At 51.1% G+C, this 57,671-nt stretch carries 49 protein-coding genes (1 of these 49 running past the window's edge); 16 read left to right on the forward strand and 33 right to left on the reverse strand.

Features of this window, described 5'->3' with window-relative positions; translation table 11 throughout:
• Positions 1-2,248: L-glutamate gamma-semialdehyde dehydrogenase (pruA, locus tag JRI89_01270; GenBank protein MBW2069862.1), on the forward strand; the 2,248-nt coding region annotated here is incomplete at its 5' end.
• Positions 2,249-2,338: 90 nt separating this feature from the next.
• Here the strand turns inward: pruA and JRI89_01275 are convergent.
• A complete protein-coding gene (locus tag JRI89_01275) occupies positions 2,339-3,001 on the reverse strand; it encodes a J domain-containing protein (GenBank protein MBW2069863.1) in 663 nt (220 codons plus the stop codon).
• Between the two features lie 759 nt (positions 3,002-3,760).
• On the opposite strand from JRI89_01275, the gene JRI89_01280 reads away from it, so the two are divergent.
• Together JRI89_01280 and JRI89_01285 are read left to right on the forward strand one after the other, a co-directional pair.
• Positions 3,761-9,544, forward strand: coding sequence for a VCBS repeat-containing protein (locus JRI89_01280; GenBank protein ID MBW2069864.1), 5,784 nt, complete (start codon positions 3,761-3,763; stop codon positions 9,542-9,544).
• A gap of 8 nt (positions 9,545-9,552) precedes the next feature.
• Positions 9,553-9,975: a hypothetical protein gene (locus JRI89_01285; protein ID MBW2069865.1), complete on the forward strand. Its 423-nt coding sequence runs from the start codon at positions 9,553-9,555 to the stop codon at positions 9,973-9,975.
• Between the two features lie 298 nt (positions 9,976-10,273).
• On the opposite strand, the gene JRI89_01290 is transcribed toward JRI89_01285, so the two are convergent.
• The 4 genes from JRI89_01290 to JRI89_01305 all read right to left on the reverse strand — a co-directional run bounded on the left by JRI89_01290 (position 10,274) and on the right by JRI89_01305 (position 12,464).
• On the reverse strand, positions 10,274-10,576 hold the full coding sequence (locus tag JRI89_01290) for a transposase (GenBank protein ID MBW2069866.1): 303 nt from the start codon (positions 10,574-10,576) through the stop codon (positions 10,274-10,276).
• Positions 10,577-11,212: 636 nt separating this feature from the next.
• Positions 11,213-11,476: a type II toxin-antitoxin system RelE/ParE family toxin gene (locus JRI89_01295; GenBank protein ID MBW2069867.1), complete on the reverse strand. Its 264-nt coding sequence runs from the start codon at positions 11,474-11,476 to the stop codon at positions 11,213-11,215.
• The gene (locus JRI89_01300) at positions 11,469-11,696 is read right to left on the reverse strand and encodes a hypothetical protein (protein ID MBW2069868.1); all 228 of its coding nucleotides are present in this window, start codon (positions 11,694-11,696) and stop codon (positions 11,469-11,471) included. Before JRI89_01300 ends, JRI89_01295 begins: the two co-directional genes overlap by 8 nt.
• A gap of 276 nt (positions 11,697-11,972) precedes the next feature.
• On the reverse strand, positions 11,973-12,464 hold the full coding sequence (locus JRI89_01305) for a prolyl-tRNA synthetase associated domain-containing protein (protein ID MBW2069869.1): 492 nt from the start codon (positions 12,462-12,464) through the stop codon (positions 11,973-11,975).
• A gap of 188 nt (positions 12,465-12,652) precedes the next feature.
• Between JRI89_01305 and JRI89_01310 the strand changes: the two genes are divergently transcribed.
• Both JRI89_01310 and JRI89_01315 read left to right on the forward strand, forming a co-directional pair.
• Positions 12,653-13,630: an ornithine cyclodeaminase family protein gene (locus tag JRI89_01310; protein ID MBW2069870.1), complete on the forward strand. Its 978-nt coding sequence runs from the start codon at positions 12,653-12,655 to the stop codon at positions 13,628-13,630.
• Positions 13,631-13,716: 86 nt separating this feature from the next.
• Positions 13,717-14,889, forward strand: coding sequence for an FAD-binding oxidoreductase (locus JRI89_01315; GenBank protein ID MBW2069871.1), 1,173 nt, complete (start codon positions 13,717-13,719; stop codon positions 14,887-14,889).
• A gap of 70 nt (positions 14,890-14,959) precedes the next feature.
• Here JRI89_01315 and JRI89_01320 read toward each other — a convergent pair whose 3' ends face one another.
• The 6 genes from JRI89_01320 to JRI89_01345 form a co-directional block, all read right to left on the reverse strand.
• Positions 14,960-16,090 carry an ABC transporter substrate-binding protein gene (locus JRI89_01320; GenBank protein ID MBW2069872.1) on the reverse strand — a complete coding sequence of 377 codons (1,131 nt, stop codon included), beginning with the start codon at positions 16,088-16,090 and terminating at the stop codon, positions 14,960-14,962.
• An 85-nt stretch (positions 16,091-16,175) separates the two neighbouring features.
• Complete coding sequence (locus JRI89_01325; GenBank protein ID MBW2069873.1) at positions 16,176-16,817, reverse strand: ABC transporter ATP-binding protein; 642 nt, start codon at positions 16,815-16,817, stop codon at positions 16,176-16,178.
• 65 nt (positions 16,818-16,882) lie between these two features.
• Positions 16,883-17,722 carry an ABC transporter ATP-binding protein gene (locus JRI89_01330; GenBank protein ID MBW2069874.1) on the reverse strand — a complete coding sequence of 280 codons (840 nt, stop codon included), beginning with the start codon at positions 17,720-17,722 and terminating at the stop codon, positions 16,883-16,885.
• Positions 17,667-18,635: a branched-chain amino acid ABC transporter permease gene (locus JRI89_01335; protein ID MBW2069875.1), complete on the reverse strand. Its 969-nt coding sequence runs from the start codon at positions 18,633-18,635 to the stop codon at positions 17,667-17,669. The genes JRI89_01330 and JRI89_01335 overlap by 56 nt, the downstream gene beginning before the upstream one ends.
• Positions 18,635-19,555: a branched-chain amino acid ABC transporter permease gene (locus tag JRI89_01340; GenBank protein MBW2069876.1), complete on the reverse strand. Its 921-nt coding sequence runs from the start codon at positions 19,553-19,555 to the stop codon at positions 18,635-18,637. The genes JRI89_01335 and JRI89_01340 overlap by 1 nt, the downstream gene beginning before the upstream one ends.
• A gap of 402 nt (positions 19,556-19,957) precedes the next feature.
• Positions 19,958-21,124: a hypothetical protein gene (locus JRI89_01345; protein MBW2069877.1), complete on the reverse strand. Its 1,167-nt coding sequence runs from the start codon at positions 21,122-21,124 to the stop codon at positions 19,958-19,960.
• A gap of 110 nt (positions 21,125-21,234) precedes the next feature.
• Between JRI89_01345 and JRI89_01350 the strand changes: the two genes are divergently transcribed.
• Positions 21,235-22,098 carry a glutathione synthase gene (locus JRI89_01350; protein MBW2069878.1) on the forward strand — a complete coding sequence of 288 codons (864 nt, stop codon included), beginning with the start codon at positions 21,235-21,237 and terminating at the stop codon, positions 22,096-22,098.
• Between the two features lie 261 nt (positions 22,099-22,359).
• Positions 22,360-22,968: a threonylcarbamoyl-AMP synthase gene (locus JRI89_01355; GenBank protein ID MBW2069879.1), complete on the forward strand. Its 609-nt coding sequence runs from the start codon at positions 22,360-22,362 to the stop codon at positions 22,966-22,968.
• A gap of 231 nt (positions 22,969-23,199) precedes the next feature.
• Here the strand turns inward: JRI89_01355 and sppA are convergent, their stop codons facing one another.
• From sppA to JRI89_01380, 5 genes are all read right to left on the reverse strand, one after another.
• A complete protein-coding gene (gene sppA / locus JRI89_01360; protein ID MBW2069880.1) occupies positions 23,200-24,105 on the reverse strand; it encodes a signal peptide peptidase SppA in 906 nt (301 codons plus the stop codon).
• Positions 24,106-24,131: 26 nt separating this feature from the next.
• Entirely contained in the window at positions 24,132-26,069 is a 1,938-nt protein-coding gene (locus tag JRI89_01365) for a 30S ribosomal protein S1 (GenBank protein ID MBW2069881.1), read from the reverse strand.
• 271 nt (positions 26,070-26,340) lie between these two features.
• Positions 26,341-27,051 (reverse strand): (d)CMP kinase, encoded by a 711-nt coding sequence (locus JRI89_01370; protein MBW2069882.1) that lies wholly within the window; start codon positions 27,049-27,051, stop codon positions 26,341-26,343.
• The gene (locus JRI89_01375; GenBank protein MBW2069883.1) at positions 27,032-28,135 is read right to left on the reverse strand and encodes a histidinol-phosphate transaminase; all 1,104 of its coding nucleotides are present in this window, start codon (positions 28,133-28,135) and stop codon (positions 27,032-27,034) included. Before JRI89_01375 ends, JRI89_01370 begins: the two co-directional genes overlap by 20 nt.
• A gap of 453 nt (positions 28,136-28,588) precedes the next feature.
• On the reverse strand, positions 28,589-29,725 hold the full coding sequence (locus JRI89_01380; GenBank protein MBW2069884.1) for a radical SAM protein: 1,137 nt from the start codon (positions 29,723-29,725) through the stop codon (positions 28,589-28,591).
• A gap of 343 nt (positions 29,726-30,068) precedes the next feature.
• On the opposite strand from JRI89_01380, the gene JRI89_01385 reads away from it, so the two are divergent.
• Together JRI89_01385 and JRI89_01390 are read left to right on the forward strand one after the other, a co-directional pair.
• A complete protein-coding gene (locus tag JRI89_01385) occupies positions 30,069-30,338 on the forward strand; it encodes a TMEM165/GDT1 family protein (GenBank protein MBW2069885.1) in 270 nt (89 codons plus the stop codon).
• A 26-nt stretch (positions 30,339-30,364) separates the two neighbouring features.
• The gene (locus tag JRI89_01390) at positions 30,365-30,529 is read left to right on the forward strand and encodes a hypothetical protein (protein MBW2069886.1); all 165 of its coding nucleotides are present in this window, start codon (positions 30,365-30,367) and stop codon (positions 30,527-30,529) included.
• A gap of 64 nt (positions 30,530-30,593) precedes the next feature.
• Here JRI89_01390 and JRI89_01395 read toward each other — a convergent pair whose 3' ends face one another.
• Positions 30,594-31,427, reverse strand: coding sequence for a 50S ribosomal protein L11 methyltransferase (locus JRI89_01395; protein MBW2069887.1), 834 nt, complete (start codon positions 31,425-31,427; stop codon positions 30,594-30,596).
• Between the two features lie 10 nt (positions 31,428-31,437).
• On the reverse strand, positions 31,438-32,172 hold the full coding sequence (locus tag JRI89_01400) for a hypothetical protein (protein ID MBW2069888.1): 735 nt from the start codon (positions 32,170-32,172) through the stop codon (positions 31,438-31,440).
• 187 nt (positions 32,173-32,359) lie between these two features.
• On the opposite strand from JRI89_01400, the gene JRI89_01405 reads away from it, so the two are divergent.
• A complete protein-coding gene (locus JRI89_01405; GenBank protein MBW2069889.1) occupies positions 32,360-32,605 on the forward strand; it encodes a zinc ribbon domain-containing protein in 246 nt (81 codons plus the stop codon).
• A gap of 71 nt (positions 32,606-32,676) precedes the next feature.
• On the opposite strand, the gene JRI89_01410 is transcribed toward JRI89_01405, so the two are convergent.
• From JRI89_01410 to JRI89_01460, 11 genes are all read right to left on the reverse strand, one after another.
• On the reverse strand, positions 32,677-33,444 hold the full coding sequence (locus JRI89_01410; GenBank protein ID MBW2069890.1) for a cyclic nucleotide-binding domain-containing protein: 768 nt from the start codon (positions 33,442-33,444) through the stop codon (positions 32,677-32,679).
• A gap of 134 nt (positions 33,445-33,578) precedes the next feature.
• The gene (locus JRI89_01415) at positions 33,579-33,830 is read right to left on the reverse strand and encodes a zinc ribbon domain-containing protein (protein ID MBW2069891.1); all 252 of its coding nucleotides are present in this window, start codon (positions 33,828-33,830) and stop codon (positions 33,579-33,581) included.
• 122 nt (positions 33,831-33,952) lie between these two features.
• A complete protein-coding gene (locus JRI89_01420) occupies positions 33,953-34,414 on the reverse strand; it encodes a hypothetical protein (GenBank protein ID MBW2069892.1) in 462 nt (153 codons plus the stop codon).
• 155 nt (positions 34,415-34,569) lie between these two features.
• Entirely contained in the window at positions 34,570-35,184 is a 615-nt protein-coding gene (locus JRI89_01425; protein ID MBW2069893.1) for an indolepyruvate oxidoreductase subunit beta, read from the reverse strand.
• A gap of 25 nt (positions 35,185-35,209) precedes the next feature.
• Entirely contained in the window at positions 35,210-37,063 is a 1,854-nt protein-coding gene (gene iorA, locus JRI89_01430; protein MBW2069894.1) for an indolepyruvate ferredoxin oxidoreductase subunit alpha, read from the reverse strand.
• 339 nt (positions 37,064-37,402) lie between these two features.
• Positions 37,403-38,722: a phenylacetate--CoA ligase gene (locus JRI89_01435; protein MBW2069895.1), complete on the reverse strand. Its 1,320-nt coding sequence runs from the start codon at positions 38,720-38,722 to the stop codon at positions 37,403-37,405.
• A 127-nt stretch (positions 38,723-38,849) separates the two neighbouring features.
• A complete protein-coding gene (locus JRI89_01440) occupies positions 38,850-39,578 on the reverse strand; it encodes an ABC transporter ATP-binding protein (protein ID MBW2069896.1) in 729 nt (242 codons plus the stop codon).
• Between the two features lie 70 nt (positions 39,579-39,648).
• Positions 39,649-40,419 carry an ABC transporter ATP-binding protein gene (locus JRI89_01445; GenBank protein MBW2069897.1) on the reverse strand — a complete coding sequence of 257 codons (771 nt, stop codon included), beginning with the start codon at positions 40,417-40,419 and terminating at the stop codon, positions 39,649-39,651.
• A gap of 149 nt (positions 40,420-40,568) precedes the next feature.
• Complete coding sequence (locus tag JRI89_01450; GenBank protein ID MBW2069898.1) at positions 40,569-41,540, reverse strand: branched-chain amino acid ABC transporter permease; 972 nt, start codon at positions 41,538-41,540, stop codon at positions 40,569-40,571.
• Positions 41,541-41,661: 121 nt separating this feature from the next.
• A complete protein-coding gene (locus JRI89_01455; protein ID MBW2069899.1) occupies positions 41,662-42,564 on the reverse strand; it encodes a branched-chain amino acid ABC transporter permease in 903 nt (300 codons plus the stop codon).
• A gap of 475 nt (positions 42,565-43,039) precedes the next feature.
• Positions 43,040-44,212: an ABC transporter substrate-binding protein gene (locus JRI89_01460; GenBank protein MBW2069900.1), complete on the reverse strand. Its 1,173-nt coding sequence runs from the start codon at positions 44,210-44,212 to the stop codon at positions 43,040-43,042.
• Positions 44,213-44,678: 466 nt separating this feature from the next.
• Between JRI89_01460 and JRI89_01465 the strand changes: the two genes are divergently transcribed.
• Positions 44,679-45,419: an RNA 2'-phosphotransferase gene (locus JRI89_01465; GenBank protein MBW2069901.1), complete on the forward strand. Its 741-nt coding sequence runs from the start codon at positions 44,679-44,681 to the stop codon at positions 45,417-45,419.
• Between the two features lie 467 nt (positions 45,420-45,886).
• Positions 45,887-46,273, forward strand: coding sequence for a hypothetical protein (locus JRI89_01470; protein ID MBW2069902.1), 387 nt, complete (start codon positions 45,887-45,889; stop codon positions 46,271-46,273).
• Here the strand turns inward: JRI89_01470 and JRI89_01475 are convergent.
• Positions 46,270-46,851, reverse strand: coding sequence for a poly-gamma-glutamate hydrolase family protein (locus JRI89_01475; protein MBW2069903.1), 582 nt, complete (start codon positions 46,849-46,851; stop codon positions 46,270-46,272). The genes JRI89_01470 and JRI89_01475 overlap by 4 nt on opposite strands.
• Positions 46,852-47,264: 413 nt before the next feature.
• Here JRI89_01475 and JRI89_01480 point away from each other — a divergent pair, with 413 nt between their 5' ends.
• Positions 47,265-49,844: a DEAD/DEAH box helicase gene (locus tag JRI89_01480; protein MBW2069904.1), complete on the forward strand. Its 2,580-nt coding sequence runs from the start codon at positions 47,265-47,267 to the stop codon at positions 49,842-49,844.
• Positions 49,845-49,846: 2 nt separating this feature from the next.
• Here JRI89_01480 and JRI89_01485 read toward each other — a convergent pair whose 3' ends face one another.
• Entirely contained in the window at positions 49,847-50,032 is a 186-nt protein-coding gene (locus tag JRI89_01485) for a hypothetical protein (GenBank protein ID MBW2069905.1), read from the reverse strand.
• Positions 50,033-50,219: 187 nt separating this feature from the next.
• On the opposite strand from JRI89_01485, the gene JRI89_01490 reads away from it, so the two are divergent.
• Together JRI89_01490 and lhgO are read left to right on the forward strand one after the other, a co-directional pair.
• A complete protein-coding gene (locus JRI89_01490) occupies positions 50,220-50,909 on the forward strand; it encodes a hypothetical protein (GenBank protein ID MBW2069906.1) in 690 nt (229 codons plus the stop codon).
• Between the two features lie 302 nt (positions 50,910-51,211).
• Entirely contained in the window at positions 51,212-52,408 is a 1,197-nt protein-coding gene (gene lhgO / locus JRI89_01495) for an L-2-hydroxyglutarate oxidase (protein MBW2069907.1), read from the forward strand.
• Positions 52,409-52,476: 68 nt separating this feature from the next.
• Here lhgO and JRI89_01500 read toward each other — a convergent pair whose 3' ends face one another.
• Both JRI89_01500 and JRI89_01505 read right to left on the reverse strand, forming a co-directional pair.
• A complete protein-coding gene (locus JRI89_01500) occupies positions 52,477-52,773 on the reverse strand; it encodes a TIGR04076 family protein (GenBank protein ID MBW2069908.1) in 297 nt (98 codons plus the stop codon).
• Between the two features lie 90 nt (positions 52,774-52,863).
• The gene (locus JRI89_01505) at positions 52,864-57,327 is read right to left on the reverse strand and encodes a response regulator (GenBank protein ID MBW2069909.1); all 4,464 of its coding nucleotides are present in this window, start codon (positions 57,325-57,327) and stop codon (positions 52,864-52,866) included.
• A 178-nt stretch (positions 57,328-57,505) separates the two neighbouring features.
• Here JRI89_01505 and JRI89_01510 point away from each other — a divergent pair, with 178 nt between their 5' ends.
• Positions 57,506-57,671 carry the 5' portion of a DUF2191 domain-containing protein gene (locus JRI89_01510; GenBank protein ID MBW2069910.1) on the forward strand. It continues 71 nt past the right edge of the window, so only the first 166 of its 237 coding nucleotides appear in the window; its start codon is at positions 57,506-57,508; the stop codon falls past the right edge of the window.

Genomic DNA, 57,671 nt, shown 5'->3' on the forward strand with positions numbered 1-57,671 from the left:
CATAGACATGGAACAGTTTCGTTACAAGGATATCACCCTCGAGGTCTACCGACGTCTTCGCTCGGCGCCTCAGTTCAGAGATTTTCCCTACCTTGCTGTTGTACTGCAGAGTTATCTCAAGCAAACAGACCACGATCTGGATGAATTGTTGGCCTGGGCCAGAAAAGAAGACCTCTCCATTTCCATCCGCCTGGTAAAAGGCGCCTACTGGGACTACGAAACAGTGGTTGCCAGACAGCACGGCTGGGAAATACCCGTCTACACCAACAAAGCAGAAACCGACGCAGCTTTCGAACGCCAGGCCCGCAAGATACTGGAAAATCACCAGATATGTCACCTTGCCTGTGGCTCTCACAATATCCGCAGCATCACTGCGGTAATGGAGTTGGCCCGGGAGCTAGAAGTGCCCGAGGAAAGATACGAATTTCAGGTGCTTTACGGCATGGCCGAGCCTGTGCGCCGGGGTCTCCGTAAAGTGGTGGAAAGAGTGCGTCTCTATTGCCCTTTTGGCGAACTCCTCCCTGGCATGGCCTACCTGGTTCGCCGTCTCCTGGAAAACACAGCAAACGAGTCATTTCTGCGGCAGAGTTTTGCCGAAAGCGTTGACCTGGAATCACTCCTGGAAAACCCGGCCAGGCGTCTCCCTAAAGAGCAGCGTCATGAGGAGGTGAAAAAAAAGGCTGCTCCTCACGAGGGAGACTTCGTAAATGAGCCAGCTGTGGACTTTACCCGCCCAGAGGTCAGAAATCGTTTTCCAGCAGCCATCTCCACGGTGCGCAAACAACTAGGGCGTACCTATGGCCTCCATATTGACGGCAAGGATATTCACACCAATGACACCATCGATTCCCTGAACCCTGCCAGACCCACTGAGCTGATCGGCAAGGTGTGCCAGGCTGGCAGAGCAGAGATCGATCTTGCCATTGCTGCGGCCAGAAAAATTTTCCCTGCCTGGAGAGACACCTCGGCTCGGGACAGGGTTCAGTACCTGTTCCGCGCTGCTGACATCGCCAGAAAGCGAATCTATGGCAAGCAGTGGGACCAGGCATACGCCGATGTGACCGAGGCCATCGATTTCCTGGAATACTACGGCAGGGAAATGCTCCGGTTGGCAATCCCCCGCCGTCTTGGCAGGGCACCGGGTGAACTGAACCACTATTTTTACCAGCCCAAAGGACTGGCAGTGGTAATTGCGCCCTGGAACTTTCCCATGGCAATAAGCTGCGGCATGTCAGCCGCTGCCCTTGTTACTGGCAACTGCGTACTCTATAAACCTTCCGGTCTGTCAGCGGTCGTGGGCAGGAAACTCACGGAAATATTCCTGCAGGCCGGAGTGCCTGCTGGCGTCTTCAACTACATCCCGGGCAGGGGGAGCGTTATAGGCGACTATCTAGTGGACCACCCGGAAGTAAACATCATTGCCTTTACTGGTTCCATGGAAGTGGGCTTGCGAATTGTGGCAAGAGCAGCAAGAGTCAGAGAGGATCAGCTTGCCGTCAAAAAGATCATTGCGGAGATGGGAGGGAAAAATGCCATAGTCATAGACGATGATGCTGATCTGGATGAAGCAGTAATCGCCGTGCTCAATTCCGCCTTCGCCTACCAGGGACAGAAGTGTTCCGCCTGCTCCAGGGTAATCGTGGTCGAGTCAATCTATGAGAAGTTCGTCTCGAGATTGGTCGAGGCGGTGGAGTCAGTCAAAATAGGTCCTGCTGAGGACCCGGCGAACTATGTGGGACCAGTGGTGGATGCAGAAGCTCAAAGGCGTGTGCAACAATACATTGAAGTGGGCAAACAGGAAGGCCGGCTCCTTGTATACCGCCAGGTACCGGAAGAAGGCTTTTACGTCCCACTGGCTATTTTCGCTGACATAGAGCCCCAGCACCGTTTGGCGCAGGAAGAAATTTTCGGACCTGTTCTTGCTGTAATGAGGGCCGCTACTTTTGAGGAAGCCCTGCAAATTGCCAATTCCACCAAGTTCGCCTTGACTGGCGGGGTGTTCAGCAGGAGCCCCGGCCACCTGGAAATGGCCAGAAAGGAATTTCGCGTGGGCAATCTCTACTTGAATAGAGGCATCACTGGGGCGCTGGTGGAACGGCAGCCTTTCGGCGGCTTCAAGAGGTCGGGTGTGGGCTCAAAAGCAGGCGGTCCGGATTACCTCCTGCAGTTCATGGATCCCCGCACTGTAACAGAAAACACCATGAGAAGGGGTTTTGCCCCCGTAGACGTAGAAGATGACTGGCTGTGATATTGTGCCCCCCTGCCCCGCCCTCGCCTTTTGCTTTAGTATATCGTTTTTGTATAAACTTAACTTATTGATTTTATTATAGTTAGTCTACTATATGTCCATCGCTGACCTGTCAATCAGGACGGTGATGTGCAAATCCACACGCCGAAACCCTATCTCCTCCATGGAAAGCGTTATCTCTGTGCCATGGCTCACCCCTGCAGGTACACTCAGGGAAAACCTTCTTTGCGAGTGCACCCTGCCGTAGCCTGCACAGATGGGACAGAAAAATCCCTCCCAGAATCCAGCCCTACTACATTTTGGACACTCTTCGATAACTGGTACGGTGACCGGGAAAAGGCCTCCTTCTGCGGCCTCACGGGGTGTCAATATCAGTTCTAGGTAGAGAGATTTCCCTCTCGGCAAACCCCGGTCAAAAAATCCCGGCAGCAGTCCTGCAAAAAATTCGTCAACCGAGGAGAAGAAAGAATCCATTGGTGCGAAACTGGAGGTTCTTCTTTCAATGATATCGGGCACTCTGGAGATGCGCAAGGTGGATCCTTGCCGTGCCAGTTCGCGGTCGTACTCCTTCCGTTTCTCTTCATCTCCGAGAGTTTCATAGGCCTCTTTTATTTCCCGAAATCTATCCGCAGTTTCCTGGGTGCCGGTTGCATCAGGGTGAAACTTTTTCACGAATGATCGGTACGCCTGTTGAATCTTCTTCTGATCCGCCCCCCGGTTGACCCCCAATATGACATAGTAGTCTTTGGGCATCTTATTCCCCCCAGAACACAGCATTAGTGTTGTGAGAAAAATAATCCCCTCAGGTCAGCCAAGATCAGTGCAGTCAGTAGTGATCTGATCTCAAATAAAAAAATAAATCCAAGCAAATGTCTCGTCAAGCCACAACCGCGGATCTGCAACTGATGGACAAAGGCGTTATTCGCATGCGAGAGCAAGATTGTTCACGCAGGCTAAAGCCTATGCCTCCCAGCATAAGCATGCACGATGAGCGAGCGTTTATTGGGACAGATATCTGCAGCCTCCAGAGACTGTTCTTGTATGAGCACCTACATGCTAAAGATTTGCCTACCCTGATTTTCTCCCTTGCAATTGCCGCTTTTTTTTTTGCTAATATCGATACAGTTGTAACTGTTGCCAGACAACCGCAAGTATTCATTTTGGCTTCGGCGCCCCTTTGACGGCGTACCTTCAGGCACCTCAGGCATCAGCTGAGCCGCAAGCCAATACGCATATACCCGTAGACCTGCAGCAAGAACCTGTACGTATGGCCGTAGCCCAGAGTTGTGTCTTCGGGATCCGTCCTAGTCCTTTCCGGATGCAGGCGGCTTTCCCCTGGCAAAAACTCCCGGTTGGACCGTGCGAATGACCCTCGAATTGTTATGCAAAGCCTGGCGGAGATGACTCTAAATGATCAGCCTGGCTCAGAAAATATCTTCCGAAACAACTGATCGCAAACCAATTGCCGCACCATGGAGATGGACACCACATATCAAGGCTTGGGGGGGAGCGATGAAAACCAGAGCTAGAAAGTTTACCTTTGTCGTAGCAGTGATCTTTTCTGTCATTCTCATATCAATCGGCCCTACAGCCGTGCTGGCAGAGGAAGAAGGCGGCCTGGTCGTGGAAACCGAACAGGATGCCCCTGTCATCTCCGAGCCTCCCGCGGACTCAGGCGACAATCAAAGCGATGTGGAACCGGGCGAGCCGAACCAGAAAGAGCCGGATGCGGATGTGCCGCTGGATTCCGAGATGGCCTCGATGGATAGTTGGCAGCCGGCGGAAAATGAAAAAGTGGAGGTAAACTTACCTGTCCCCTCGTCGGACGTTGATGTGTTTTCAGGTGCGGCGCGCTACACTATTCCTATAGAGGTGCCTCCCGGAAGAAACGGCATGGCTCCCCGTATTTCCCTTGAATACAACAGCTTTCTCAAAAACGGCTGGGTGGGTGTTGGCTGGCAGCTTGACATGGGCGCAATCCAGAGATCGACAAAACGCGGCGTTGACTATGCTGCCAACGACTATGTCTTTGTGAAGAATGGCCGCAAGAGCGAACTGGTTTCGAGGGAAGCTCAGTGGGGTGCAAACTTCTATGGAGCGAAAATCGAGGAAGATTTTTCCAGATACTACTTCGACATCTCGGTGACCGGCGGCTGGGTAGTCACGGCCAGAGACGGCACCAGGTACTATTACGGCAGCTCCTCGGATTCCAGGCAAGAAAATTCCCTCGGTGTTTTCAAATGGTGCCTAGACGAGGTTAGGGATACTAACGGCAACTACCTCAAACTGACATATACCAAGGCAAATGGCCAGATCTACCTACAGGAGATAGTCTACACCGGCAATCACCAGGCCCAGGTCCAAGGGACAAATTCGGTAAAGTTCATCCTGGAAGCGAGAAGTGATGATATCTTCGCTTATGTCTCAAGGAGCAAGGTAAAAACCGCTAAGCGGCTCAAGAGGATAGAGGTTTATGCAAATGATGGGCTGGTGAGAAAATACCAGCTCACCTACCAGAAAGGGGCATCCAGCCGGCGCTCATGTCTAAAAGAGATCCAGATCACAGGTGACGACGGCAGCAGCACGTTCCCTCCCATCAAGGTGACGGGCTTGCAGGATGGAGGAAATGGCGAATTCACAAACCAGTACAGGAGAATCGGGAGTGATACAGGATATTACAATGCATATTTTGCCGATATAAACGGTGACGGGTTTGCGGACTTCATAACCTACCACTACGTATATACAGAGGGTGATAGTGGCGGTGAAGTTACGACGAGCACTGTCTACACATACCTGGCCAAGGGTGACGGCACATTCAAGAACGTGGGATCTTCAACGGGCCTGGATGTTCGCGGGCCCGACAGCGGCGATTTGTTCTTTCCGGACATCAACGGTGACGGCCTTGCCGACATGGTGTTCGTGGATCCCGGCTATTCTCCCAGCAAGAATTATATCTATCTCTCCAACGGCGACGGCACTTTCGACTACTATGACGAGATACATGTAGGTGGATCAATTCACGGCTCCGTCACATCGTTTGCTGATGTGAACGGAGATGGGCTTGCCGACCTCATCAGCCATTGGGGCACAGAGTACAGCACCACAGTGTATAGCTATTTGTCGAACGGTGATGGAACGTTCGAAAGCGCTGTTTCGACTTCTTTGCGAGATGATGCTTCGTCGGGCTTCTTGCGTTTCCCGGACATAAACGGCGACGGCCTTGCGGATCTCGTTATATTAAAGGGCCATCGTTATGGCAGTGGGAATAAGAATAATTTTGTTTACATGGGCAAGGGTGACGGCACATTCGTTGATAACGATACGAAAATCAACACCTGGACTGATGATTTCTTCGCGGAGTATTTCGCTGATGTAAACGGTGACGGCCTTGATGATTTCGTCATGCAGGACTTCAGATGGGAAGAATGTGGCGATGGCGGCTGGTTTGAAATTAATGCCAGTGACGTTCGTGTCCATTTGTCCAAGGGTGATGGCACGTTCAGAGACGGGGTAAGGACAAATCTTGAAGACATGAGCTCGCGGGACGTATACGGCCCGGTGCGTTTCCCGGACATAAATGGTGACGGCCTTGCGGACATGGTTGTTCTGAAAGACTCGACTTTCAATCAAGGCAGTGGCAGGAACATAATCTATCTTTCAGACGGCGACGATGCTGCCGATCTGGTCACCGCCATACAAAACGGCCTCGGCGGCACCGTGATTTTCGAGTACACGCCCTCCACTGAATACCAGAACAGCTTTCTTCCCTTCATTGTGCAAACGGTATCGAACGTCACAGTGGAAGACGGCCTCGGGAACCAGTCCACCAGGTCCTACTCCTATGCCGGCGGACTGTACGATCCGCCCACCAGAGAGTTCAGGGGCTTTGAGACCGTAAGCCGGATAGAGCCGGATCTGGCTGTCAGGAAAACAGAGTTCAATCAGAGCGAATTCAAGAAAGGCAGAGCGGAGTGGTCCGGGCTGTGGGCTCCGGCTGCCGACCCGGATGTTGACACGCCTCTCGTCATGACGACATACACCTGGGGCGAGTACAGCATAGATTCTTCTCCGGAAAACGGCTGTGTGTTCGTAAAGCTCGAGCGGAAGCGCACCGAGTACAACGATGCCGTGACCGTGTTCTCGCAAGAAGATTATACCTACGACGATACCTACGGGAACCCCGCAACCATGGCGGGAAACCTCATTGAAGCAGAAACCTCGGGAACTGACGGTGAAAATGTGACCACAAAGCACGAGTATCAGAACTACGGTGACTGGCTGTGGCGTGAAAAGAAGACCACGCTCGAAAATGAGCTTGGCGAGTTCGTCAGGAAGACCAGGCACGTCTACGAGAACGGAACCGGGAATCTTATGTCCACGGAGTTCGTCCTCGATACCGGTCCAAATCCCACAGTTCATTTCACCTACGATACATACGGTAACAAGAAAACCTTCACCGATGCGAACAACAACCTGACCACCTGGGACTACGACGATACCACCCACACCTATCCGGTAAAGGTGACCAACGCGCTCGGCCACATCGTCGAATATCAGTATGATGAGCGCTACGGCAAGGTTACGGCCAAGAAGGACGAGAACCAGAACTGGACCTACTATCACTACGACCACTTCGGCCGAATTGAAACGGTTGACTACCCTGACGGTGGCCAGGAGACCACCGAATACTACGACGATATCTTCCCTCGGCTCGTCATCACTAAAGTCAAGGAGGATGCGGCAGGAAATACTGTCGATACGTACAGGTACTATGACGGCCTCGATAGAGAAATACAGACCATCACCTTCGGTGAGGGCGGCAAGTCGATAGTAACGGAGAAGTTCTATGACGAGATGGGAAGAAATGATTACACGGAAGGTCCCTTCTTTGCCACCGGCGTTGGTTACCCGAAACAGAGACCGGCGGAGTATCCCTGGAAGCGGACGGTTTTCGATCCTCGCGGCAGACCACTGCAGATCACAAGCCCCGACAGCGAGCACCAGGTCCTGACCACAAGCTTCAGCTACAGTGGCTTCAAGACTACTGTGACGGACCCGGATGGCAACCGGAAGACAGAAAAAAGAGATTACCTCGGAAGGATCATAAGGGTCACGGAACATGCAGCCGGTAATAATTACTACACCTACTATACCTACAACGCTGCCGGGGACCTGCTGACAATCAAGAACCATCGCGGCAATGTGACGACCATCAACTACGATACCCTGGGCAGAAAGATAAACATGAACGACCCCGACCTGAAATACTGGGAGTTCACCTACGATGCAAACGGCAATCTGCTCACCCAGACCGATGCCAAATCGCAGGTCATCACCTTCGCCTATGACGCGCTCAACAGAAAAACGTCAAAGACATATTCCACCTCGGATCCGCCGGTCACCTATACCTACGACAAGTCCTGGATTGAAAATGGGGTGGGAAGACTCTCAATAGTAACGAAAGGCGACACCAAGATCATCTACAACAAGTATGATGAGATGGGCAGGGTCAAGGTAAAAAACAACAAGAGGAAGATCTCCGGGCAGTGGACAAGCTATAAGACCAGGTTCGACTACGACCTCTCGGGGAAACTTACGAAAGTAACCTACCCTGACGACTACGAGGTGAGTTACGCCTATTATCCCGGAACCGGCCTGCTCCAATCCGCCACAGGCTCCGACTCGGAGCAGTACGCTGTCTTCACAGCCTACGAGCCCACAGGGAAGATCGGGCGCGTCGATCATGGAAACGGCGCTTTCACTGTCTACACCTATGATCCCCTGTCGACAAGACTCCTTTCAATCGTGACCAGAGACGACCAGGGAGTTGATCTGCAGAACCGCTCGTACAGCTACACCCCGGCAGGAGACATCGAAGAGATCACAGACGGCGTAAAAGGCGTAACCTACACTTACACCTACGACAAGCTTCACAGACTTCTTTCAGAGACCAACACGGGATCCTATGACCCGGTGAGCTACACCTACAATGCCATAGGAAACATCACCTCCAAGACAGTGGGCACAGAGGTCCTCGATTACAAGAAATATGTCTGGGGACACAAGCATGCAGTAAAGGAGATAGAGCACGACGGCACGACATACACCTATACCTATGATGCGAACGGCAATATGAAAACGGGCTATGATTTCAGAGACCTCAATGATGTGGCCACTTTTACCATCACCTACGATGCCGACAACATGCCCACCCAGATCGTCTACACAAAGGGCGGCAGTTCGACAACGACCAGCTTCACGTATGATGGTGACGGCGTGCGGGCAATAAAAACAGTCCAGGGAGGAAGCACCACTTACTATGCGGGGAAGTACTACGAGATAACGGACGGCGTGGCCACGAAGTACATCTTTGCTGCTGATATGCGTATTGCCAAGTTGGAAGGAACTGAGCTCCACTATTTCCACAAGGATCATCTCGGCAGCTCCACGGTGATGACTGATGAGAGCAGTTCCAGGGTGGAAGGTACGGAATACATGCCTTTCGGGCAGATCAGGGATCACACCGGAACCGATGTATCAAAGTACAGGTTTACCGATCAGGAACTCGACAGTGAGACCGGTCTTTACAACTATGACGCCAGGCTCTATGATCCTGTAATTGGCAGGTTTGTCAGCCCGGATTCGATAGTGCCTGACCTGTACGATCCGCAGAGCTTGAACAGGTATAGCTACTGCAGGAATAATCCGCTTAGATACGTGGATCCGAGTGGACATTTTGATAACGACATGGAGCATGGCGGCAGAGCGGTTGGCGAACATGGCCGAGGTGGCGCAGGAGTGGGCAACGGGCTGGGGGGAGATGCTGAGACTACTAGTGAAAGTTCCTCTTCTGATAGTGGAAGTCTTTTTGAATCCTTAATAGACCTAGCCACTCCAAACGAAATCTTATTTGTTGACAAGCCAACTTCAGACAAGTTAAAGAAGATTTCAAGGTGGGGCAAAAGGGGCTTACTGTTCGGTATAGGTTTGGATCTTGGTTTCAAAGCAACAACCAAGAAAGAAGATGCTGCTCAAAAGAGTGAAAAACCGACATGGCCAAAGACAGCCGAAGAGATGGAAGATTATCTTGGTGTGAAAGGAAAGAAAGTGCCTGATAAACCATACACACCTGGACGTGACAAAACGATTTGGCAACCTAGTGATAAAGTGAAAATAATACACGAAAAACATCCCTATCATACGGAAAAGCACAAGACTGGACATTGGCATCTAGATACACCAGAGAAGAGACATCAAACATTTGAGCCTGGAGATCCTATTCCAGGGTATTGAGAGGCTTTATGATTGTAACAGATAAATTTGCATATTCGAAAAAAAAAGAACTGCAATTAGGAAAAGAGCCTGATTCCGTTCTTGTTATTCTCTATGGAAGTAAAAATGGTGTTAGGCTTTTCATCTCAACAGAAAAGGAAGGTGATGCAGATATTTTTCTCGATATAAATGAAACCAATAAGTTTATAGAACTTCTTGAAAGTGCATTATTAAGAGCTTTGAATGAATATAGAGGGTTTTGTGGCCCAGTAATTAGTCCACAATCAGGTGATTTTGATGATGTGGTTAATGCAATATTGCAAGTCGTTTTTGTAGATAAGACTATCGGAATATCTGTTGATGTTGAAGATGTACAAGGAGTTGAACTTTGGCCTGACCTGACTGATGTGGGGAAGTTAATTAATGCACTTCGGGAAGTTAAAGGCAAATGATATTAGGTCTAGCTAATCTAACCGATTTTCAGCATGAACCTAGATTTTGATGGAATCGTAAAAACCCCCGCCTAAATTATCATGTTAAAATTATTGATAAAAATAGCATTTTCTCCATGACACTCCTTCTGACTCTCATACGGTACTTTCAGCGACAGATCGAGATCAAGTCCGATTTTCCCATGAATTTAGTCAGTTAAGGCGCGCAGGGGCGTAGAACCTATCACTTGTCATGATCTGGTCCGTGTTAGCCCTGATTTTATGGAAGAAAAAGCAAATCCTGCTTGGCAAGTAGTACCTATGTTATATAATTTGGCTCCACAATAGAATGTGGCTGAGATTGTGGTAATTCGAGCTTGCCGAGTCGGTGAATCATCGCCAACGAGAAGGTTTCTTCGGTCCTATAACCCCGAGCCCTGTGGCTGATTGCTTTGGCATTGTTATTCATGGCTTCTACGGAGGCATTATTGACTCTGAGATCGAAGTAAGCGAGTATTCCCTCTTCATGCCGCCTCAGCACCCAGGCAAAGTCTCTAAAGGGTTTTATCCTGCTGTGGGTTGCCCACCAGAACCAACGTTTCAGATACTTGGCAGCCCCCAGCCCCTACGCTTGTAGTCCCAGAGCTTTCTGAATAGCTCTGAATCTGCCTAAAATTCTCATGCTGGCAAAGTTTCACCTTTTCTTCTTCGCCCGAGCCCGTAAACGGCTCGGTTTTTTGCTCGCCCTTCCCGGTGGCCCTCGTTCGGGGACGCGTGAGACGACATGGATCAAAAACAGACAAAAGGCAACACAGAGCGCACCATCGAAGAGTACGAGTGCGCCCTGCCCTGGAGAAGGCAGGCGGCTTTCTCGCCGAGGCCACAGCAGGATCCTCGGCGTATGCAGATTGGCCGTGACCCCGCTGGTAAAACCTGACCTCGGTTGACGGCCAGCTTGCCGGTAAGCTACACCTACAATGCCATAGGAAACATCACCTCCAAGACCGTGGGCACAGAGGTCCTCGATTACAAGAAATATGCCTCTCACCATGTTGGATAATGCGCATTTACCGATGTGCCGAGTCCCGCCCTTCGGCAGGATAAACTCCGCGACTTCCCCCCCACAGCGGAGTGACCGGAGACACTATGCCGGTAAAGGCAGGCAGGAGCTTGGGCGGGGTTACAATGGAATGGGCCCGGCTGCGAGCGCAGGCAGCGGAGGCCCATACGGCCGCAGCCCGTAGCCAAAGACCCACTGTTATCTCCTATACACATCACCTCGGAATCGAATAACCTCGATATAGACGATATTTTCGTTGTCATTCACAGAGTAGACGAGCCGGATGTCTCCCACTCTCAGTCGATAGCTGCCCTCCAGCTCTCCCCGCAACCGTTTGATGTTGTAATGTTTGAAAGGGTCCTGGGATAATTTGGCGAAAGCAAGGTTAAGCCGTCTGGCTGTGACGGTATCAGTTTTTTGATAAAATCTGGCAGCCTTTCTGGAGAGCTCTATTTTATACATCCCGTTTGATGGCTTCCCAGCTCACCGTTTTCCCTGTGCGGATATCCTCTTTAGCCTGCCGATAGTCTTCAATAAATCCAGGCTCATTGAGGAGGGCTTGGGTTGCATCTTCTTCGCTTTGCTGCAAGTCTTCCAGAAAATCCAGAGCCATCTTGAGCTTTTCAACAGGAAGCTGCTCGATGGTATCTCGTATCCTGTTTTTTATCTCTGAGATTTCCATAACTGATATCTCCAGCTTGTTGCTTTTGTGTAAAACAACATAACACATGAGATGGAGTAGTGGAAGATTTACTTGGGAACAAAGGGACGGGGATCATTTTGTGCATCTCTCTACCTGGCGTCGACAAAGCTATTTCCTGCTAGCTTCTCTCCTCTAATAACTGCTTAGCTTACGAAAACAGGCTCCTTTCAGAGACTAACACGGGCGCCCATAATAACCTTGCATGGACTCTCGCCACTTGCCCTGACATCAAAAGCCCCTGGCCGCCTCTTGCCACTAGTCTCTGCTCGGAACCTGCAATTTCTTGATTTGATGACCGGTAAGATCCACGAAGCGCTGGAGGTCTTGCCGTGAAATGAGCAGGGTGGTAGTGTTTACCAGCGGATGAAATTGAAAAGTTTCGGATTCCCATAAATTTTCATCCATGATCACTTCCACAGCGCCCTGTCTATCATTGATAATTGCGAATATCGATACGGCCCCCGAGTCTACTCCCAGATACTTTTTGAGCCGTTCAGGGGAGCCAAAACTCAGCCTGCTGGTGCCGAGCCGGCCAGCAAGCGCTTTCAGGTGAACACGTTTATCCGCCGGCACAATTAGTAGAAAATGGCGCCGCCCCTTGTGATCTCTGAGAAAAAGATTTTTGCTTCTGGCACCTGGCAATGGTTGTACCAAACGTTTCACATCTTCCACAGTATACACCGGCGGGTGATCATGACGCTGGTATTTTATGGCATGCTTGTCGAGAAATTGGTAAAGATCAATCATCTCTAGTTTTCTCCGAGCGCTAAAGTTTGCAAAATCTGCAGGAAAATTCAACCAACTTCTGAACAGCTAGATAGGCAGACAGCCTAATTGCTTGACACCCTTATCTATCAATCGATATATGTCAAGTAAATAGAAATTTCAAAACATCTGATTCTTCATCTTAAACAGACCTTGCATTGGGAGGAGTCATGCAGACAAATCAATTGCTCTATTTATCCCGGGCAGATGTGGTGGCAGCCGGCCCTAGTATGGCAGAAATTATTGACGTGCTGGAAATCACCTTTCGCGCCAAAGGCGAAGGCCGAGCCGAAATGCCTCCCAAACCCGGCATCCACCCTGGTGGCACCGATAACTTCATCCATGCTATGCCCGCCTACATCCCAGACATCCCATCAGCGGGGATCAAGTGGGTAAGCGGCTTTCCTGAAAACTACAAGAAGGGACTGCCATATATCAACGGTCTGCTCATTCTCAACGATGTGGACACCGGCCTGCCGCTTTCAGTCATGGATTGCGTCTGGATTACAGCCATGCGCACCGGTGCTGCCACTGCTCTGTCTGCACGTTATCTTGCCAGGCCTGACTCGGAGGTAGTGGGAATACTCGGCTGCGGCGTCCAGGGAAGGAGCAATGTGGAGGCGCTGAAGGTGCTCTTTCCTCTGAAAAAAGTCTATGCCTACGATATCAACCAGGATGCTGCCAGGCAATATGCCCAGGAAGTGAGCGAACGCTTCGCTCTGGAGGTGGTCACCGTCTCTGAGCCGCGGCAAGCGGTGAGCGGCTGTGATATTGTTGTCACTGCTGGTCCAATCCTCAAAATCCCGCATGCCACCATCAAGTCTGGCTGGCTCGACGAAGGAGCCTTTGCTTCCCTGGTGGACTTCGACTCTTACTGGCACGGCGATGCTTTGCAGGAAAGCTCAAAGTTCTGTACAGACGATACTGCCCAGCTGCGGCAGTATCAACAGGCTGGATATTTTCAGAATATCCCCGAAATCCATGCGGACCTGGGTGAACTGGTTGCGGGAAAAAGGCCTGGCCGCCAGACACGGGAAGAACGAACCATGACTGCCAACCTGGGCCTGGCCCTGGAGGATATGGCCGTAGCACAGCTTATTTACAAAAGAGCCCTGGAGCAGAACATCGGCACCTGGCTGCCGCTTTGAGAACTTCTTAAATTCTTTATTGTCTGTATTCCACTTGAGAACAAGCCAGCGAAGGGGCACGACACAAAAGCGCGGGATGAAGTGAGATGGCACCGGAAGCTTTCGATATTGTCATTGTAGGCGGGGGCATTATGGGCTGCGCCGTCGCCTTTTCTCTTCTGTCCATGGATGACACTCTGCAGGTAGCTGTAATCGAAAAAGACCTTACCTACTCCAGGGCTTCCACCACATTGTCACTGGCCAACGTCCGTGTTCAATTCAGCCTCAAAGAAAACATTCAGATCTCGAAGTACACCCTGGAGGTCCTGGAACGCTTTGGCGATCTCATGGCTGTGAATGACCACAAGCCTGAGATCTCTTTTCACAGGGAAGGCAACCTCTTTCTGGTGGATGATGCTGGGCGTGAAGCTGCGCAAGAGGCCTTGAGGTTGCAGCGGCATCTTGGCTGTCGGGTGGAATGGTGGACGCCCAAAGAAATCGAGGAACATTACCCCCTCTACCAGCCGAAAGAGATGGCAGGCGGCACCTTTGGTCACGATGATGGCCACTTCGATGCCTACGCCATGTTAATGGCCTACAGGGCCAAGGCCAGATCCCTGGGAGCAAAGTATATTGAAGCTGAGGTGGACACTGTCCTTGTCCGGCATAAGCAAGTGATAGGGGTAAGCCTTCATACAGGAGAAAATCTGCATGCTTCTGTGGTGATCAACTGTGCCGGTGCCTGGGCGGCTGGCGTGGCACAGACGGCTGGAGTGAATCTGCCCGTGGCACCAGTGAAGCGTCAGGTGTTTGTTGTTGATACCGCAGTAAAGCCAGAAGGGGCACTGCCACTCACCCTACTGCCAACGGGGTTGTATTTTCGTACTGAACTGGGTGGAACAATCCTCCTCGGCAAGTCCATGGCTGAAGATCCCACAGGCTTCGACTTTTCCTGGGACGACAAACGCTTCACCGACTTACTCTGGCCGGAACTGGCAGAATTTGTGCCCGCTTTCGACACCCTTAAATTGCTGCGGGGCTGGGCTGGACTGTATGCAGTAAACACCCTGGACGGCAATGCCATCCTGGGTGAGTGGCCTGAACTCAAAGGATTTTATCTCGCCAACGGCTTCTCCGGTCACGGCTTGCAACAGGCGCCGGCAGTGGGCCGCTATCTGGCGGAATGCATATTGGAAAGACCCCTGTCTCTGGATCTTTCCATATTTGCACCAGATAGAATTCTGGACAACAGACCGATCAGCGAAAGGGGAATTGTCTAAGAAAGAGGACAACAGGATGCAGACTGCCGATCACCAAGATCCGAGCCTGCATCCTGAATTTCCTCAGGATTTACTTGTAAGGCTGCAGCTTGCCGCCCTTGTAAATCATGCGCTGATAATAATCGGTAACCTGCATGCCGTCTTTGTCAAAGCTCTTGTCGCCGGTGACGCCGTTGTAAATCTTGCTCGCCGTGTACAAAGCAGTGGCAATCTTGTCGGTATTGGTGCTGCCGGCCATATTGATTGCCAGTGCTGCAATCCAGGTGGCATCGTAGGCATAGGCGCCGAAGGCGGTCTGCTTGGCATCGGGTCCGAATTTTTCGCGATAGGCCTTCTGATACTCGGGATAGCGAAGCGTTTCGGTGGAACCCATGATCAACCCCTTGATCCCCTCTGCAGTTTCGGGGATGACCTCGTTGCTCCACATGGTCATATAGTCCGCATACCAGCCTTTGGGCGGTTTATAACCGAGCTCATATGCCTGTTTTAAAATGAGCTTGCTTTCTGTGCCATAGGCGGTGAAGAATACCGCTTCCGGCTTCTTGGCAAAAAGACGTTCAATTTCAGCCCGATAGTCGGTTTTCTTTTCGTCGTACCGCACAGCTTCCAGCCACTTCTTGCCGGCCTTTTTTATGGTCTTCTCAGTCCATATTTCCACGCCAATGCCAAAGGGGTTGTTCACTGTAATAGAAGCAAAGGTGTTGGCTCCGCTTTCCAGAGCGAATTGAGCCAGTTTTGTGCCCATGACTTCATCCAGACCCATGACATTAAAAAAGTAAGGTCCAATCTCGCGAAGTTTTGGCGAAGTAGAAGCCTCTGAGATTTGAATTACTTTCTTGGAGTTGGTCCATTGTCCGGTGGGCAGGCTGATGCCGCTGGAGTAGGCTCCCAGAATGAGAGGAACCTTGTCTATTTCCACCAGTTTGTGGACTGCATCCATGCCGCCTTTGGGACTCGACTCAGTGTCTTCCCAGATGATCTTCAACGGATGGCCAAGAACTCCACCTGCCGCATTGATCTCTGCCAGGGCCAGCTCTTCACCTCTCTTCATATCCTGGCCCTGAACCGCATTGGTTCCCGTGAGGGGGTTTATGGAACCAATGACCACCTGGCCCGCCGCCTGAGAAAGAGCCGGGATGCCGCCGACCATAACAACTGCCAGAAAAACACCGCTGACAATCATGACTAGGAATTTCTTCATTTTCTCCCTCCTTTTTCTGGTTTCACATCATTTCTCCCTGCCGACTTCCCACAACATTTCTTGTCTCCTCGGGTTATATGGGAGGCTAGCCACCCAGGTAAGCCTCTCTGATCTTGTCGTTGGATAGAATCCTGTCCGCCCTGTCTTCAAATTCGTTTTGGCCCATAACCAAAACATATCCCCTGTCAGATATATTCAATGACTGATAGGCATCCTGTTCTATCATGACGACAGCCCTGCCGAGTTTCTTCTGCACATCTGAAATAATTGAAAATACTTCCGCTGAAACCTTCGGGGAAAGTCCAGCAGAGGGTTCATCCAGGAGGAGCAGTTCGGGATCAGTCATCAAGGCCCTTGCCATTGCCAGCATTTGCCGCTGCCCGCCGCTCAGGGTGCCAGCTTTTTGGTTCAGCTTTTCGCCCAGGATAGGGAAAAATTGCAAGACCTTCTCCACCTGCTTCTTTACCTCCTGCTGGCTTTTGATGTAGCCGCCGATCTCGAGGTTTTCCTTGACACTGAGAGAGGGAAATACATTTCGAAGTTGAGGAACGTAACCGAATCCTTTTTTTATCTTATCATGTGGGCCAAGATCGGTCACGTCTTCACCTTTCCAGTACACCTGCCCTCTGTAAATGGGCAAGTATCCCATTATAGCCTTTATCAAGGTGGATTTGCCTGCTCCATTGGGTCCGATAATTGTTACAGTCTCCTGTTGATCGAGATACATGGAGACCCCATGGAGAATCTCCGTTCTGCCGTAGCCACTGTACAATTTTTTTACTTCCAGGTATCTCACGCTTTCCACATTTCTTCTCGAGAACTCCCCGATAAATAAGCCTCAAGCACCTTTTCATCCTTTTGAATTTCCTCTGGAGTTCCTTCGGCAATCTTTCTGCCGAAGTCGAGAACCACCACCTTATCGCAGATCTCACTGATGACTTTCATGTTGTGCTCCACAATCAGCAAGGTTTTTCCCTTTTTGTCTCTCAGATCCAGGATCGCTGTGATCAGCTTCGTGATAAGGGTGGGATTTACCCCTGCAGTGGGTTCATCGAGCAAGATAAGGGTTGGATCTGCCATCAGAATCCTTGCTAGAGCCAGCAGCTTCTTCTGTCCTCCGGACAGATTGCCGGCATACTCATTGCGCAAATCAGAAAGTTGGACAAGTTCAAGCATTTGCTGAGCCTGTTGCAGAAACCTGTCATTTTCCTGTCTGATCCTGCCAGGCCTGAGAAACACATTCAGGACACTCTCACCTGTCTGATTCTTGGGGGCAAGCAGAAGATTTTCAATCACAGTCATCTTTTCCGGGACTTCACTGATTTGAAACGTCCTGCCGATGCCCATCAGGGCGATTCTGTCTGGTTCGATGCTCTCGAGTTTCCTGCCTTCAAAAAAGATTTCTCCTCCATCTTTTTCATAGAATCCTGAAACAACATTGAAAAGAGTACTCTTGCCCGAACCATTGGGACCAACCAGACCCGTAATGCTGCCATACTCTACCTCGAAGCTGACTCCGTCAAGGGCAACCACGCCGCCAAATCTCTTCTGAACATTGTCGATTTTCAGAATTATGTCATTTGATTGTTTGCTCACGGCTACTCGTCTCCCCGTCAACAGCCGGCAGCTCATCATAGGTTATCTTTTTTTCTTTTATCAAGCCGTCCTTCATAAAGAGCATGGCCAGCACAATCATAATACCAATTGCTACCATACGGAGGCTTGCCAGGGTAACTTCCTCTATTGGCACGTAATCTTTGACGAAACGAGTTGAATTATAGAATATCATAATAACCACAGCACCGAAGATAGCACCCTTGTTGTTCCCTTTGCCGCCAACAATTACCATAGCCCAGATAATGAATGTCTCCAGGGGAAGGAACTGGTCAGGACTAATAAAACCATGATAATGTGCCCACAGACTGCCTGCCAAGCCTCCGAACCCGCCACCAATTGCCATGACCTTGATGCGAAATTTCTTGACATTCTTGCCCATGGCCAGCGGCAAATTGTCACCCTCCCGTATGCTCTTGAGAACTCTGCCAAACGGCGACGTGGTAAGTGTGTTGATCACCCCATAGGTTACTGCCAGAGATGTCAGAACAATGCCGAGATAGAAAAAAGGATAGCTCTGGGCAGTAAAAAAGGAACGCATGGGCTGCGGTATGCCGCCAACTCCAAAGGCTCCCCCCACATAGGGTCCTCCACCCACGACCCAGTCTTCGTTCAAAAAGAAAATGCGCACAATTTCAGCTGCAGCAAGGGTGACAATGGCCCAGTAATCTTCCTTGAGATCTGCAGTAGGAATAGCAATCAGATATCCGAAAAGGGCTGCCACCAGGATAGCACCACACAGGCCAAAAATAAATGGCATGCCCAAGGTAAAGACTATAATAGTGGATACATACGCCCCCAGACAGAAGAAGGCCACCTGACCAAAGTTCGCCAGGCCCGTGAAGCCATACTGCAGGTTCAGACTGAGGCTGAGGATACCGTAAATACCCATCATTATGGCAAGATATACTAAAAAATTAACGAACTCCATTAAGTTTCCTTTTTCTTGCCGAGTATACCTCTTGGTTTGACGAGCAACACCACAATCAGTATGACGAAGCTAATTGCTGGTTTGTACCCCGTCGGGATGAAGAGATCTTGGTGAAAGCCCAATATGCCCCCCAGACTCAATATTTTGCCAAAATTAATATAGAGGCCTATATTTTCTGCGAAACCGAGCACCAGGGCACCCAGTATGGCCCCATAAGGGTTCCCTATTCCACCCAATATGGTGGCACAAAACACAGGAATGATGATAGCAAACCCCATATATGGCAAAATATAAGTCTCCATGCCGATGAGGATGCCTCCAAGTGAAGCAAAAGAAATCGCAATGAACCACACATAGGTGATGATTTTTTCAATGTCGATCCCGCTTGCCTGGGACAACTCTGCATTATCTGAAGTGGCACGCATGGCTTTTCCGAGAGTTGTACGATGCAGCAAGAGGTGGAAAAGAAGCATACCGAACAGCCCCACGAAAATTATCCAGATCTGCAAAGGGGTAATACGAAAGTACTCTGTGACAATAGGACGCTGCAGAGGTACGGAGTAATTTCTTGCTGTTGCGCCCCAGATGGCTCTCACACTGTTTCTAAAAGCGATGGCTAGACCGAGGGAGGCCACCATGACGATTATGCCGCTGTAGCCCCTCAGTTTCTTGAAAACTGTCCTGTCAATCACCACCGAAAAGAGACCTGTAGCAACCGAGGCAATCAATGCTGCCGGCAGGATAGGCAGGCCCACATTGACATTGAGGAAGAGAGCCAGGTATACCCCAATTACTGCATACTCGGTGTGGGCGAAGTTGGCAAAACCCAAGATGTCATATACCAGGGTGAGCCCCAAGCTGAGAAGAGAAAGTTCGGATGCCCTAACAATACTGTTGATGAAGACTTGCGTAATGCCCATGGATTGAGTAATTTGCTCTCAGGTGAAATTGCTGAACAGCCTAGCATAGCTTGCCAACTACAGCATAGGCAGCAAACGCCGCCTCGGGCTCATGTCTGACCGACAGAGTGCTAAGGCTAGCAATAATAATTTTTCATGGATCAATACCTTTCATGAGCCTGTAAAAATCCTCATGGTACTGGTCAACAACGAGTTTCTGTGGATTAGTTACGACTAAAAGAATAAGAATTACAATGTGACAAGTTGCCTGCAGTGAACAAAAGTTCTGATGATTGGGCAGTCAAATCTGAAAATATCATCAAATACTTACCGCTTTCAGTCTCTTTGTCAAGCAAAACTTCCACGGTAGTTCGCGGCCGGGACGGTGACCGGCCATATGTATTGTTTAGGAGCTGCCTACTGTCAAAGGAGATTCGCCAGTACATCCCTCAACATATTCAAATGGGAGTCTTTTTCTTCAGCAAATACAGAAAATTCTTCGGCAGAAAGACCGTAGGTGTCAAAAAATTCAGTCATTAAACCATGCCATTCGTTCTGGGAAAAGGAGCGCAGCAGTTCTGACATTTCTTTTCTGCTGGGAATGTCCGGCCCACGTTTGCTATTCTCGGTTGCAAGCCCCTCGAGGAAGCCCTGCACCACAGGAGCCAACATAGCGCCATTGGCACAGGCAACCTCTCCGACACCGTCCAGGCGGTCGAGGCGCAGCTGTATTGTCAGGTGTAGGAAGAAAAGGATGAGGGCAAGCAGTTTTCCTCCTCTTTCTTTGGTGCGAAACGATACCACAGGGGTGTAGTCCCGAACAGTGACCAGACGGAGATCTATTCTGTTGCCTTTCTTCTTGAGGACGAAATCACCGGCCGCCAGGTGCCATGGATAGATCTGTTTGAAATGGTTCCAGTCGTAGTAAAGGGTAAGTATCCGAGCAGCCTGGCGATACACTTCCCTTTCTTGAGCAGAGGAAAGATAATGGAAGCCCCTGTCCGTATCCCAGAGCAGCAGTCGATACTCTTGGGAGCCGCGGCTTTGATGCAGGTGAAATTCATGAAAGCCTGTGAGCCATTCAGTGATAAACAGGGAAATTGCTGGCATCCCCTCGCCATCGCCTGCGAGGTGTTCTGTTTCATTGAAAAACAACCTTGGCAGGAACGGCTGGTCATATTGGCCGGCAAGTTCTTGCAGCAGCTCCACTTCACGCTGCAAGCCCTTCCTCGCTTCCGGTGTGGCAGCCACATTGACGGCGTATGAAATTGTTTCTCCACCAGCACGTATGTCCAGGCGGGCCACATGGTAGCATGCGCCATGCTTCTCTGAAATGAGCCGTACCTGTTGAATTTCTCTGATCTGCACAGGGTAGCCCAATCGCTTCCGCAAGACAGTCTGTAAACCTTGTCCCGAGTTGCCGCACAGGACTCTTGCTATGGATTTCAGGAAAATTCCGTAGGAGAGCGGCTCCCCCTTTGCCGCGGAATCTGGTCCTCGAGGAAGCGGTAATGTCTCAGTATCTATTTTTAATAGATGTAGACCATTGTCCCGACGTATGTAAAACTCGAAAGGTATATCTGCTTTCAAAATGATCCTTTCACTTCTGTCATGTTAGTCCGGACTGGCATGCACAGAGCAAGTTGTCGTATACTTGTGTAGCAAAATTATCGCATCTTTACCAATGGGAATGAAGAACCTTGATTCTCTCCTTCCATCCAATCATCAAAGCTGACATCAATGTCATTGTAGCAGGCAGACCTCCCAACAAGCAGGAGAAACAGCTCATCCAAAAGGCCGAGGCCATCCTGCTGCCCCAGGGTGTAAGAGCAGATCTATATCAGTTGTGTACAGCTCACTGTCGAAGGGTGTTTCCCAATTATGACTTCCGCTTCACGCATCCTGGCAAGATCGGAGATATTTCTCTTTTCAACAAATATGACATGCCGCATCCAAAAACCTTTGTTTTCCCCTGCGTGAGAAACTATCTGAAGCGCTATCCACCAGACAAAAACCGTTTTCCTTTCTCTTTTCCTTTTATTGTCAAAGCAAATCTCAGCGGCGAAGGCAGGCTGGTATTCAAGGTAAGGCACGGCCGCGACCTCGAAAAGATCCTCGGGGATTTCGAAAAAATGGAAAGATATGACAGGGCCGGCTTCATTGCTCAGGAATGGGTGCCGCATGGGGGTCGAGATCTGCGGGTGGTTGTTCTCCATGATGAGTTCGTGAGCTACTGGCGGGTCCAGCAAAAGCAAGACGAGTTTCGCACCAATCTGGCTGCAGGTGCCATTATCGACAGGAGTTCAGATCCTCATCTTCAGCAGCGTGCTGTGGCAGTAGTGCGGTCTTTCTGTCGACAAAGTAGAATTAATCTCGCGGGCATTGATCTTATGTACAACAGCCAGGAGCAAGAGGCGCAGCCTTTGTTTACAGAAATCAATTACTGGTTTGGCCGCCGTGTTTTTGGATCTTCTCATGCTTATTATCAGAGGCTCAAGACTGCTGTGCAGCGGTGGCTTGCTGCCTTTGAACCGCAGTGGGCAGACAGGATCCGCCTGGACTAGAGACTGCTGCAGCTAAACAATAATGCTACTTGCTCTCAAAAGCCCATTCTGCGAAAATATAAGAGCAGCCTGCGTTAGTCTTGCTCCTTAAATATCACCGCTCATTATCCTGGAGGGTCAAATGAAGAGGTGATGGAGTCACAAGTGTAAAGAGTTGCTAGTGGCATTTTTCAGAACCGCTGATCTGGCCACCTGATTTGTTCAATTCACATTTTCGCAAACAAAGGTCTCTGGAAATATCCTGATGAGAGAGGGAGCGTCATGATTATTGCAATCAACCCGCAAAATCCTCAAAAGCGTCTAATTCGCCGGGCAGCAGAAGTTCTGCGCAATGGAGGAGTGATCGCCTATCCTACTGATACCTTTTATGGCATCGGCTGCGACATCTACAACAAGAACGCTATTGCCAAAATTTATCAACTCAAGAGAAGACCGAAACACAAACCTTTCAGCTTTATCTGCTCTGATCTCAAAAACATCAGCAAGTACGCCCAGGTAACCAATTATGCCTACAAGACTATGAGACGTTTATTGCCCGGCCCCTATACTTTTATACTGGAGGGATCGCGTCTGGTGCCAAAAATAATGCTCACCAAGAGAAAGACCGTGGGTATACGGGTTCCTGACCATCAGATTTGTCTGGCCATAGTACATGAACTCGGCAATCCTGTGGTGAGCACCAGTGCTACTGGAATCAACGGCACCATTCTGGAATCTCCTGTGGAAATCGAAGAACAATTGGGCCACGCTCTGGATCTGGTCATAGACGGCGGTCCCATAGTTTCCAGACCCTCCAGTGTTGTCTCCTTGATAGATGATGTACCGGAGGTAATCAGAGAAGGTCAAGGTGACGTGAGCAACTTTCTCTAGTGCCACCACCTTGAGATACCGTTATGATTGGCGGTTGGTCTGGAGTTGCGCTGGCCAGACAGTCCCGGGGTCGATTTTGCCAAAAGTGCTCATCATATCTCCAGGCTGATTTGCTCATTTGAACAACTACTGCAGTGCTTACAGGGAGCATTTGCCATAAGTCGCGGCTTCAAAAGTAGCTGCTGTTGACAAGTCGACAGGTTGACGGGCGGTTCTGTAGAAGAGCCAATTCTAATTGGCTAACAGGGAAGGAGTATAGGACAAGGGATAAACAAGCAGCACTCCCAGGTACTGCCTCAGTCTTTCCGACAAGGGCGTCGAGGTCTTATTGAACAAGCGGCTCAGGAGAGACAGCCGTTTTTTCTCGGGATATACCACTTTTGGCTCGCCACGAATGCCGGCCATAGCAGCAGCTGCATCGATTGCATCACGCAGGCTGCCCAGCTCGTCAACAAGGCCCAGCTCTCTAGCCTGTTCTCCAGTGAAGATGCGGCCATCAGCAAGCACACTTACCTTTTCTTCAGGCAGGTGTCTTCCCTGAGCAACATCCCGAACGAATTGCTGCTGGACGTTGTCAATTACTTTCTGGAGGTAAGCTCTCTCCCTGGGAGTCATCTTACGGGCAGGATTACCCACATCTTTGTAGGCGCCGCTCTTTACCACCTCGAGTTGAAAGCCGATTTTTTTGAAAAGTTCCTCAAAGTTGGCAAACTGCATGATGACGCCGATACTTCCAGTAATGCTGCCAGGATTGGCAAATACTTTTTGCGCTGCCGCAGAAATATAATAGCCGCCGGAGGCGGCAACCGACCCCATAGAGGCCACTACCGGCTTATCCTTGCCAATGCGGCGAATCTCCTGGTAGAGTTCTTGAGATGGGCTCACACCGCCACCAGGAGACTCCACCCGCAGTACAATAGCCTTGACAGAAGGATCCTTGGCGAATTTAACCAGATCATCGATGGTAGGCTGGGCGTCGGTGATTATTCCTTTAACCACCACCACGCCCACTTTTTCTCGGAAGAAGACGCTAGTCTTGTGGCCGTGCTTCTGAGAAAACCAGGCAATGCTTCCCAGAAGCACTGCAAACAACAGGAAAAGCCCAACTCCTGTCACCAGCAGGTAACGTCTGCGCACTCTTGGGACTCCCTGTCAGTGTAAGGCTATTCTTGGTCTTCTCCCCCGCTCAACTGACTTGCCCGACCTTCAAGCTCTTCTTTCAACAGTTGACCAAGATTTGAGGTTGCCGCCTTGGGGCTGTTCACATACTCGTAGTAACTGGTCTTCTCGTCCTGTTCTTCGAGCCGTTTGATGGAGAGACCAATCTTTCTCTCACTCTGGCCTATATTGACCACCTTGGCCGTGACTTCGTCTCCCTCTTTGTAGGTTCCTACAGGTGTCTTGATTTTTTCTCTGCTGATTTCCGATACGTGCACCAAACCTTCGATACCTTCTTCAATTTCAACGAACAGACCAAAATCAGTCACATTTGTCACGGTGCCCACAACAGTACTGCCAACGGGGTAGCGCTGCGGTATTTCTTCCCAGGGATCAGGCTCGAGCTGTTTCACCCCGAGGGAGAAACGTTCGTGGTCCTTGTCGATGTTCAACACAACAGCCTGGATCTCCTGACCTTTCTTATACAACTCCGAAGGGTGTTTGACCCTTTTGGTCCAGGAAAGATCTGAAATATGGACAAGGCCGTCGATCCCTTCGTCGATGCCAATAAAGAGACCAAAATCCGTGATGTTCTTGATCTTTCCCTGGATAGTGGTGCCTACAGGGTATTTTTCTCCGATAATATCCCAGGGGTTGGGCTCCACTTGTTTCATTCCCAGACTTATCCTGCGATTTTCTTTGCTCAAATTTAGCACCACTGCTTCAACCACATCTCCTACTGAGACAACTTTGGAAGGATGACGTATCTTGGCGGTCCAGGACATTTCCGAGACATGAATGAGACCCTCGATCCCTGGCTCTAGTTCAACAAAGGCGCCGTAGTCGGTAAGGCTCACAACCTTGCCGGTAATTCTCGACCCCACGGGATAGCGTTCATCAACAGTGTTCCATGGATCTTCGTGCAGCTGCTTCAAGCCGAGTGAAACACGCTCCCTTTCAGGATCAAAACTGAGCACCATCACTTTTATGCGATCGCCAAAGGAGCACAATTCTGACGGGTGTCCCACTCTACCCCAACTCATGTCTGTGATATGTAGCAAGCCGTCAATGCCGCCCAGGTCAACGAACACTCCATACTCGGTAATATTTTTCACCGTACCTTCGAGTATCTTTCCTTCCTCGAGATTCTTGAGAGTTTCTGCCTTGAGTATTTCTCGTTCCTTTTCGAGCAGCACCCGCCTCGACAGAACCACATTCCTTCGCTTGCGGTTGTATTTCAATATCTTGAAGCTGTAGGTTTGCCCAATCAGACTGTCGAGATTGCGCACCGGCCGCAAATCAACCTGAGAACCAGGCAGAAAGGCCTGGATGCCGATATCCACCGAAAGCCCACCCTTGACCTTAGACGAGATGGTACCCTCTATTACGCCGTCTTCATTATAAATGCGGCTTATCTCGTCCCACACCTTGATCTTGGCGGCTTTTTCCTTCGACAGAACAATGGTTCCCTCGTCATCCTCCCGGCGCTCCAGGAGCACGTCCACAGAGTCGCCAACCTTGGCTGCGAGGTTGCCTTTTTCATCCAGGAATTCGGAAACAGGGATCTGCCCCTCAGACTTGTAACCTATGTCAACCATTACATAGTCATCAGTCACTTGGATGATAGTGCCGCGGACGACCTCTCCTTCTTTGATGCTTTTCAGGCTCTCTTCATACATTTCCTGAAAAGTAGTTCTTTCAGAATCGAGTTCCTGAGCTTCATCCTCGTCTTCTACGTCGCTCATCTCAGATTCCGTTTCAGTTTCGGCCACCTCTTCGGCTGCTGTTTCTTCTTTTCCTTGTTCAGTGGCAGCGGCAGGCTGAGCAGCTTCCTCCTCTATTGCCGAGGTTTCCGTGGCTTGCTCTTCACGGTCCTCACTCACCACTTCCGAGTCTGTCTTTTTTTCCTGGAGTTGTTGTTCTTTGTGTTCTGTCTGTTCCATTAACCAATTACCCCCATTGTTTTAGTTTACTTTCTCCCCTTTCAACACCCCATATTTTACAGCTGCAAAGTTTATACTGCACATCAGCAGCTAAATATTGTAATCTGTATAACAGAAATCTGTGGTGAATACAAATAATTTCCCCTTGAATCCAATCTATTTCCATCTCCAGAGAAATGATAAAATGACTGGATAAGATTCGGCCTTCTCACAGTGCCGTAGATGATTTTCTGAATAATTCAACGCAGCTTTCTCCATCTTGACACAGTAATCAATCATGATGATGTGAAAGAGTGCGAATGCGATCCAGCATGAAGTCCACCACCTCGTCTACCTGTAGATTTGTGGAGTCCACCAATATTGCATCAGCGGCAGGTTTCAGAGGGGCTAGTTCCCGGGCAATATCATTCCTGTCCCGTTCAACGAGTTGATCGTACACTTGTTGTCTGGATACTTTCTTGCCCTTCCGGGTGAGTTCGAGATAGCGTCTGAGCGCCCTTACATCCGAACTTGCATCCAGAAAAAACTTGATGTCAGCGTCGGGAAAAACCACTGTGCCCATGTCTCTGCCCTCGAGGACCACACCACCATGTTGTCCCAGGGTTCTCTGGATCTCCGAGAGCCGTTTGCGCACCACAGCTTTTCTGGAGACTGCTGACGCCAGCTCACTGATGTGAGGCTCGCGGATTTCCTCGGTGAGATCCTCTCCATTGGCAATAACCCTTACCTGGCCGTTCTCTGAGGAGAGATGCAGTTCAAGTCTGCGGCATATCTGCTCGAGCATCTCTTCGTCAAAGTCATCTGACTTGCCGGCCCTCTGTACGAGGACTGCCACGGCGCGGTACATGGCACCCGTATCCACGTATACATATCCCAGCCTTTCTGCCAATGCCCTGCTCACAGTGCTCTTGCCTGCCCCGGCAGGCCCATCTACTGTTATGACGAGTCTTCTACCTTTCACTTTAACCCTTCCGCAAACTATTCATAACTTCTTCGATGGCTGCCACAAAACGGAGATTTTCCTCGTGCCGGCCTGGAGAGATTCGAATAAAGTTTGCCAACCCATAACTATTCATTGCTCGGACGATTACGCCTTTTTTCAACAGAGCCTGGTAGACTTCTCTGGCATCACAGTCCACCTGAATGAGAAAAAAATTGGTTTCTGTCGGAAAAGTTGGCAGCTGTAATCGCGCCATCTCTTGGTAGAGATAGCGCAACTCTTCCCGGACGACTTCTCTGGTGCGCTGTAGAAAATCCTCATCATCCAGCGCGGCCAGGGCAGCCACCTGAGCCAGGGTATTTACATTGAATGGCTGTCGAACCCTGTTGAGATAGTCGGCAATTTCCTCTATCATCACCCCATAGCCAATTCTAAGACCAGCTAGGCCGTAAGCCTTTGAAAAAGTTCGCAGAACAATTACCGGTGGTGTTGAGTCCAGATATTCCAGTCCCGAAAAAGTCTTTTCCGGGTTAGCGAACTCAAAATATGCCTCATCCACCACGATTGGCACATCCTGAGGCACCCTGTCGAGAAATTCGTCCATATCCTGCCGACTCAAGACCGTACCCGTGGGATTGTTGGGGTTGTTCAAGAATATCAACCTGGTGCGAGAAGTGATGGCCTCAGTCATGGCCTGCAGATCATGGGTAAACCCCTTGAGGGGGACCTCCACCGGTTTGCCGCCGGCAACTCGCACCATCAGGTGATAGACCAGAAAGGTGGGTGCGGCCATGAGCACCTCATCTCCTTGACGAACGAAGGTGCGGATCAGCAGGTCAATGATCTCATTAGAACCATTTCCGAGGACGATTGCAGACTCGGGGACCTGCAAATGCGTACTCAGCCGTTTGCGCAGGTAGAAACCACTGCCGTCGGGGTAGCGGTGCAGATTCTGCAGATGACTTTGAATGGCTGCAATTGCCAGGGGGGAAGGCCCCAGTGGATTTTCATTGGAAGCGAGTTTGATGGAGCCTGATATGCCATATTCACGCTCGAGTTCTTCAATGGGTTTTCCAGGAGGATATGGTTTCAGTTGAGCGATGTTTTCAGGTACATGAAGTCCCATAACATTCTTTTGCCAACCAGAGATTGCAGGCAGCCCACAAATGGGCTTCTGACAGCAAGACTAGGATGCGGATTAGTAGTCAGGCGAGCAAAGGGAGGAATGAAATAGATCATACAATCGACAAGGTTTTTGCCCGTCAGCACGCTGGGTCGACTCGTTCCATGCTGCCTTTTGATTCTGTCAATGTCGCTCGCAGATGCTAGTCTCTGGGGTGTCTGCCAATCATTCGCACTTTGACTGCTGCTGGTTGGTGTAGCCACTCTCCTTCCATTTTCCTGATATTGCAGACTTTGCAACGCCTGCAGCCACGCGCTATATATCGCACTTTTTCTGCAAAGGCAACTGTTAAGTAAAGGTGCACGCTAAGAGGCTGCAAGGTGGAGGTCCCTGGTCGAGTGGGCTGAACGGGCGGTCAAGGATGAGCGGCACGCCACGGGTTTCCGGCTGTGCTCGCTAAATATACTGATCGGCCATCTCTTTTATGAAGAGGTTCACCTGTTCCGGCTCATCGAGATTCCACTGGCGTATGGCCTGTTCGATTTTTGCCCTGAGGGTGTGGTCTTCCAGATCGTTGAGGCTGCGATAGGCGCCGCCCCATCTGCCCACCTTGAAGAGCAACCGCTCTTCCTCGGGCAATGCCAGATAACGATCGGCAACCGCCAACATTTTCTCTTTGTCTACAGGCATGGTTCCGCAGATCTCTTCCAGGAGATTCATTATGTGGTCAGAAGTGATGGTTGAGGTGATGCCGTCCAATGTCTCAATAAACAGGCGGATCTCACGAACCACTGCATCATCGTCGAGAAGCTCCAGTTCAGCGGCTTCAACCTTCTGATAGAGCGGCGTAGTCTTGGGGACCCGCAATGAGCGCAGCCGAATATAGTCGGGGTTGATCTGGTTGAGCACCTCTCCGGTGGCGACAGCATGCTCCCGCCACCAGGTCTTACCCCCCAGACCAGGCATGACATACTCGGAGAGAGTTATCCCAGCCTGCCGCACCATGCGGCCCGCCTCTATGTGCTCAGCGGCGGTACAGCCTTTTTTCATGAATCGCAGAACTGGATCATAGCCGCTTTCCAGACCTATGTGAATTCGGTCGAGGCCGGCCTCTTTGAGCATCTGTAAGTCTGCCAGCGTGCGTCTCGCCAGGGTGCTGGAGCGAGCATAGCTGGTGACTCGACGAATTCCCGGGATCTGAGTACGGAGATACCTGAGGATCTCTGCCAGCACCTGCGGCTTTAGGATCAGACTGTTGGCGTCCTGCAGAAAGACAGTGCCTTCGCCGTGGTAGAGCCAGATGGCCACCTGTCGATACAGGTAGTGGTAGTTTTTCGCCACCTGGAGCCTGGTCATCACTGCACTGCTGATTTTGCCTCCGAATCCCAGCTTCCAGGAAATCTCCTGGATCTCCTCCACCACTTGTCGCAGGGTATCGATCTCTTTCTTGATATCAGCTGTTGACCGGCGTGAGAACTGCGTTCCTTTGTATACTGGACAAAAGAGACACCTGTTCCAGGGACAATTGCGTGTAAGTCGCAAAAACAAACTCTTGCTCTCAGATGGCGGTCTTATGGGGCCCTGTTCTATCATTGCTCTCTTCCAGGCTAATATTTTACTGGCTCCTTTTCCATGAGAAGTTACCGCTTGAATGGTGGCGCATTGCCTCAACTCATCCTCGGTTTCACTTGATTATTGGCTCTACTTCTACTGGCAGGTCTCCGCCGCCCTCACCATCCGCCGAGTTGCATTTCAAGCAACTTCACTCGGGGGCTCACCGCCACAGGAGAAAAGCTCCAGCAGCGCCTGAGCCTATTTGACTCCTGCTTCATGTTGGTCTATAGAAATTACTCAATGCCATATTTTAACTGAACTAGTTAAACAAACAATTAGAATTTTACGCTGTTACCTTTTTGCATCTCAACAGGAGACCTCTGTGGACCTGAAAACACTTCTCACCACCTTTGGTCTTATCTTCCTTGCTGAACTCGGCGACAAAACCCAGTTTGCCGCACTTTGCCTTGCGGCTGACAACAAGTCCAGACTTTCTGTCTTCATCGGAGCTTCCCTGGCTCTGGTAACCAGTGCTCTGCTGGCTGTATTGCTGGGTGCCCTGGTGGCACGATGTTTCCCGCCCCATGTGGTGAAGACCGTAGCAGGGATTTTGTTTATCGCCATGGGCATATTTATGCTGGTAACTCGCTAGCGGTCAGGCCTGGGAGATCTGCTGAAGTGGAACCTCGCTCGCAGCCAGACAACCAGGTGCATGCCAAGCCGATACGCTACATAGACGAGCAGACAGCTCACGAGGAGCGCATAGAACAGCAAAATCAGCAGACCCACAAAGCCCAGGCCGCACATGGCGCCACCTTCTTTCTTGCCGCTCCAGCCAGGTAAAGAGACGGTTTAAAGTCTGCGGTGCAAAGCGCACGCTTGTATGTCAAATATCTGCCCCTGTTTATTATTGTCGATTCTGCAAGAGAAGCGTTGCCCAGCCCTGTTCAACTATGGGTTCACAAATTGTTGTCATTCTTGAAGGTATTGAGCGCAATACTTCCTCGAGTTTTGCAGTCAAGAAGCCACCCATGATTGCCCATTGATACCTATACAGCTCCGGCCTGCTGAGCAACTCCTGGAGGAAGTCAAAGTGGATGTTCACACAAAGAAGCTCTGCTTCAGGCAGGTTGTCTCTGGCATCGCCGCTGCGAACCACGATGCGGTCGGCGACCTTGTTCCTGCGGCAGTTCGCTCTAGCAGTAGAGACAGCCAGCGGATTTAAATCTATTGCTTCTACTCGAGTCGCACCCAGTTTGACCGCGCCTATTGCCAGGATGCCGGTGCCGGTGCCAAGATCCACTACTGTTGAAGGATTTTCATCCGCATACAATCTGGACAGGGCTTGCAAACACCCCCTGGTTGTGGGATGCAGTCCTGAGCCAAACATGACTCCAGGATCTATCAACAGGAGAATCTCCCCGGGAGCCAGGGAGACATTCTGCTTGCTGGTGATGATCTTGAAGCGGTCTACCTGGACCGGCTCCCTGACAGCAAGCTGCTGCCATTGTTTGTAGCGCATTTGATAGCGCCCGTTGAGGCGATATTCGGGGTGGGCCTCGAGAAAACTGCCTATTCTCTCTTCTGCCGGGGAGCCGAAAAAGAGGTAGGTGTAGTTTGCTTCCGGCCATACTCCCAAGAGATCCTCCAACTCTAGAGCGGCAGAGGGGCTTCCTCCTTGAAGTTCATAGATATAGAGATATTGCTCAGGGTGCAGGCGCGGTGTTGTCTTGTCTTGCATAGACAAAGGGTTACCTTCCAGAGTTAGAGGTGAGTGCCAGCGTCCTTATTCCCTTGAGCCCGCGAAACGGCACACCTGCCGCCACCTGAGACATCACCCCGGGCCCATCTTCCACAAGACTGCCACATACGGCCTGCAGGCCAAAGTCTAACAGCATTGAAGTCAGGGGGGTGGAAGGACCCAGCATGATCTTGAAACTCTCAGGTTTGCAGCAGGACATAATGCGGGTAAAGGTGTGGTTTATCAGGCAGCTGCCGCTCATTGCCACCACGTCCGCTCTGCCGAGCACCCGGTAGCCCTCCTCTTCAGTCAGGTCTCCAGGCAGGGGATTTTTTTCCATAACCCACATTTGCCGCACGAGTGGTCTGAAGCTGTTCACGAAGGGAAAATGCCCGACAAAAACCAGGTCTCTGCCTGCAGCCTCAGCAGCAATAATATCCTTGGCATTCACTTTTCGAGGCCCGGTGAGCGGCGCGGTGAGAAGCGAGTTGAGAGCTGCCATGCCCAGGCCAGCAAGCAACAAGTCGTTGTCCAACACCAGAGAAGCAACTTCTCGGGCACTGCGGCCAACAAAGTCTGCCAACTTCTGCTGAACTTGAGCAAGAGTCGATTTGTCAAGGCGGCAAAGGTTCGCTGCCAGTCCCACTTTCCTGGACTGGACCGCAAGGAGATGTCCGCCAAGGTGCAGGGCAGTTACCGGTTCATCGTATGCCAGCTGGTTCAAGAGTTGCTCTAACACTTCCATGAGGCAACTATATCTGGCACTAACACATCTGTCAAAAGTCAAAACTTGCCGCATGCCAGTGAGGTTTGTCAGGACACTGGAAATCTTGACATGTTAGATAGAGCTTCTGAAACGTCTGCCAGACAAGGTTCTATTTGACAAAGAGTGTCTGCTGGCATACATTGAGCGAAATTCTAGGAGGACGAATATGCCGATCTACGAATTTCGTTGCCTGCAATGTAACCACATTTTTGAGCTGCTTGCTGTCCGCCAGGACGATGCCAAAGAACTCAGATGCCCAGAGTGTAGTGGAACTGAAGTGGAGCGGGTCTTGAGCAGGGTAAGTTATCAGATGGGAATGAAAGCGACAGCAGGGGCCAGACCTAAAGTGACCAGCAAGTCCTGTTCCAGCGGCAGCTGCGCCACTATAGACATACCAGGACCAAGCCGTTAGTACAGGAGCGCTGACAATAGGGGCCACTTCTCGAGATTGATGTGGTTTTTGAGATGGGGCCCCAGGTGTAGTCAGGGCGAAATTTCTCGCAGGAATTCTTTGATAATTTTCTCGAAGTATGGGTTGCTCTCGGTGAACTGGATACCCATTCTTGCCTTGTTGCCGCCCAATTCTCGCAACCAGGCTATCTGGCCTGGAATCCGCATCATGGGCTTTCCTGGAAGGGTGAAGCCGAATATGAATTTACCGCCAATGGGGTGAGAGAGCTTGCTGAAACTCACAGTGTAGAGCTCGAGTCCTTTGCAGGTGGGAGCAAGATCAAGGAGCATACCCTTATAGCTGTCCTGACCGCTGAATGAATCATAACCTGTCTTCTTGGCGGGTAGATAGTCAACTTTGATGCGCAGGGCCTGCAAGGCCTTCCCCCGTCTCTGTTCTACTCCCCCCATGCTCGGTGCTTTCAGGCGTTTTGGCGCCAAGCGGGCCGTAAGTGCCGTGGTCTTGGTGAAGCGCAGAGCAAGGTCGCGAAGCAGCTTTTTGAAGGTGGGCGATAATTTATTGTATTCGGCCTCCAGTTTTTGTTGGTCCAGTACACCCACCTTGACCTGACCATTGGCTACTATAGAGGCGGATCGCTTCCCCTGCCTCTGAGCCAGAAAAGCTGCTTCGCCAAAAATATCCCCCTCTTCCAGAAGAGCAAGAGTCATGGGACCCTTCTCAGTGTTCTTGATAACCTTGGCCTGGCCCTCGAGCAGCACAAAGACAATATCTTGCGTCTCTTTGCCCTCTTGCAAAATATGCTCGCCATTCTGGTACTCGACTGTCCGGCTCAAATGCATGGCAGCTAAGCTCTCCCTTCTGCTCTAACCAGCGCAGTTCTAGTTCTCCCTCCAGCAGCCTGCTTTGTCGGTGGGCAAGGTCGCCTCCCTTTCTGCTGGCCTGCTCCCTTCGGGGCAGCTATCCGTCACCTTACCTAAAGAATTTTTTGATTGCAACGCTTACAGTAAACGGTAGTCAAACTGTTGACGAAGCCGCAGCTTTGACAAATTTTCCCTGAGACTTCGTCCTCCTGGGAAATCTTGGCGCCACAAGCTTCGCAGAAATCTGCATCAGGGGCAACATCAACACCGCAGTTTGTACATTTTTTCGGGCCAAGCCTGCTGCCGCACCTTTTACAAAAAAGCGCATCGCTGCTATTCAAAGTCCCGCACACCGAACACTGCATATGGTTATATCTCCGACAAGCGCATATTCACTCGAGCATCTTCAGGGTCAGGATGAAATAGACGAAGACTTTTACCGCATCTGTCTGTTAGCCCCAATTATACAGGAACTTGTTAGAGAGCGTCATCTCTTTTGTTCTACACCTGTCGCTGCGGAAATTCTTGCTCTCACAGCTTCCAGAGCCTGGCATTTTTTCCTGACAGTGACTTCTGGAGACGCCTGCAGAGGCAAGGCGCAGTAATCCAGAGGATCAGTTTCATAAACAAAGATTTCAGTCCGATCCAGGAAGCCGTCCCCGTCGCTGTCCACATTCTTCCATGAGGTGCCATAGAGCATATATTCCGCATAGTTGCTCAAGCCGTCACCATCAGCATCCCAGACCTTCATCCTTTTATTGAGATCATCAATCAATGCAGCCAGATGGGGAATATTCTTCCTCATGGCTCTCCAGTTCTCCTGGTCAACTTGAACCTGTATGGTGGCCAGCAGTCGGCTGATTTCTGCCACAGCTTCGGGGTCCAGGCTTGCCGCCCCCATCTTGCGGCACTCGCCAAACTGATAACGTGCCAGTCGGTAAGAGGCCAATGCAGCTTGCTGGCCCTGTCTGGTCTCACAGGTGGCATTACTCAAAAGGCACCACAATACCACCAGGACAGCAGCCACCAGCTGCCGACCACGAGTATTCCCGCTGCAGTACCGCCATATCGTCGTTTCCTTTTTGGGTGAGTCTATGAGAGCCCTCATTGCTGTTGAAAACCCAGTTCGAATGCCTTGAGGTTCATTTCCAGGAAAGATTTCTTGGTCTTCATTGTCAGCACTCGTTCTATTGCCTGCCTGTCAAAAGGTAGATCGCCATGCCGCAGCAAAGCCCCAAGAAGGACCATGTTGGCAGTCAACTCCGAGCCGGCATTCCTTGCAAGTTCAAGAGCATCAAGGGTGATCAGCCGTCCCACTCGGCGAGCCACCATGGACATCATCTCTTCAATATCAGGATAGTTGCTGCTGCTACTGCTTGCTATAGTGAAAGGCACCAGTGGGCTGGTGTTGGAGATTACCAGACTCTCTTCGTTACATTTGCGAACAGCTCTGAGAGTCTCCAGAGGCTCGAAACCTAACAGGACATCGGCCTCACCATCCGAGATAGTCGGGCTTTCTATCTTGCCCAGCAAAACTGCAGATTCGACCACTCCGCCGCGCTGGGCCATACCATGGATTTCACTTACTACCACGTGGACACCTACCAGGAGCGCCGCTTCGCCCAGAACGCGGGAGGCCAGCAATGTCCCCTGCCCTCCTACACCGGCGAAAAAGACGCGCCAACTTTCCCTGCCAAGTGCCTTCTGGTCTTGCTTCATCAGAAATCCTTTCCGGATGACTCATCTAGTTGGATTTTTTCCTCGGTTTCACTGCGTGGCATATTTGACTGCACACTGCGCAGCCATTGCACAATACCTCATCGATTGTAATTTTCACTCTGCCACTGGCATCGCACTCACAGGCAAATGCGGGACAGCCGAGTTCATCCAGGCAGCGTCGGCAATTGTCGCACTCTTCGGTGACCTCGAAAACAATTTGCTGCTTCTTCCCGGTAATTCGGCGTTCAAAGAGGGGACAGGGAGCCTTGGAAATCACCACTTTGACCCCCTCCTTTTTTACTATGCTGTCGAGGGCCGCAATAGTCTTTTTCAGCTGCTGAGGCCTGACTGTGATCACCTCCTCCACACCACATCCACGTACTACAGCTTCTATGCTCACTCTGGGAGCTTGCCGACCCCGCGGAGTGAGCTCTACGCCAGGGTGAGGCTGGTGCCCTGTCATAGCGGTTGTGCCATTGTCCAGAATAACTAGAGTGAAATTGTGGTTGTTCTGCACACCGTTTATCAGGCCAGTAATCCCTGAATGGAAAAAAGTGGAATCGCCAATAAATGCCACCACTGGCTGATTTTGTACCTGCGAAAATCCACCAGCGCTGGAAACACCAGAACCCATGCAGAGAAGGAAGTCAGCAGCTTGCAGGGGCGGCAGTATCCCCAGAGTATAGCAACCTATGTCTGTAGGAAAAATCGCTGATTCCCCTACTACCTGTTTGACCGCATAATAAGTGGCCCTGTGCGGACAGCCTGCACAGAGATTGGGCGGTCTGGGCGGCAACTCTGCTCCTGCAGCTGACCCGGCGTGTTCATAGTTTAGTCCAAAAAAGCGAGCGATGGCCAGTCGCACCTGGAGAGGATCAAATTCAAAGGAGCGCGGCAGCAGATCTTCACCCTTTCCTCTGATGACACAGGTCAGTCCCTTTTCCTGGGCAAGAGCTTTGACCTGTTCCTCGAGAAAAGGCTCGAGTTCTTCGACCACCAGAACGCGTTCGAGCCCCTGGAGAAAGTTGGCAAGCAAATTGGCGGGCAAAGGATGAGTCATGCCTAGCTTCAGAAGGCGAACTTCTCTGCTTATCCCCAAGTCTCTGATAGCATCACGGACATAGTTGGCACTCACACCGCTGGTGATGATACCCCAGGAGCCTTGGCCGCTGCTGACGTTGAAAGGCGAAGCATCTGCAATCTCTTGTAGCTCCTTCTGTTTTCTGAGAAGCTCCAGGTGGAGCTTCCTGCCCACCATCGGAATGACCACCAGGTTAAAGGGATCCTTGTCAAAGCGGCCTCGGTAGTGACCAGCAGAGAAAACACCCAGCTCTACAACGCTTCTGCTATGATTCACCCTGGTTGTGGTGCGCAGCAAGACAGGAATCCGCTGGTTCTCTGACAGGGAAAAGGCAGATCTGGTCATTTCCAGGGCCTCGGCTGCATTGGCCGGCTCCAGCATGGGCAATCCCGACAGCCTGGCATAGTAGCGATTATCCTGTTCGTTCTGGCTGGAGTGGAGCGATGGGTCGTCGGCACTGACCACCACCATGCCCGCCTTCACACCCACATAAGCTAGAGTCATGAGAGCATCTGCAGCCACATTGAGGCCGACATGTTTCATGCTGCAAATAGCTCGTACACCCGAGACTGCTGCTGCTGCTGCCACTTCCAGAGCAACCTTTTCATTTACTGAGTATTCAAAGTAGAGATCGGTCTCCTGAGCAATCCTATAAAAGTTGTCGCCGATTTCCGAGGAAGGCGTTCCTGGATAGGTAGTGGCAAAGCCTACTCCCGCTTCCAATGCACCGCGGACGATTGCTTCATTGCCAAGAAGAAGCGCCTTGCTGCCGGGTTCTCCTCTCAGTAGTTCATGCATAGATTCCCTCGTGATCGTTGTATGAAGATGTTTCTCTCAAAAGTACTGCCGTTGTCTCCACAACCATTCAGCAGTACCAGCCAGCGGTTATCTGGCCAGGGCTGCATTCTTTTTGCGAAACAGAGTGCACCGCCATCTCTGTATAGAATGTCAAGAGCACCATCTTTGCGGTAACAGGATGTTGGGGCCAGGTTCCCATTCGGAGAACGTGGCCGGTCTATGGCTACATTCCATGCAACCCGCAGCGCCAATCTGCCTGATAAAGCAGTCCAGTTGCACACGTATCAGGCGAGCAAACCATACTGTCACTGCACTCCGAGCTCACTCAGCAAATTGGTCTCATGGCTGATGAATGTGGCAGCAGGGTCTGCGGTCTATGACTCCAGGGCCTGTTTCCTCGTCCCTTTTGATAGTAGACGGTTCAACCAGTACTATGCGCGGTGTCACACCAATGCCACCGGCAATCTTTCCTTTCATTTTTTCTACCAGGGCGCGCTGCTCGCGCATCTTGTCGAAAAACATATCCTCAGATACCTCCACCAGAATAGTGAGCCGGTCGAGGTTGTGTTCGCGTTCCACCAGAAGCTGATAGAGCGGCCTCTTGCCCTGGATCTCTTCTAGAATATCGCCGATGCGGTCTGGAATAATATTTACCCCCTTGATGATGAGCACTTCGTCACACCTGCCCCGCACACGGCTCAAGCGCACTGTTGTTCTGCCACAGTCACAGGGTTCGGTAATAATGGAGCAGAGGTCACGGGTGCGAAAGCGGATCAGGGGAAAGGCTTCTTTGGTGAGCGTGGTAAGCACCAATTCGCCCTCTTGCCCTGCACTCAAACGCTGCCCTGTCTGGGGATCCACAATCTCGGCAATGAAATGGTCTTCATTCAGGTGCATTCCCCGCTGGCAGAGACATTCTCCTGCTACTCCCGGCCCCATGATTTCACTGAGTCCATAGTTGTCTGTGGCCTTGACAAACAGGCGCTCCTCTATCTCCATCCGCATTTCTTCAGACCACGGCTCTCCGGCCAGCAGGGCGTATCTGAGGTTGATGGTCTTGGCATCAATCCCCATTTCTTCCATACGGGAGGCGATGACCAATGCATAGGAAGGTGTTGCTACCAGAACAGTCGTCCGATAATCCTTCATAATCTGGATCTGGCGCTCGGTGCGACCAACCGAGGTGGGAAGCACCGAAGCCCCTATCAACTCAGCCCCGTTGTGAATCCCCAATCCCCCTGTAACCAGCCCATAATTGAGGGTAATTTGCACCACATCATCTGCCGTGACTCCAGCAGCAGTGAGAATCCGGGCAACCAGTTCACTCCAGTGGTGCAGATCCTGCCGGGTGTACCCCACTACCACAGGTTTGTCCGTAGCACCGGAAGAAGAATGCACCCTGACCACTTCGCGGAGGGGTACAGCAAATAGATCGTACGGATAGGCATCACTAACATCTTTGCTCCAGGTGAAGGGCAGCTCCTGCAAATCATTCAGGTCTATGAGTTCTTCCGGCTCGAAACCGATCTCTTTAAATTTCTTCCGGTAGAAGGCTACATTCTTGTAAACTCTGTTGAGAGTAGCCTGCAGCCTTTCGAGCTGCAGCTGAGCCAATTCTTCCCTTGGCATGCATTCGTATTCCCTGTCCCAGATATTCATGACACCTCACTCTACCAGAAATCCGGTGTATATTCAGCATCGGGATCCCGGCGAGGCAAGTTTGCCTCCTCCAGGACGATCTCAGTAAACCTCAAACAGGGTCTTGTTGGCAATAATTTACTCCATCCTACTCTTCCCAAACCTGTCGATATCCCTTGCCAAGATAAGCGCGTCTGACTTCATTGTGTTCCAGAAGCATCTTGCATTTGCCTTGCAGGACAATTCTACCGGTTTCCAGCACATAGCCGCGGTCTGCCACATGCAGGGCTGCCCTGGCATTCTGTTCTACGAGGAGAATGGTTGTTCCTTCCTCTCGTAACCTCAAGATAATATGAAATATTTCTTTTGTAAGCAGCGGTGAGAGCCCCATGGACGGTTCATCCAGAATGAGCAGGGTGGGTTTTGCCATCAGTGCCCGGGTAATGGCAACTATCTGCTGTTCCCCTCCGCTCAGGGTGCCTGCCATCTGCTCCCAACGCTCAGAGAGTATGGGAAACTTCTCACGTATACGTGACAGGTCAGCACCAATTTCTTCCTTGTCTCCACGGATGAAGGCACCCATCTCCAAGTTGTCGCGCACACTGAGAGTGCCAAATAGTTTACGTCCCTCTGGCACATGGGAAATTCCGCGGCGGACTATTTGTTCCGCCGACATCTTGCTGAGGTCTTCACCATTGAATTCAATAGTGCCCCTACTCGCGCGAATGAGGCCAGAAATGGTCTTCAGCAAGGTCGTCTTTCCTGCGCCGTTGGCGCCTATCAGGGTGACGATCTCTCCTGGTCGCACGTGCAGGGAGACGCCCTTCAGGGCGTGAATTTTCCCATAATAGGTATGCACACTCTTGAGCCTCAGCATGACAATCTCACAGTGCCAGTCTCACGTCTCTGAACTGCCATATAATAATGTAGAAGCCAATTATTCAACTCTAGAACTCCGAATAGTCGACTTCTTCTCCGAGGTAGGCCTCAATGACTGCAGGGTCGTTTTTTACCTGTTTGGCGCTCCCCTCTGCGATTTTGAGGCCAAAGTTTATGACGGCTATATTGTCGGAGATGTCCATGACTAGATTCATGTCATGCTCCACCAGAATTACGGTGATGCCCATGGTCCGTATACGAAGGATCAGTTCAGCAAGAGTCTCTGTTTCGCGCGTATTGAGGCCCCCAGCCGGCTCGTCCAGCAGGAGGATTTTGGGATTGGTCGCCAGGGCTCTTGCTATCTCCAGAAGTTTTTGTCCTCCCAGGGGTAAATTTGCAGCCAGTTCGTCCGGTCTGTCAGCCATGCCCACGAGGTCCAGGCAAGCCAGGGCATCCTCTCTGACCTGCTGTTCCTCTCGTCGGACCCAGGGCAGACGCAAGCCGGAACTCACTATGCCGGCTCTGCTCTGTATATGCCTTCCCACCATGACATTTTCAAGAACGGTCATCCTGCCGAAAACTTCCACATTCTGGAAAGTACGAGAAACACCGAGCCTGGCAATGTGTTGGGCAGAGCAGCCGCTGATCTGCTTCCCATCAAGAAAAATAGAGCCGCTGGTCGCTGATAGAATACCAGTGATGATGTTGAACAGGGTTGTCTTGCCTGCCCCGTTGGGTCCAATTACTGCCTTTATGGATCCCTCCGCCACTGAAAAACTCACTCCTTTGAGGGCCTTCACACCACCAAAAGATTTTTTCAGATTTTCCACTTTCAATATGGCAGGAGGCTTTCCGTTATTCATCGGAGCCATCTCTCAAACGTGTTGGCAGCGAGTAAAGGATCACCAAGTCCAGGAGCTCCCAGAATGTCTGCTGCCGCCACCCTTGCTGGAAGAATTTGACCCGGGCAGCATACTGTCCCACACATCTAGGTGCGAGCCTCTTTCTTAAGCCGCAACAGGCTGCGTACCTTGCCAAGGATTCCTACGAGTCCTTCGGGCAGAAACATTACTATGGCCAATAGAATGGCACCATAGACGAGAATATCAAAATCCTGGAACACGTGGAGCCACTCGTTGCCCAAGAAGGTCAACAACCAGGTACCGAGTAAAGCTCCCCAGATAGAATGCATGCCCCCCACTACCACCATCATCACCAGTTTGATAGAAAAGAAGAGATCAAATGAGCTGGGACTGAGAAATCCCATGTAATGAGTATAAAGACTTCCTGCAATCGAAGCATACACCGCGCTCAGAACAAAGATGGCCACCTTGTATCTCGCTGTTTCGATGCCCATGGCATCAGCCGCCACTTCACTATCGTGCAGCGAGCGCAGGGCCCGTCCTATGCGTGAGTCAATAATGTTGAGAGAGAATACCAGAATGACGAGAACAATGGACCACACGAGAATATAGTAGCGAAGCTCGCTGTCCAGGGAAAGGCCGGCAATGCTCAGGCCAGAAATGTCAGAAAAGCCAGAAGGTCCACCAGTGAGTTCCACCTCTTCATTGAGAAAAATACTGACTATCATGCCAAAACCGAGGGTGGCCATGGCCAGATAGTGTCCCTTCAACTTCAGAGAAGGCACACCCACTACATATGCCACGGTGGCAGTAATCAACACGCCAACAGCCATAGCCAGCCATGGCGACATGGACAGGCTTGAGTTCAATATGCCAGATGAATAGGCGCCAATGCCAAAAAAGGCTGCGTGTCCAAGGGAAATCTGACCGGCATATCCCATGAGTAAACTCAATCCCATGGCGATAAGGCTGTAGATACCGACAAAGATCATGATGTCCAGATAATGGCTTATTGACTCCACGTTCAAGACCACTGCAGGAAACGCGGCAAGAAACAAGATGAGTCCAAGCAGTATGTGGCGATTCTGTCGCTGCATTTGCACCAGGCTGAGTTGACTTATCAGTTCTATTCATCAAGAGGATCGTCAGTTGACTCTGTCGAACCTGTGGCCGTACAGTGATCCTCCACAATGCATGGGTGCTGTAGAAAGAGTCCGGCTAGAATTTCTTGATCTTACTTGCCTCCACGTTGCCAAAGAGGCCGCTTGGTTTCAGAAAGAGCACGAGCAAAAGCACCAGCAGTGCCACGGCATCCTTGTAGCCAGAGGAGACGAATCCAGCACAGAAAGACTCGATGACTCCAAGCAGGAGACCAGCCACCACAGCACCGTAAAAACTGCCGAGACCTCCCAGAACAGCAGCCCCGAACCCCTTCAACGCCAACAGAGCCCCTCGATCGTATTCCATGAGAGAAATGGGCGTGACCGCGGCGCCGGCCACAGCCCCTATAGCTGCACTCAAGGCGAAGGATATGAGCACCATGGTTTTAACCTTAATACCCACCAGACGAGCAGCCTCTGAGTTGTCAGCACAGGCGAGCATAGCTTTGCCATAGCGAGTTTTTTTGAAAAAAAATGTCATCAAGACCACAACCGCCAGGGTCAGGCCGAGAACCCAGAGGGTCTGGGTCTGGACGGCAGCGCCCATGAGAAAAATGGGTTTGTTGCCCGAGAAGGGGGGCAATACATAAGGATCCTTCCCCCAGACGAACATGGCAATTCCCTTGAGGAGAATTGAAACGGCTATGGTAACAATGATAAGAGTGAGCACCGTGGCATTCTTGAGAGGATTTATGGTGAGCCGCTCCATGAGCGCACCAACAAGAGTTACCATCGCTACTGCCAGCACGAAAGCGACAGGAAGAGCCAGATGCAGGGTTGTACTGCAAAATACCATGAGCAGTCCGCCAAGCATGACAAACTCGCCCTGGGCGAAGTTTATGATCTCTGTCACATTATAGATTATGTTGAAACCAAGGCCGACCAGGGCGTAGATGCTTCCAACGGTTACGCCTGTAAATAGATACTGGATAATTTGACCTGTAAGAGAAATCTTCTCCATAAGTGCTCAATGAGAGTCGAAGTAGAGTGAGTTCCAGGGGGAGCTTTGCGGCCAATCATTCCCCATGCCAATCGAACTGGCAAAATCCGCTACAACTTAAACGATCCGCAATAATGGAGCAAGCATGTTTTGCGAGTTTTTCGCTGTCAAGGAAATTTCTCTTGCACAGTCTGCACCAGAACCGCTCGAGGGATGATGTCAGTTGTTGGTCATTGCTTGACAGGGTGTGCGAGGCGATTGGCTGCACGGCAACGAGTTGGCAGGGGCAGGCTTCAGACTGCCTTGCCCTGCCCTGCAGGCTCGGTTTACAGCACAATCCTTGTGCCGCTGCTCAATTTTGCCTGGCAGGCATAACAGCCTCCTAGCCTCCCAGCCTTCTGGCTTCAGGAAACCCACAACCCGCATCACAACAAAGGCCCCTCGGAAACAGCAGTCTCCGGCGGGGCCTTGTTCGTTCTGCTCTGAGGTGATTCTGTTACGGGGCTAGAGCCCAATCTCCATTTTTCACCACGACCATAACAAAGGCGTCTTTGGTCAGGCCATTGTGATCAGTAGGTGAAAAGTTAAAGACACCGTGCTGTCCGATGAAGTTCTTGCGGTTTTCCAGATAATTCCTGATCTTGGCTCGATCAGGTCCCACTGCCTGGAGGGCTTCCACAGCCAGATGAAGGGCATCCCAGGCATGACCGCCAAAGGAAGACAACGGCTCATGATACTTTTTCTGGTATGCCTCGTTGTACGCCATGATAACCTTCTTTTGTGGATTGTCCGCAGGAACCAGGTCAGGAATGTTCACCCGGCCGAGAGGGCACAAGACTCCCTCTGCTGCTCCGCCTGCAAGTTCGATGTTCTTGCGACTGCCAAATCCGTGGCTCTGAAACAAAGGGATCGATGTCATGCCGAGATCGTACCAGTTTTTCACTACCAGCACCTGGGTCGGCCCGACAGACCAGTTCACGATAGCCTGGGCATCTGTGCCGCGTATGCGAGTGAGCTGAGCAGTAAGGTCGGTATCTTTCGGACCGTAGCGTTCATCTGTAACAATGGTAACTCCTTTTATGGGTGCCAGTCTGAGGAGTTCTTCGCGGCCACTGGCGCCAAAGCCGGTGGAAACACTCATAATGGCAATTTTCGTGATGCCTTTACTCAACATGTAGTCGTAGATCTTCTCGACAGCATGGCTGTCTGACTGGGGAACCTTGAAAATCCACTTTCTGTCGCTAACCGGTGTAACAATCTTCACGCTGGCCGCACAGGAGATCAATGGCACCTTGGCTTGATTGCACACTTTGACCACGGCAAGGGTGTTGCCGCTCAGACTGGGGCCGATAATTACCGGCACTTTGTCCCTCTTGATAAGCCTTTTTACGGCAAGCACGCACTTGGTCTCGTCACTCTCGTCGTCATAGAGTACGAGCTCCAGCTTGTGTCCATTGATGCCGCCCTTGCTGTTCAACTGTTCCACGATCATCTCGGCCGTCTTTTTTTCTGGCTCCCCGAGAAACGAGGCCCGGCCAGTCACAGAAAAAACCGCTCCAACTTTGTAAGTGCTTGCTGCGGTAGCCACAGAAGGAGACGTCCACCATGGTACCAACAAGCACAGGACCAATGCCCCTGCCACTGCCAGCCTGTAAGCAAACCTCTTCATCCTTGTACCTCCTTCGACTGTTTCACATTGTTCTGTTTGCCTGCAGAAGACCGAGAAGGTGGTGCAGTCGAGCCGATACCTTCAGTCCTCTTCCCTCCCCCAGGAGGTCAGCTGCCGCCAACCTCTTGTTGCCAAATAAGCCAGCAAATTCTCCGCCCTACATCCTTGTTCAGTCCAGACCGCCATCTGCGCGAAGCAATTATCATCCACAAAAAAAGCCGTGAGCACTCTCACCTGCCCACGGCTTCGTCTCCATATTTACAGCTGAGACTAGTGGACAGACGTCTCCCGCGCATAATAGTAGCAATAATAGCCACGGGTCGGGATCTGTCCACTATGATATATCATAAGTACATCCTAGACTTTCTATTTATTAAAATGTTAATCTACATAAATAAACTTTGCAAGTCAAGAGAAAACTGAATCCTTGCCGCCTTTATGCTATTTCAATCTTGAAAGGTATTTCATGGCGAGAAACAAGGGCAAACAACTGGCGAAAATACTCCAATATATCCTGCTTTATCGTCCTGATGAATTTGGCCTCTTTTTCAATGAAGACGGCACCCTTCCCATAAAGGAACTTCTCTGGGCCTTGCACGAAGAGAAAGGCTGGACATACGTGCGGCCGAGTCATCTCACTGAGCTCCTGTACTCCGGCATGGATCCTGGCTTCATTATTGAAGACAAACAGATCAAGATAGTAAGGAAACCAAAATGGAGCCTCAGCCCCGCTCCACCACCTACCCTGCTCTTCCACGCTGCCAGACAGAGAGCTTACCCCGTCATCCGCAAGCACGGCCTCCGGCCCACGAACAGATCTTATGTGCCTCTGGCGAGCTGCGAAGAGCTGGCAGTACGAATTGGCAGTCGGCGTGATGCCGAGCCAGTGCTGCTCACCATACATGCCGGCCGGGCCTCTAAAAACGGCATCCCTTTTTACAGCAGCCACGGCCTGCTCTACCTGGCAGAACAAGTTCCTGTGGAATACATCTCTGGGCCTCCTCTGCGGGAGCACCCACCGGCACCGAGCCGGCAGAAAACAGGCAAACCATCTCTGTCGTCAGTTCCCCCAACACCAGGATCATTTGTTCTCGACCCTGCTAGAGATCTTGATCCCCAACGAAGACAGCGTCAAGAAAAGAAGGAGAGACAAAAGCGAGACATTCGGCGACAGCGCCGCAAAAAAAGAAGGCAAAAATCCTGGTGACAGAGAAACTAGGAGAGGACGGCATTGAAAGGGTGTGCGGCGGCGAGAAAGCTGCATTCCTGCAATGTGTGAGAAGCAAGTGGCGGGGTCAAACCCCGCCACCAAACTCCCTCTGACCCTTCCAGCCCTACCCACAGGTTTCGCCTTCGTTGCATCGAAGCTACTTGCGGAGGCAAGCGGCATTCAACTTTCGCGACCCGTTCAGGGTCGCGGCCGGATAGCCTGAAGGAGTTACTTTCAGTTTATAGTTTCATTCTTTTTGAGGTCAAGTTTTTTCATACTGCCGCCCCAGTTTTTCCTCTGCCTCATGAATTGCAGTAATTGTCTTTCTAGCGCTTGCCCCTGGACAGTCGCCGACTTAAAATGACAGTGGATGTTGAAACAGCTCTACCCCTAACCAAGGAGTTTTTTCTATGTGCAGCAATTACCGACTACAGTGTTCATGTGGGGCAAACCAGGCAAACCTCATGTTCAGAAATCAAATCCTGCCGGTTGAAGTTGTCTCCGAGCTTTTTTGTCCGCTCTGTTCTCTGCCTGTTGACTTCGATTCCGAGCGTATGATCGCCGACAATGGCTGGCTGTTGGAATTCGACATGGATCTTGCCAGGGCTTGCTTGCGAGGAGCGGGGATTGAAAAACGTGACATCAACCCCGCCTTCTTGTTCGACGAGGGCTATGCAAGCTGGAATGGCCTTACCCCCAATGATCTCGAGCAGAGAATACTCGAGCGCCAGGATATTCTTCCCCTGGCAAAGGAAAATATGCGCTTATACCTCGAGGAAATACGGCGCTGGGGTTGCGCCCGCGTGCAAAAACTGCGAGATGCTGGCTGGCGCAAGGCCCAGGCTTGTTAACTCTTGCCAGCCATCCATCTCCGTACAAATTCCACAAGCATTTGGCTGAGAACCATGGCATCACCCGCTGGCACAGATCGTTCCTGTTTATTGCCGGTTGTTGTCTGACGAAGCATCAGAGGCAACTCCAATTGTATTCCCTTGCTTGGCGCCAGATTGACAATGTTGTTGGGATCGCGCCCCCGCAGCGAAGATGGAATTTGTTGCCAATCACTGATCCATTCATACTCGGGCAGGCCGTGGCGAAGCAGATCAGCAAGGCTTTCCAGCAGAGATTTATTCAAACCTCCCACATATACCTGCCTCTGAGAACGCCCATGCCCATGGATCGACAGGACCAGGCTCACATGGTTGATAAATTTTTCGAGAAGCGGATGTCTATCAGGCTCTAGCTGGTGGCTCGGACAGTGCAGGGCCCGATTGCCGGAAGGCAGCCTTCCGGAAAAAACGTAAAGGCTGGCGCCGCTTTCACTGGCCACGAATCTGGCGATGGCCTCTGTTCCTGGTTCTATGCCGCCGCCATGGGGAGCCAGCACGCCCAGCGGACCCCGCAGTTGGAGCGATTCCACCACTGCCATTCTTTGCTGCTCCGATCCAGTCACGCCCCCTGCCCTGCATCTCTATCATTGAGAAACTGAGAAAGACAAATATATCAATATGATACAGCAAAAGAGCGCTGTCGATGGACTTTCCCTTGCTTTCAGAGGATAATAAGCTTGCAATTGTGCAAGCGACTCCAGGCAGGAGGTTTGTCTCACCACTGCCCGGGAGCGGAGACGCTTCAATCTCTTAAAACATTATATATCTTTCTTGTAAACAGGAAATGTCCAGAAAAAGCAGGCGATATCGTCCGGGGCAACAAAGATCAGGGCAGCCGCGCCGTGCCTCGAAACGAGGGCCGCGAGCTGAGAGCAGGCCTTTCGAAGCGCGTGCCTCTCGGCAATTGGAGCCCTTGCTGCAGCAGATCGGCATACCGAAGCCGCAGCCGTTCGTGCCTGATCCTTTTCAGCGACAAAGTGTTGCTGCCCTTGAAAAAAGTGACGTTCTGGTCACTGCACCCACAGGCGCAGGCAAGACCTGGATAGCTGTGGAGGCAATCGGCAAGCTGCTCAAGAGAGGAGAGCGCAGCTGGTATGCCTCGCCATTGAAGGCCCTATCTAACGCCAAATATACTGAGTTTTCTAAAATTTTCGGCAGAGAAAATGTGGGAATTCTTACAGGCGACCGCAAAGAAAACCCTGAGGCGCCGGTCATAGTCGGCACAACTGAAATCTTGCGCAACCAGCTCTACGACTCCATGTATACGGGAACAGATCTACCGGTTCACCTGGTAGTGCTGGATGAAGCACATTATCTTGGCGATGCAGACCGCGGGGTGGTCTGGGAAGAAGTGATGATCTACCTGCCGCAGCGGGTTCGCCTGCTCCTTCTTTCGGCCACGGTATCAAATGCTCGTCAAATCGCTGCCTGGCTGGAATGGCTGCGCAGGGTGCCCTGTCGGGTCATATCAGTATCAAAGCGGCCGGTGCCGCTCCATCCGCTCTTCATGTTGCCTGATGGAGAGGTGACACCCTTGTTGAAAAAGAGATCCATTGCCGGCAAAGTTCGGCATTTTCTGGAGGTCAGTCCCAGGCAGGGATTAATGCCAAGAGCAGGCGTACCAGATTTTAGCCGCATCATAGGAGCGCTGCGAAAACTGAACCTGCTGCCGGCCATTTTCTTTCTCAAGTCCCGGCAGGACTGCAACCAGGCTCTCATGACCTCTTTGCCACGGGAAGGTTGCAGGGAAAAAGACAGGGATCGCCAACGGTTTCGTCGCCGACTGAGACAGCTGCAGGAGAAGCACCCCTATCTCAAGAACCACCGGCAAATCAAGCCTCTATTGCTGGGCAGGGTGGCAGCCCACCACGGCGGCCAGTTGCCGGTCTGGAAGGCCCTGGTAGAGACACTCATGATCGAGGGCGAACTGGAAGCCATTTTTTCTACCTCCACTGTGGCTGCCGGGGTAAATTTTCCAGCTCGCACTGTAGTGCTGCCGCAGAGTGACCGTTTCAACGGCCGGGAGTTCGTTCCCCTGAGCGCCACTGATCTTCAGCAAATGAACGGCAGGGCCGGCAGGCGAGGCATGGATAAGGTCGGCTTTGTTTTGCTGCTTCCTGGACCATACCAGGATCCTCTGCTCATTAGCAGCCTCTTCAACGCCTCCCCTGAACCCATTAGCAGCCAGATTCAGATCACCTTTACAATGGTCCTTAATTTGCTGCTCTCCCACAGCCCAGACGAAGTGAGAGAATTGCTCTCCAGATCCTTTGCCACCTACCAGAATTTGGACCTGCACCGCCAAGAACTCCACAAAATAGAAGCTCTCCAAAAAGAACTGTCAGCAGATCTCCAGGATTGTAACTGCGCCAGCGTCGAAGAAATCCTGCACACCCTTGCCGAGAAACGACAATTGCAGGGGGGGCTGGCAAAAGCCCAGCACCTTCAACGGCAAAGCCGTCAGCGCATCAGCAAAGAGCTTCTTCTCACGCCCGGAAGGGTTTTTCGCAGCAAGAAGGGCTACTTTTTTGTGGTGGTGCAGGTTGAAAATCGAAGAGGAGTGGCAGGAGTAAAGGCACTAAGACTCAATTCTCTCCCGTCCACATCAGGCGGGGCGAAGCTGAAATACCGCTGGTTCCGGTTAGAACGGGTGAGCAAGCTCCTTGATATCTGTTTCGATCTACCGGTTGACCTGGAATCCTGGCTTCGAACTCTTGACCACACTTTGCTGGCTGAGACACCCGTGATCCAGTTAAATGGATATTGCCCTGCTTCTGGCGACAGCGAACTGGAGTCCCTGGGCAATCGAGTAGCCAGGCTGGAGGAAGCACTCAACAGTTTTCCTTGCTCTAACTGCCGCAGTTATAGAAGATGTAATCCAGCAAACAGGAGTCCATTCAAAGACAAAATCAATCGGTTGTTGGAGTTGCAGTATCAATTGGAAACAGTGACAAACCGCCTCTGGCATGAATTCAGTCACCATTTTCAATTTCTGCAGAAAGAAGGCTATGTCGATGCAACCGGGCAATTGACTGCTGAAGGGCAGTGGGCTGCCAAATTACGGCTGGATCAACCTCTGCTGATAGCTGAGGCAATTCGTACAGAGGTGCTGCCTTTCCATGACTCTGCTCTGCTTGCCGGACTCATTGCCCCTTTTGTAAGTGACAAGAATCAACTGAACCAGACAATCACAAAACAGGATTTACGCTTCAAAAAACTGGGCACCGCTTTTGCCCGATTGGCTAGAGCTTTACGCCCACTCAGGGGTCGTTTGCGAGCAGAAGGTTTTCCCGTTGGGGAAATTTCTTTTATGCCGGCCGCCGCCCTCTACATCTGGACTTCTGGTGCAGAATGGCAAGAAGTTCTCGGACTTTCCGGGCTAGACGAGGGAGATCTTGCCATGCTCATCTACCGCACTGCCGACAACCTCCGGCAGCTGGAGGGTCTCGAGCAGACACATACCGAGCTAGCCCACACAGCCACTCAGGCAATTCAGGCCCTGCTGCGTGAACCTGTCCTGGTGCCGCAATAAAGCTAATCTGCTTCTTGCTCTTTGCTTTTTACAATCACTTCCTGCACATCCAGAGTCAGCGGACTTTTGACATAGTTGGTCACAGCCTGAATAACGAGTTCCTGCAAGGTTATACCTTCCAGCGCTGCCCGAGATTCAGCTTCCTGAGATAATTCATCCGGGAAGTTTTCCACCTTGAGTGTTCCCATAATCTCTCCTCTCAGAACATCAACGAAAGTTTGATAACTACCAGCGGAATATGTATAATGCAAGCAGAACATTTCGAGTATCAATAAGGCGTCTCTTTTTCAAAACGATTATGTCTGTGGCATTTTATTTGCATTCCCTCTAGGCAACCTTGAAATATTTCGATCAACCACACTGGTGTACTGCTTTATGACGGCTACTACCCTCTATTTGTTCAACCCGAGCACGGCTGTTGGCGGAGTAATGTTGGCAATTTGTTTCGTTATTTTCTTCATGGTTGCCGGTGCGCCTGCTTTGCTGTTCGCAGCAGAATTATATCAAAAAGCTGCAGATGGCTCCAGCCGCCGCTTGTGGATCAGAGACAGCCGAACTTGCGGCGCCAAACAGCAGTTCTCTCTTGCTTTCAATCTGCTCTCGCCACAAAATTATCTACCCCATTTGCGAAAAGACAGACAGAGCAACCCTGGGGAAAAGGAGCGTGGCAATGCTGCTGCTCCGAACTGCCCTGATCGTCACAGGCTCCAGGAAATACATGGCCTGCTGAAATCTCTCAACAGCAGCCTGTGGCAAGAACTTCGCAATGGAGAGCTCTCCCTGTGTCAGCCTCTTCTCCATACAATGACAATCACAGACGATGATAAACAGCTGGATTGGCGACAGATAAACAAGAGATTGGTTTCAGCCCTGCATCGTTTCGACACTGCAACCACTGATAGAGACAAGCAGGATAGTTTGAACGAGGCAGTTCACTGGCTGCACCAGAAAATCTTTCTCGTCAGGCGGGTCGCCCTTCTCAAAGGAGAACTCTCTTCTGGAGAAGAAAAGAAGCTGACAAGAGTCCAGGTGGAGCTTGAGGGGCTGCAGCAAATGCTGGGGTAGCCCACCGCCTCAGCAAAACCAATCCAGAGATGTCTGGCCAGTAGCGGCAACAGGTCGCTCATATAATTTCAGCAGGCAGTAAGCGCAACATGACTCGAGCCCCTGATAGGGTTTCTGCAACAGGGCTGGTCGCGGTTAGAGAACCGCTCCTGCCGTGTCCTGACTAATAACCGATAACTGACAACCACCACCAGCCAGGCCGCAACTCAATATCCTGAAAACTCCAATCTGTGATACACTTGCTTCGTTGACTGAAAACGAGCAATACTGTGAGCTATTTTATTTTCACTGGAGTTGCTTCGATGGAATACTACGCGGACATTCTGATTGTGGGTGGAGGTATTATCGGTCTCTGTATCGCCCGTGAACTGCTTGCCCAGGGATACGAGAACATCTACCTCATAGACAAGGAGGTTGCACTCGGCAAGCATGCCTCAGGTAGAAACAGCGGGGTACTTCATGCTGGCATCTATTACCCGCCGGGCAGCCTGAAGGCACAGTCGTGCCTGCGAGGCAATTTTTTGATGCGGGCCTATTGCCAGGAAAGGGAATTGCCTCTGCATGAAACCGGCAAGGTCATCGTAACCACCAGGGAGGAGGATATTCCACTCCTTCATGAACTTCACAGGCGAGCCACTGCCAACGGCGCTAAAGTTGATCTCATTGACGAGTGTGAACTCCACGAAATAGAGCCTTTTGCCCGTACTCACCAGCTTGCCCTCTTTTCGCATTACACCGCAGTGGTCGATCCAAAAAGAGTACTGCTTTCACTGCGAGACGATCTGCTGTCATCTGGACGGCTCAGGTTGTTGCTAGGCTGTGCTTTCCAGAATATGCCAGCTGCCAATGTTGCTGGAACCACGGCAGGTCCTATTCGCTTCAAGGTGTTGATCAATGCTGCCGGCGCTCACTGCGACCGAATAGCCAGAAAGTTTGGCCTTGCCGCCAATTTCAGGCTGGTGCCATTCAAGGGGACTTACAGAAAGCTCAGACAGAAAAAGAATCATCTGGTTAGGGGTAATATTTATCCTGTGCCGGACATCCGCAATCCATTCCTTGGAGTTCACCTCAGCAGGAACGTCCATGGAGAAGTCTATCTGGGACCGACTGCCATGCCAGCCTTGGGCCGAGAGAATTATGGTCTTGTCAGCGGCATCGACCTGGAAGCGCCTCTGATCTGCTTGCGGGATGCAGTGCTCTTTCTTGCCAACCCGTATTTCAGGCAGGTGGCCTTGACTGAACCGAAAAAGTATTGCCCCCGATCCTTCTACGATGATGTGCGTAAACTGGTCAGGCAGTTGACTCCTGAAGACATTGTTCCCTCAGATAAAGCCGGCATTCGGGCTCAACTGGTAAATTGGACAACGAAGGAGCTCATTATGGATTTTCTAGTGCTCCGCGAGGAAAGAAGTGTCCACATCCTTAATCCCATCTCGCCAGGCTTTACCAGCGCTATGGATCTGGCCCGCACTGTGGTCGCTCAATATCTGCCTTCCTGAAATACAAAGCGAACAGTGTATCAATGCGGTCAGAGGAACAGCCTACCGGGAAGAACATTTTGACAATCTCAACCGACCCGGAAGATCTTGAACACCACTGTTCCACCATTGGTATAGTCGCAGGGATCTAGACATTGGACATAGGCTTCTTCTGAGTGTTTCCTGGCAATTCCCAGCTGCCTCGCCGATATTCCTCTTGCCAGGGCTACATAGTAAGGCATGATTGAGGCAAGAGAATGCAGGCACACTCTGCCCGAACGGCTTGGATCAAGTATGTAACCATCCTCGAGTACGATCTTGCTATCTGGTTTGTAGACCGGGCATGTTCCCCTGATTTCCACCACTTGAATTACAAGTCGCATGATGAGAGTCCCTCAGCCCTGTTCGTGGCCAAGATATCCTCCTTGCAAAAGGTATGACAATGGTCAGAATCCTTGCTTGCCAGAGATGCTATACTACTCGCTGGATGACTCCTCCAGAGCATCCGCCAGTTCAGATATGCCTTCAAAGTCAAATTCCTCCGCCATCTTACTGATCCTGCCGCTGATAGGCGCCAGGGACTCAGAGCGAGATTCCAGGTATTCGGCAACGGCGGTCAGCTCCATGACATCACCCATTTCGGCAGCCTGACGCAGTCGGCTGCAGATCTCGCCAGCCAGCTCAGCGGAAAGCATAATGGCAATTTCTTGTGCTGACTCGGCGTCAGGCTCTTTCGCGGCTGGCGTCAGAGTTTGCACTGACCGCAAGGTTTTTTCGAGCGCCTGTTCCAGTGCAGCGGTCTTTTGCTCGATTTCAGCAGAGTCTGCCGTCTCCTCCTTGCCCCCCTTCTTGATGAGCTTTTCCATTTCCACTGCTGCTGCATGGAGCTCAACAGCAGAGAGGTTCCCTGCCACCCCTTTAAGACTATGGACGAGATGGTGAGCCCTGTCCAGATCGTTGGCAGCCAGCGCCTCTGATATCTCTGTGGCAGCCTCGGCGTAACTATTGCTGAAATCTAACAGCAGCTTTCTATACAGACGCATATTCCCTTGCAAACGCGCCAATCCTGCGCCGATATCGAACCCGGGCAAAGAATCCGGCAAGAACTCCTCTCCATCAGCTGCAGGTTCAGCAGCACCAGCTTCATGTGGTGCGCTGTCCGAAACCGACTTCAACTGGTCAGCATCCTCCACAGGAGCCGCGATTTCTTGCCGCTTGATCCACCTGACCAAGGCTGCGAAAAGTTGCTCGGGATCAATTGGCTTGGTCACGTGATCATTCATACCGGCTTCCAGACACTTTTCTCTGTCGCCTTTCATAGCATGCGCGGTCATGGCAATGATGGGAATATCTCGGATTTCTGCTCTCGAGCTTCGAATCTTCCGGGTAGCCTCGAAACCATCCATCACTGGCATTTGCAGATCCATGAGTATGACGTCATATTCCTTTTCCTGGACAGCATTCACCGCCTCCTGGCCGTTGTCGGCCACGGTAACTTTCAGGCCCGCCCCCTCGAGTATCTCCTGTGCAATCTGTTGATTTATTGCATTGTCATCCACCAACAATACTTGCGCCCCACGAATATTTTCCAGTGCTTCGACTTCCTCCCTTCTCCTGTGATGAGCTGTAACGGTTCTCATACTCTCTGCACCCATGCTCTCCATAATTGTATCGAGAAGCACTGATGGACTTACTGGTTTAAGAAGAAAACCATCCAGACCCGCCCTTTCAGCTTCCTGGATGACCTCTTCTCGACCGTAGGCAGTCACCAGAATAATCGGGGGAATTTTTTGCAGTCTGGGATTTCTCTTAATTCTTCTTGCCGTCTCGATGCCATCCATTCCCGGCATCTTCCAGTCCATTATGACCAGTTCAAATGGTTGACTTGTGGCTCTCTTGTCAATCTCTGCCAGTCCTTCTTCTCCTGAGACTGCCAGCGTAACCTGAAAGGAGAAGGACTGCAGCATTTCCCTGAAAATCCTCCTGGAGGTAGGATTGTCATCGATCACCAACACCCTGGTGCCCCTGAGGCCAGTGGGAGGCACAAATCGCTTTTTCTCTACTTCTTGGCCCAGGCCAAAGGTGGCAGTAAAGTGAAAAGTGCTGCCCTGGCCTGGTTCACTCTCCACCCAGATTTCACCCCCCATCATCTCCACTAGCCTCTGGCTTATGGTGAGACCCAGACCAGTGCCACCGTACTTTCTGGTGGTGGAAGTGTCAGCCTGGCTAAAGGGTTGAAAAAGGCGATCAATTTGTTCCTGATTGAGGCCGACCCCGGTATCGCGCACCGAAAACTTCAAGGTTACCTTATCTTTCTCTAAGTTCACCACCTCCGTAGAAACCACTATCTCCCCTGAGTCGGTGAATTTTACCGCGTTGTTGCTGAGGTTGAGCAGCACCTGTCCCAGTCTCATGGGATCGCCTACCAGAAACTTTGGAACCTCCGACGCAGTGGAAAAGAGGACCTCCAGGTCTTCTTTCTCCTGCGCCTTTACCGTGATGAGATTGGCCAGATTGTCCAATACACTGTCCAGGTTGAAGTCCACCTCTTCCATGTCCAGCTTGCCGGCCTCAATCTTGGAGAAGTCCAGGATATCGTTGATGATGCCCAGCAACGACTTGGCTGATGATTCAATCTTGGTGAGGTAATCCCGCTGTTTAGGGGTAAGATCGGTCTTCAGCGCCAGATGAGCCATGCCAATCACTGCGTTCATAGGAGTGCGGATCTCATGGCTCATGTTGGCCAGAAATTCGCTCTTGCTCTTATTGGCATTGTCCGCCGCGATTCTGGCCTGGATCAATTCCTCCTCCATCTTTTTGCGATCAGAAATATCGCTTTTTACGGCCACAAAATGGGTAATTTCTCCTTCCTCATCGAATACTGGTGCAATAGATGAACTCTCCCAGTAAATTTCACCATTCTTTTTCCTGTTTTGAAACTCCCCTCGCCAGATTTTTCCTGAAAGAATCGTCCGCCAGAGTTCCTGGTAAAACTGCCTGTCGTGTTTGCCCGACTTGAGGATCCGTGGATTCTGTCCCAATGCCTCCTCTGAGGTATAACCAGTAACTTCAGTAAACTTGGCATTGACATATTCGATCACACCATGTTTGTTCGTGATGACCACGGATGCTGGACTGTTCTCTGTGGCACGGGAAAGCTTGCGCAGTTGATCCTGCGCATGCTTCCGATCTTCAATATCAACTATGGCGCCGGCCATGCGCAGTGGCTTGCCGTCCTCATCCCAGAGGGCCTGGCCTGTGGCTCTGAACCAGCGATATTCTCCAGACTTGCACCGCAAGCGAAACTCGGCAAAATAAGGAGTTCTTTTTTCGAGATGCTCCTGCAAAGCTGCCAGCGCCGCCTGGCGATCATCAGGATGCAGGCTTTCCTCCCAGGCAGAGAAGGTGTCGCCGAATTCACCCATCTCATACCCCAGGAGTTCGTGGAAACGTTCGGAGTACCAGGCCTTGCCAGTTTCTAGCCGCAGATCCCAGATGCCAGCGCCAGCCCCTTTCACTGCCAGGGCAAAGCGCTCTTCACTTTCAGAAAGCTCAGCAGTTCGCTGTTCTACTATGTGCTCCAATTCCTCATGAGATTTCCGCAAATCACGAGCTGCCTTTTTTTCAACCAGAACTGCCAGGAAAAGCGAAAAGAGAGCGAGAAAGACGGTAATTGCCAGCACAGTGACGATCACCCGCCGCATGGTGTAATAGGTACTCAGGGCTTCAGACTTGTCGATCTTCGTAGCCAGGCCGATCCCCAGATGATCATCCCATGTCCAGGCGCCAAATACCGGCACGCCCCTGTAGTCCCGGTATCCTTCTATGTTGACACCTTTTTTGCCTTTGGTGGCCTGGGCAGCCATAAATGTCAGGGGCTGCTGATAGCGCGGCACCGAAGGAGTGTAGCCTTTGAGCAGGTTGCCTCCAGGGTCACGCAAGCTGACGGACAGTATGGCCATCTGGTCCTCCCTGAGCAGTCCAATTCTCCGCAATTGTGCTTCAAAACGACTCTCAGAGAGCAGCTTTCCATATCTATCAAAGGCATATGTTTCGCCGGTTTTGCCAAGCTCCCACATTTGTAGCAATCTGGTAAAATCTTTAAAGGGGTCCACTCTTCTGGCAACCACGGCAATTACTTCACCTCGAGCATTTCTTATTGGTGCAGCAAAAAACATAGCTTGCACACTTACCCAGGTATCATCAGCCGCTGACTCAGACAGCAGATCCGCCCACACGGGAGGCACCATTACCGTTTCACCCTGAAAAGCTCGGTGCAAAAGGTCCAATGCTTGAAAGGCGAGCAAATTCTTGTCACCTATATTTGCATCGTACATTGACGCTATGTTAACGAAATCAGGAGAAATAACACAAAATCCTGCTTGACCGAATCGATTTCTATGTCTCCTGAAAAAGGCTCGCATTTCAGTCAATTCTTTGCTTTCGAGCAAATTTTTCTTGCTTCGGGGCACCATGAGTTGTAATTGCACGAGGGTGATCAGCCGGGGATCTTTTGTGAGCTGCTGCACCTGCTCTTTCTGAATTTCTGCCCAGAGATTTAGCGACTCCTGAGTCGACTCGACAATTACTGGTAAAGATTCTGCTATGTTCGTCCTGACTCTTTGCTCAACCCGCTGAAGTGCCACCCAGGCAACAGTGATCACCAGGACGATGAAACAAATTGCGAATATCACCACAAGGGTCAGCGCATCACTCGAGCCGCACTGAGACATGAGGCTTCTCCTGGGTCCTGCTTTCAAGAGCCAGTAACCCAGCAGGATGACGCCGAAGGCAACCACGAAGGGAAGACCTGCGAGCAAAACAGCCCCTCTTTCATCTGGAATATTGGCCCAGCTAAACAGCAGGGTAAGGAGCAGAATAATTGTACAGATGACTCCTATGGACAGGGCACGCATCTTGTTCTCCCAAAATGTGTACATCGATACATTTCTTACAACCGCAAAAGAATACCTGCAATGTAAAGATTTATAAAGAGGAAATAAGTGCAGCCCGGCTGGTCCTGTCAGATAAGCGTCCTATTTCAACGTCTTCGCTTTTACTTCGGCGGCTGGGAAGAATTGCTTGACATCTTGATGCAGAACATCTACATTTAAATGCATGAAACGGACAACTTTGACGATTGATGAAGACCTGTTGAAACAGCTCAAGCAGAATGCAGCGAGTGAGGGTAAAACTTTGGCTGCCCTGGTGAACGATCTCCTGCGACACTCCCTTGCCAGCCGGTCACAGCAACGAGATTACAAGCTGGATCTGGAGGGCTGGG

It is taken from the genome of Deltaproteobacteria bacterium (assembly GCA_019309045.1).
Taxonomy (GTDB): domain Bacteria; phylum Desulfobacterota; class Syntrophobacteria; order BM002; family BM002; genus JAFDGZ01.

Coding starts and splice junctions, on each gene's coding strand:
- JRI89_01275 (MBW2069863.1), bottom strand. CDS start 3,001: ATGCCCAAAGACTACTATGTCATATTGGGGGTCAACCGGGGGGCGGAT.
- JRI89_01280 (MBW2069864.1), top strand. CDS start 3,761: ATGAAAACCAGAGCTAGAAAGTTTACCTTTGTCGTAGCAGTGATCTTT.
- JRI89_01285 (MBW2069865.1), top strand. CDS start 9,553: ATGATTGTAACAGATAAATTTGCATATTCGAAAAAAAAAGAACTGCAA.
- JRI89_01295 (MBW2069867.1), bottom strand. CDS start 11,476: ATGTATAAAATAGAGCTCTCCAGAAAGGCTGCCAGATTTTATCAAAAA.
- JRI89_01300 (MBW2069868.1), bottom strand. CDS start 11,696: ATGGAAATCTCAGAGATAAAAAACAGGATACGAGATACCATCGAGCAG.
- JRI89_01305 (MBW2069869.1), bottom strand. CDS start 12,464: ATGATTGATCTTTACCAATTTCTCGACAAGCATGCCATAAAATACCAG.
- JRI89_01310 (MBW2069870.1), top strand. CDS start 12,653: ATGCAGACAAATCAATTGCTCTATTTATCCCGGGCAGATGTGGTGGCA.
- JRI89_01315 (MBW2069871.1), top strand. CDS start 13,717: ATGGCACCGGAAGCTTTCGATATTGTCATTGTAGGCGGGGGCATTATG.
- JRI89_01320 (MBW2069872.1), bottom strand. CDS start 16,090: ATGAAGAAATTCCTAGTCATGATTGTCAGCGGTGTTTTTCTGGCAGTT.
- JRI89_01325 (MBW2069873.1), bottom strand. CDS start 16,817: ATGTATCTCGATCAACAGGAGACTGTAACAATTATCGGACCCAATGGA.
- JRI89_01330 (MBW2069874.1), bottom strand. CDS start 17,722: ATGAGCTGCCGGCTGTTGACGGGGAGACGAGTAGCCGTGAGCAAACAA.
- JRI89_01335 (MBW2069875.1), bottom strand. CDS start 18,635: ATGGAGTTCGTTAATTTTTTAGTATATCTTGCCATAATGATGGGTATT.
- JRI89_01340 (MBW2069876.1), bottom strand. CDS start 19,555: ATGGGCATTACGCAAGTCTTCATCAACAGTATTGTTAGGGCATCCGAA.
- JRI89_01355 (MBW2069879.1), top strand. CDS start 22,360: ATGATTATTGCAATCAACCCGCAAAATCCTCAAAAGCGTCTAATTCGC.
- JRI89_01365 (MBW2069881.1), bottom strand. CDS start 26,069: ATGGAACAGACAGAACACAAAGAACAACAACTCCAGGAAAAAAAGACA.
- JRI89_01375 (MBW2069883.1), bottom strand. CDS start 28,135: ATGGGACTTCATGTACCTGAAAACATCGCTCAACTGAAACCATATCCT.
- JRI89_01380 (MBW2069884.1), bottom strand. CDS start 29,725: ATGATAGAACAGGGCCCCATAAGACCGCCATCTGAGAGCAAGAGTTTG.
- JRI89_01395 (MBW2069887.1), bottom strand. CDS start 31,427: ATGCAAGACAAGACAACACCGCGCCTGCACCCTGAGCAATATCTCTAT.
- JRI89_01400 (MBW2069888.1), bottom strand. CDS start 32,172: ATGGAAGTGTTAGAGCAACTCTTGAACCAGCTGGCATACGATGAACCG.
- JRI89_01405 (MBW2069889.1), top strand. CDS start 32,360: ATGCCGATCTACGAATTTCGTTGCCTGCAATGTAACCACATTTTTGAG.
- JRI89_01410 (MBW2069890.1), bottom strand. CDS start 33,444: ATGCATTTGAGCCGGACAGTCGAGTACCAGAATGGCGAGCATATTTTG.
- JRI89_01415 (MBW2069891.1), bottom strand. CDS start 33,830: ATGCAGTGTTCGGTGTGCGGGACTTTGAATAGCAGCGATGCGCTTTTT.
- JRI89_01425 (MBW2069893.1), bottom strand. CDS start 35,184: ATGAAGCAAGACCAGAAGGCACTTGGCAGGGAAAGTTGGCGCGTCTTT.
- iorA (MBW2069894.1), bottom strand. CDS start 37,063: ATGCATGAACTACTGAGAGGAGAACCCGGCAGCAAGGCGCTTCTTCTT.
- JRI89_01435 (MBW2069895.1), bottom strand. CDS start 38,722: ATGAATATCTGGGACAGGGAATACGAATGCATGCCAAGGGAAGAATTG.
- JRI89_01440 (MBW2069896.1), bottom strand. CDS start 39,578: ATGCTGAGGCTCAAGAGTGTGCATACCTATTATGGGAAAATTCACGCC.
- JRI89_01450 (MBW2069898.1), bottom strand. CDS start 41,540: ATGCAGCGACAGAATCGCCACATACTGCTTGGACTCATCTTGTTTCTT.
- JRI89_01455 (MBW2069899.1), bottom strand. CDS start 42,564: ATGGAGAAGATTTCTCTTACAGGTCAAATTATCCAGTATCTATTTACA.
- JRI89_01460 (MBW2069900.1), bottom strand. CDS start 44,212: ATGAAGAGGTTTGCTTACAGGCTGGCAGTGGCAGGGGCATTGGTCCTG.
- JRI89_01465 (MBW2069901.1), top strand. CDS start 44,679: ATGGCGAGAAACAAGGGCAAACAACTGGCGAAAATACTCCAATATATC.
- JRI89_01470 (MBW2069902.1), top strand. CDS start 45,887: ATGTTCAGAAATCAAATCCTGCCGGTTGAAGTTGTCTCCGAGCTTTTT.
- JRI89_01475 (MBW2069903.1), bottom strand. CDS start 46,851: ATGGCAGTGGTGGAATCGCTCCAACTGCGGGGTCCGCTGGGCGTGCTG.
- JRI89_01485 (MBW2069905.1), bottom strand. CDS start 50,032: ATGGGAACACTCAAGGTGGAAAACTTCCCGGATGAATTATCTCAGGAA.
- JRI89_01490 (MBW2069906.1), top strand. CDS start 50,220: ATGACGGCTACTACCCTCTATTTGTTCAACCCGAGCACGGCTGTTGGC.
- lhgO (MBW2069907.1), top strand. CDS start 51,212: ATGGAATACTACGCGGACATTCTGATTGTGGGTGGAGGTATTATCGGT.
- JRI89_01505 (MBW2069909.1), bottom strand. CDS start 57,327: ATGTACACATTTTGGGAGAACAAGATGCGTGCCCTGTCCATAGGAGTC.